Source organism: Alistipes sp. AM16-43 (assembly GCF_003435745.1).
In the GTDB taxonomy this organism is placed as follows: Bacteria; Bacteroidota; Bacteroidia; order Bacteroidales; family Rikenellaceae; genus Alistipes; species Alistipes onderdonkii.
In genome coordinates this window covers 72,311-129,723 of the sequence record NZ_QTUQ01000005.1, presented here as the reverse complement: position 1 = coordinate 129,723, position 57,413 = coordinate 72,311, and the positions used below count along the sequence as shown (strand labels likewise).

49 protein-coding genes, 7 tRNA genes and 1 pseudogene are annotated in these 57,413 nt (G+C 57.4%); 25 read left to right on the top strand and 32 right to left on the bottom strand.

All coding sequences use genetic code 11. The features are described from left to right. Position 1 precedes the first annotated feature (1 nt). The 4 genes and pseudogenes from DW189_RS10535 to DW189_RS10520 form a co-directional block, all read right to left on the bottom strand. A pseudogene (locus DW189_RS10535) lies at positions 2-570 on the bottom strand (hypothetical protein). 81 nt (positions 571-651) lie between these two features. Then, a complete protein-coding gene (locus DW189_RS10530; protein WP_018696690.1) occupies positions 652-1,257 on the bottom strand; it encodes a TetR/AcrR family transcriptional regulator in 606 nt (201 codons plus the stop codon). Between the two features lie 135 nt (positions 1,258-1,392). Beyond that, the gene (locus DW189_RS10525) at positions 1,393-2,043 is read right to left on the bottom strand and encodes an HAD family hydrolase (protein ID WP_117508209.1); all 651 of its coding nucleotides are present in this window, start codon (positions 2,041-2,043) and stop codon (positions 1,393-1,395) included. 13 nt (positions 2,044-2,056) lie between these two features. Further along, positions 2,057-3,517 (bottom strand): Na+/H+ antiporter NhaC family protein, encoded by a 1,461-nt coding sequence (locus DW189_RS10520; RefSeq protein ID WP_117508046.1) that lies wholly within the window; start codon positions 3,515-3,517, stop codon positions 2,057-2,059. Positions 3,518-3,695: 178 nt separating this feature from the next. Here DW189_RS10520 and DW189_RS10515 point away from each other — a divergent pair, with 178 nt between their 5' ends. From DW189_RS10515 to DW189_RS10500, 4 genes are read left to right on the top strand one after another with little or no spacing between them, the layout of a single operon-like run. Further along, positions 3,696-3,908, top strand: a complete 213-nt coding sequence (locus DW189_RS10515; protein ID WP_018696693.1) for a DUF4492 domain-containing protein — start codon at positions 3,696-3,698, stop codon at positions 3,906-3,908. A 9-nt stretch (positions 3,909-3,917) separates the two neighbouring features. Continuing rightward, positions 3,918-5,489 (top strand): cytochrome ubiquinol oxidase subunit I, encoded by a 1,572-nt coding sequence (locus DW189_RS10510; protein WP_117508044.1) that lies wholly within the window; start codon positions 3,918-3,920, stop codon positions 5,487-5,489. 6 nt (positions 5,490-5,495) lie between these two features. Next, a complete protein-coding gene (locus DW189_RS10505) occupies positions 5,496-6,647 on the top strand; it encodes a cytochrome d ubiquinol oxidase subunit II (protein ID WP_117508042.1) in 1,152 nt (383 codons plus the stop codon). A 20-nt stretch (positions 6,648-6,667) separates the two neighbouring features. Next, positions 6,668-7,504 (top strand): hypothetical protein, encoded by an 837-nt coding sequence (locus DW189_RS10500; RefSeq protein ID WP_117508040.1) that lies wholly within the window; start codon positions 6,668-6,670, stop codon positions 7,502-7,504. A gap of 84 nt (positions 7,505-7,588) precedes the next feature. Here the strand turns inward: DW189_RS10500 and DW189_RS10495 are convergent, their stop codons facing one another. Next, entirely contained in the window at positions 7,589-8,458 is an 870-nt protein-coding gene (locus DW189_RS10495; protein ID WP_117508038.1) for an enoyl-ACP reductase, read from the bottom strand. 185 nt (positions 8,459-8,643) lie between these two features. Between DW189_RS10495 and DW189_RS10490 the strand changes: the two genes are divergently transcribed. Then, the gene (locus tag DW189_RS10490) at positions 8,644-10,686 is read left to right on the top strand and encodes a DEAD/DEAH box helicase (protein ID WP_117508036.1); all 2,043 of its coding nucleotides are present in this window, start codon (positions 8,644-8,646) and stop codon (positions 10,684-10,686) included. Between the two features lie 308 nt (positions 10,687-10,994). Here the strand turns inward: DW189_RS10490 and DW189_RS10485 are convergent, their stop codons facing one another. Continuing rightward, a complete protein-coding gene (locus DW189_RS10485) occupies positions 10,995-12,194 on the bottom strand; it encodes an AAA family ATPase (protein WP_117508034.1) in 1,200 nt (399 codons plus the stop codon). Positions 12,195-12,785: 591 nt separating this feature from the next. Here DW189_RS10485 and DW189_RS10480 point away from each other — a divergent pair. Next, positions 12,786-13,796 (top strand): nucleotidyltransferase domain-containing protein, encoded by a 1,011-nt coding sequence (locus DW189_RS10480; RefSeq protein WP_174760534.1) that lies wholly within the window; start codon positions 12,786-12,788, stop codon positions 13,794-13,796. 73 nt (positions 13,797-13,869) lie between these two features. Here the strand turns inward: DW189_RS10480 and DW189_RS10475 are convergent. Further along, positions 13,870-13,954: transfer RNA gene (locus DW189_RS10475), tRNA-Ser, on the bottom strand. 170 nt (positions 13,955-14,124) lie between these two features. Between DW189_RS10475 and DW189_RS10470 the strand changes: the two genes are divergently transcribed. The 5 genes from DW189_RS10470 (at position 14,125) to DW189_RS10450 (ending at position 18,777) form a co-directional block, all read left to right on the top strand. Beyond that, on the top strand, positions 14,125-14,385 hold the full coding sequence (locus tag DW189_RS10470) for an HU family DNA-binding protein (protein ID WP_117508032.1): 261 nt from the start codon (positions 14,125-14,127) through the stop codon (positions 14,383-14,385). 31 nt (positions 14,386-14,416) lie between these two features. Next, a complete protein-coding gene (locus tag DW189_RS10465) occupies positions 14,417-15,613 on the top strand; it encodes a pyridoxal phosphate-dependent aminotransferase (RefSeq protein WP_022333473.1) in 1,197 nt (398 codons plus the stop codon). Positions 15,614-15,841: 228 nt separating this feature from the next. Continuing rightward, positions 15,842-17,308: an OmpP1/FadL family transporter gene (locus DW189_RS10460; RefSeq protein WP_117508030.1), complete on the top strand. Its 1,467-nt coding sequence runs from the start codon at positions 15,842-15,844 to the stop codon at positions 17,306-17,308. A 63-nt stretch (positions 17,309-17,371) separates the two neighbouring features. Further along, positions 17,372-17,443: transfer RNA gene (locus DW189_RS10455), tRNA-Arg, on the top strand. A gap of 128 nt (positions 17,444-17,571) precedes the next feature. Beyond that, complete coding sequence (locus DW189_RS10450; RefSeq protein ID WP_117508028.1) at positions 17,572-18,777, top strand: L-serine ammonia-lyase, iron-sulfur-dependent, subunit alpha; 1,206 nt, start codon at positions 17,572-17,574, stop codon at positions 18,775-18,777. A gap of 54 nt (positions 18,778-18,831) precedes the next feature. Here DW189_RS10450 and DW189_RS10445 read toward each other — a convergent pair whose 3' ends face one another. The 14 genes from DW189_RS10445 to DW189_RS10380 form a co-directional block, all read right to left on the bottom strand. Further along, complete coding sequence (locus DW189_RS10445) at positions 18,832-19,290, bottom strand: hypothetical protein (protein ID WP_117508025.1); 459 nt, start codon at positions 19,288-19,290, stop codon at positions 18,832-18,834. A 168-nt stretch (positions 19,291-19,458) separates the two neighbouring features. Further along, positions 19,459-23,718, bottom strand: a complete 4,260-nt coding sequence (rpoC, locus tag DW189_RS10440; protein WP_022331970.1) for a DNA-directed RNA polymerase subunit beta' — start codon at positions 23,716-23,718, stop codon at positions 19,459-19,461. Positions 23,719-23,752: 34 nt separating this feature from the next. Then, on the bottom strand, positions 23,753-27,613 hold the full coding sequence (gene rpoB, locus DW189_RS10435; protein ID WP_117508023.1) for a DNA-directed RNA polymerase subunit beta: 3,861 nt from the start codon (positions 27,611-27,613) through the stop codon (positions 23,753-23,755). Between the two features lie 242 nt (positions 27,614-27,855). Beyond that, on the bottom strand, positions 27,856-28,233 hold the full coding sequence (gene rplL / locus DW189_RS10430) for a 50S ribosomal protein L7/L12 (protein WP_018696707.1): 378 nt from the start codon (positions 28,231-28,233) through the stop codon (positions 27,856-27,858). Between the two features lie 43 nt (positions 28,234-28,276). Beyond that, entirely contained in the window at positions 28,277-28,801 is a 525-nt protein-coding gene (rplJ, locus tag DW189_RS10425) for a 50S ribosomal protein L10 (RefSeq protein ID WP_117508021.1), read from the bottom strand. Between the two features lie 16 nt (positions 28,802-28,817). Continuing rightward, positions 28,818-29,516, bottom strand: coding sequence for a 50S ribosomal protein L1 (gene rplA, locus DW189_RS10420; RefSeq protein WP_026318532.1), 699 nt, complete (start codon positions 29,514-29,516; stop codon positions 28,818-28,820). A gap of 6 nt (positions 29,517-29,522) precedes the next feature. After that, complete coding sequence (gene rplK, locus DW189_RS10415) at positions 29,523-29,963, bottom strand: 50S ribosomal protein L11 (RefSeq protein WP_009596474.1); 441 nt, start codon at positions 29,961-29,963, stop codon at positions 29,523-29,525. A 16-nt stretch (positions 29,964-29,979) separates the two neighbouring features. Further along, entirely contained in the window at positions 29,980-30,540 is a 561-nt protein-coding gene (gene nusG / locus DW189_RS10410; protein ID WP_018696710.1) for a transcription termination/antitermination protein NusG, read from the bottom strand. A gap of 14 nt (positions 30,541-30,554) precedes the next feature. After that, on the bottom strand, positions 30,555-30,752 hold the full coding sequence (secE, locus tag DW189_RS10405) for a preprotein translocase subunit SecE (protein WP_018696711.1): 198 nt from the start codon (positions 30,750-30,752) through the stop codon (positions 30,555-30,557). Between the two features lie 18 nt (positions 30,753-30,770). Further along, positions 30,771-30,844, bottom strand: a tRNA-Trp gene (locus DW189_RS10400). 47 nt (positions 30,845-30,891) lie between these two features. Further along, positions 30,892-32,079: an elongation factor Tu gene (gene tuf / locus DW189_RS10395; protein WP_018696712.1), complete on the bottom strand. Its 1,188-nt coding sequence runs from the start codon at positions 32,077-32,079 to the stop codon at positions 30,892-30,894. A 129-nt stretch (positions 32,080-32,208) separates the two neighbouring features. Further along, a tRNA-Gly gene (locus DW189_RS10390) sits at positions 32,209-32,284 on the bottom strand. 95 nt (positions 32,285-32,379) lie between these two features. Then, positions 32,380-32,462, bottom strand: a tRNA-Tyr gene (locus DW189_RS10385). Between the two features lie 117 nt (positions 32,463-32,579). Then, a tRNA-Thr gene (locus DW189_RS10380) sits at positions 32,580-32,653 on the bottom strand. A gap of 339 nt (positions 32,654-32,992) precedes the next feature. On the opposite strand from DW189_RS10380, the gene DW189_RS10375 reads away from it, so the two are divergent. Beyond that, entirely contained in the window at positions 32,993-33,517 is a 525-nt protein-coding gene (locus DW189_RS10375; protein WP_117508019.1) for a GNAT family N-acetyltransferase, read from the top strand. Positions 33,518-33,626: 109 nt separating this feature from the next. On the opposite strand, the gene DW189_RS10370 is transcribed toward DW189_RS10375, so the two are convergent. The 3 genes from DW189_RS10370 to DW189_RS10360 all read right to left on the bottom strand — a co-directional run bounded on the left by DW189_RS10370 (position 33,627) and on the right by DW189_RS10360 (position 36,258). Further along, positions 33,627-34,532, bottom strand: a complete 906-nt coding sequence (locus DW189_RS10370) for a helix-turn-helix domain-containing protein (protein ID WP_022333741.1) — start codon at positions 34,530-34,532, stop codon at positions 33,627-33,629. Positions 34,533-34,928: 396 nt separating this feature from the next. Beyond that, positions 34,929-35,792, bottom strand: coding sequence for a hypothetical protein (locus tag DW189_RS10365; RefSeq protein ID WP_117508018.1), 864 nt, complete (start codon positions 35,790-35,792; stop codon positions 34,929-34,931). 199 nt (positions 35,793-35,991) lie between these two features. Beyond that, positions 35,992-36,258, bottom strand: a complete 267-nt coding sequence (locus tag DW189_RS10360; RefSeq protein ID WP_117508016.1) for a type B 50S ribosomal protein L31 — start codon at positions 36,256-36,258, stop codon at positions 35,992-35,994. 234 nt (positions 36,259-36,492) lie between these two features. On the opposite strand from DW189_RS10360, the gene DW189_RS10355 reads away from it, so the two are divergent. Next, positions 36,493-36,566: transfer RNA gene (locus tag DW189_RS10355), tRNA-Ile, on the top strand. A 161-nt stretch (positions 36,567-36,727) separates the two neighbouring features. Here the strand turns inward: DW189_RS10355 and DW189_RS10350 are convergent. The 3 genes from DW189_RS10350 to DW189_RS10340 form a co-directional block, all read right to left on the bottom strand. Beyond that, complete coding sequence (locus DW189_RS10350; RefSeq protein WP_022333739.1) at positions 36,728-38,386, bottom strand: AMP-binding protein; 1,659 nt, start codon at positions 38,384-38,386, stop codon at positions 36,728-36,730. A gap of 4 nt (positions 38,387-38,390) precedes the next feature. After that, a complete protein-coding gene (locus tag DW189_RS10345) occupies positions 38,391-38,945 on the bottom strand; it encodes a helix-turn-helix domain-containing protein (protein ID WP_117508203.1) in 555 nt (184 codons plus the stop codon). Positions 38,946-39,401: 456 nt separating this feature from the next. Beyond that, positions 39,402-42,176, bottom strand: coding sequence for a family 78 glycoside hydrolase catalytic domain (locus DW189_RS10340; RefSeq protein WP_232045652.1), 2,775 nt, complete (start codon positions 42,174-42,176; stop codon positions 39,402-39,404). Between the two features lie 28 nt (positions 42,177-42,204). On the opposite strand from DW189_RS10340, the gene DW189_RS14250 reads away from it, so the two are divergent. The 3 genes from DW189_RS14250 to DW189_RS10330 all read left to right on the top strand — a co-directional run bounded on the left by DW189_RS14250 (position 42,205) and on the right by DW189_RS10330 (position 43,676). Beyond that, the gene (locus DW189_RS14250) at positions 42,205-42,540 is read left to right on the top strand and encodes a hypothetical protein (RefSeq protein WP_141404893.1); all 336 of its coding nucleotides are present in this window, start codon (positions 42,205-42,207) and stop codon (positions 42,538-42,540) included. 224 nt (positions 42,541-42,764) lie between these two features. Continuing rightward, positions 42,765-43,127: a DUF3127 domain-containing protein gene (locus DW189_RS10335; RefSeq protein WP_022333736.1), complete on the top strand. Its 363-nt coding sequence runs from the start codon at positions 42,765-42,767 to the stop codon at positions 43,125-43,127. A 69-nt stretch (positions 43,128-43,196) separates the two neighbouring features. Beyond that, a complete protein-coding gene (locus DW189_RS10330) occupies positions 43,197-43,676 on the top strand; it encodes a GNAT family N-acetyltransferase (protein ID WP_055211560.1) in 480 nt (159 codons plus the stop codon). A gap of 59 nt (positions 43,677-43,735) precedes the next feature. Here the strand turns inward: DW189_RS10330 and DW189_RS10325 are convergent, their stop codons facing one another. The 4 genes from DW189_RS10325 to DW189_RS10310 form a co-directional block, all read right to left on the bottom strand. After that, on the bottom strand, positions 43,736-44,863 hold the full coding sequence (locus DW189_RS10325; RefSeq protein ID WP_117508012.1) for an FKBP-type peptidyl-prolyl cis-trans isomerase N-terminal domain-containing protein: 1,128 nt from the start codon (positions 44,861-44,863) through the stop codon (positions 43,736-43,738). Positions 44,864-44,952: 89 nt separating this feature from the next. Next, entirely contained in the window at positions 44,953-45,666 is a 714-nt protein-coding gene (locus tag DW189_RS10320; protein WP_117508011.1) for an FKBP-type peptidyl-prolyl cis-trans isomerase, read from the bottom strand. Positions 45,667-45,671: 5 nt separating this feature from the next. Continuing rightward, positions 45,672-47,051 carry a Na+/H+ antiporter NhaA gene (gene nhaA / locus DW189_RS10315; protein WP_232045654.1) on the bottom strand — a complete coding sequence of 460 codons (1,380 nt, stop codon included), beginning with the start codon at positions 47,049-47,051 and terminating at the stop codon, positions 45,672-45,674. Next, positions 47,052-48,092 carry an agmatinase family protein gene (locus DW189_RS10310; protein ID WP_117508201.1) on the bottom strand — a complete coding sequence of 347 codons (1,041 nt, stop codon included), beginning with the start codon at positions 48,090-48,092 and terminating at the stop codon, positions 47,052-47,054. A gap of 169 nt (positions 48,093-48,261) precedes the next feature. Here DW189_RS10310 and DW189_RS10305 point away from each other — a divergent pair, with 169 nt between their 5' ends. From DW189_RS10305 to DW189_RS10270, 8 genes are all read left to right on the top strand, one after another. Continuing rightward, on the top strand, positions 48,262-49,257 hold the full coding sequence (locus DW189_RS10305; RefSeq protein ID WP_117508009.1) for a 4-phosphoerythronate dehydrogenase: 996 nt from the start codon (positions 48,262-48,264) through the stop codon (positions 49,255-49,257). A 54-nt stretch (positions 49,258-49,311) separates the two neighbouring features. Next, positions 49,312-50,631, top strand: a complete 1,320-nt coding sequence (locus DW189_RS10300; protein WP_117508008.1) for a quinone-dependent dihydroorotate dehydrogenase — start codon at positions 49,312-49,314, stop codon at positions 50,629-50,631. 15 nt (positions 50,632-50,646) lie between these two features. Next, positions 50,647-51,888: a competence/damage-inducible protein A gene (locus DW189_RS10295; RefSeq protein WP_022333729.1), complete on the top strand. Its 1,242-nt coding sequence runs from the start codon at positions 50,647-50,649 to the stop codon at positions 51,886-51,888. Between the two features lie 12 nt (positions 51,889-51,900). Next, positions 51,901-52,446 (top strand): CinA family protein, encoded by a 546-nt coding sequence (locus DW189_RS10290; protein ID WP_022333728.1) that lies wholly within the window; start codon positions 51,901-51,903, stop codon positions 52,444-52,446. Between the two features lie 75 nt (positions 52,447-52,521). Further along, the gene (locus DW189_RS10285) at positions 52,522-54,441 is read left to right on the top strand and encodes an ATP-binding protein (RefSeq protein WP_022333727.1); all 1,920 of its coding nucleotides are present in this window, start codon (positions 52,522-52,524) and stop codon (positions 54,439-54,441) included. Between the two features lie 128 nt (positions 54,442-54,569). Next, positions 54,570-54,803, top strand: a complete 234-nt coding sequence (rpmB, locus tag DW189_RS10280; RefSeq protein WP_009596398.1) for a 50S ribosomal protein L28 — start codon at positions 54,570-54,572, stop codon at positions 54,801-54,803. 16 nt (positions 54,804-54,819) lie between these two features. After that, positions 54,820-55,002 (top strand): 50S ribosomal protein L33, encoded by a 183-nt coding sequence (gene rpmG / locus DW189_RS10275; RefSeq protein WP_018696729.1) that lies wholly within the window; start codon positions 54,820-54,822, stop codon positions 55,000-55,002. Between the two features lie 12 nt (positions 55,003-55,014). After that, positions 55,015-55,173 (top strand): DUF4295 domain-containing protein, encoded by a 159-nt coding sequence (locus DW189_RS10270; RefSeq protein ID WP_009596369.1) that lies wholly within the window; start codon positions 55,015-55,017, stop codon positions 55,171-55,173. Between the two features lie 79 nt (positions 55,174-55,252). Here DW189_RS10270 and DW189_RS10265 read toward each other — a convergent pair whose 3' ends face one another. Beyond that, positions 55,253-56,185 (bottom strand): hypothetical protein, encoded by a 933-nt coding sequence (locus tag DW189_RS10265; RefSeq protein ID WP_259295438.1) that lies wholly within the window; start codon positions 56,183-56,185, stop codon positions 55,253-55,255. 84 nt (positions 56,186-56,269) lie between these two features. Between DW189_RS10265 and ftsY the strand changes: the two genes are divergently transcribed. Continuing rightward, positions 56,270-57,274, top strand: a complete 1,005-nt coding sequence (gene ftsY, locus DW189_RS10260; protein ID WP_117508004.1) for a signal recognition particle-docking protein FtsY — start codon at positions 56,270-56,272, stop codon at positions 57,272-57,274. The last annotated feature ends 139 nt before the right edge of the window (positions 57,275-57,413 follow it).

Sequence of the window (57,413 nt, the reverse complement as noted above, 5' to 3'; positions counted from 1 at the left end):
GTCATCGGACACGGATCGTAATGCGTTCCACGATCCGGAGCGCTGAAGTGAGCCCCGAAATATCGGGGTCTATCCCGCCCGAACTTCCGTCGGGACTGCTGTGGCCGACCAGCACGGCTTCGAACTCCTCGCTGCCCGACGACAGGTCGACGTCGGCGGCATAGACCACGGCCGGCTGGCCGCTCCCGTGGCACCCGATATGCCGTCCGCCAGCGGTTCGCTTTTCGTCGGCAGGTAAAGCCCGTCGGCATATTGCACACCCCGGCTATGGCACCAGTGAGGCAGCGCCTCCCTGCGGCGGTTTCCGCCCGCCGCCAGCCAGGACTGGGTGGCGATTTTGGAACTCGCGTAAACCGTGGAGAGGTAGCGCCCCTGCGCATCTTCGATCCAGACCGCGATCTGGGGCGGGTTCTTCCTTTTAATCCCCAGGAACAGGGGAAAATCATGCAGCCATGCGTCGCCCCGTTCCACGACAATTTCCACGCTTCCCTTTTCGTATTCGACCAACTCCTTATCGCAGGAACCAAGCAATACGAACGGTAAAATCCATGCCATTGCCATCTTTCTCATTGTTTTTGGTTTTCATTTTGTTACCTATTGGTAACATTTGTTGTAAAAAAAATACACACTCTTTCCCGGGCCGCGGGCCGGTCATTCCTTAAAAGTCTTGTCGATCAGCAGGTCTATCCCGAGGACGATCTGCTCCCAGCCGGCAGCCTCTCCGATCGGAATCCCGTTGTAAACCGGGCAATATTCCTCCAACAGCACAAGGTAGGTCACCGAAGCCGTCAGGAAAGTAGCCAGCACGGCCACCTCCGACTCGGGCAGCCCGGTTTTCCGCGACACCCGGGCGATCAACTCCAGCCCGGCCTGCTCGCGCTGCCTGCGGAGCGCCGCCACGAGTTCGTTCTTCGAGGACAACTCCCAGCGGTACAGGCGCCTAAGCGTAGGGTCGCCGTGCAAACGCCCGATCATCGTGCGGAACGTCTTTTTCAGAAATTCGGGCAAATGCGCGCGGCCGGGAATGTCGAGCGGAAAATTGATCCAGAAATCGTGCTGCCGGATATAGGCGGCCAGCAGTCCGTCCAGCGAACCGAAATAGCGGTAGATAAGTATTTTCGAGACTCCGCAATGCGCCGCGACGGCATTGACCCCGAGTTTCTCGAAACCATCCCTGCGGATCATCTCGCCCACCGCTTTCAGCATACGCTGTTCGGTAGCATCCCGGTCACGCTCGGTATTGTTGTTCTTTGCCATATGTTACTATTCGGGAACAAATATATGTCTTTTTTCCCGGAATCATGCAACTTTCCGGGAATATTCACATATTCGGCATAAATTGAGAAGAATCCGCAAAAGGATCCGGACTGCCGGACAACCGCGGCACCCGGACTATAACAACTCCAATATCTTGGCCGGATTGTCGACGATGTACCGCGCCCCGGCCTCCTCGAGCTCGGTGCGCTCACGAAACCCCCACGTCACCCCGACCGAGCGAACACCGGCGGCCGCGGCTGTCTGCATGTCCACGCCCGAGTCGCCGACATAGAGCACCCGCTCCTTCGCCACGCCCGTAAGCACAAGTATCTCCCCCACCACCGCGGGGTCGGGCTTGAGCGGCACGCCCTCGCGCTGGCCGAAGACAGCGGCGAATTCGACACCGGGGAAAAACAACCGGATCAGTTTTTCCGTTCCGGTCTGGAACTTGTTGGATGCCACGGCGATACGGACACCTCGTCTCACGATCTCCGCAACCAGTTCCGGAATTTTTTCGTAGGGTTTCGTATAAACGTCGATATGCTCGGTATAATATTTCACGAAATCCGCGCGCACGGCCGCGACCGTATAAGGCGTGCGGAGCTCTTCGGGCAATGCCCGCTCCACGAGCCGCATGATGCCGTTGCCCACGAAATGGCAGTATTCGTCATAGGTATGCTGCGGCAGGCCGCGCATGGCCAGCACGGCATTGCATGCGACAGCCAGGTCGCCGATCGTATTGAGCAGCGTGCCGTCGAGGTCGAATATCACAAGTCCGGTATCCATCTTATATTCCATATTAATGCGGATGCGCCGCAGTACCTGCGGCTCTTTTGATCTTCCACCCGATGGCCGCCACCGCCAGCGACATCAGGGGACTGACAATATTGAAAATACAGTAAGGCATGTAGACGAATGTGGAAACACCCAGCACGGTGGCCTGCGTCATGCCGCACGAGTTCCACGGCACCAGCACGGAGCAGACCGTGGCCGAATCCTCGACCGAGCGGCTCAACAGCCGCGGTTCGAGTCCCCGCTCCGCATAAAGTTCCCGGAAAAGGCGCCCCGAAAGGATGATCGAGATATACTGGTCGGCGGTGCAGAGGTTGAAGAAGATGCCCGCGCCGACGGTCGAAGCCACGGCCGAGAAGGCACGGCGCACGAAACGCAGGAAAACCGACGTCAGCGACCCCAGCATCCCGCTGCCGGTCATCACGCCGCCAAAGCACATGGCGCAGATGATGAGCCATACGGTATTGAGCATACCCGCCATGCCGCGCGTAGCAACCAGCTCGTCCAGCTGCGGGCTTCCGGTAGGGATCGCCGTCGGGCCGAAGCAGCTCATCAGCACGCCCTTGAACCCCGACATGAAATCCAGCCCTCCGACTCCGGCCACCTTCGCCACCAGTTCGGGCTGCGCCAGCAGCATGGCTATGCAGGCGAAAACCGCGGCGCAGAAGAGCGTCACGATGGCCGGGAGTTTGCGCACGATCAGCACGCCCGTCGCCACGGGCACCGCCAGCAACCAGGGCGTGATGCGGAACGTCCCGCGCAATGACTCGGCATACATCCCGGCATGCGTGCCGCCCGTATGGTCGAGCGTCAGCCCCGCGATGACGAAAACCGCCAGCGCGATGACGAACGACGGGACGGTCGTATACAACATGTAACGGATGTGCGTGAAAATCGGCACCCCGACGGTCGACGAGGCAAGCACCGTGGTATCGGACAGGAGCGAGAGCTTGTCGCCGAAATAAGCGCCGGAGATGATCGCGCCCGCGATCCACCCTTCGGGGAAACCCATGGCCTGCCCGATGCCCATCAGCGCCACGCCGATCGTGGCGATCGTCGTCCACGAACTGCCGGTCATCAGTGAAACGCCCGCGCAGATGACGCACGAGGCAACCAGGAAGAACGAGGGGTGCAGGATCTTCAGCCCGTAATAGATCATCGTCGGCACCACGCCGCTCACCATCCACGACCCGGCTATGGCGCCGATCAGCAGCAGGATGATGATTGCCGAAGCCGAAGCCCGGATGTTGTCGATGATCGCCTCTTCCAAGACCGCCCACTTGCAGCGGTAAATGCCGATGGCCAGCATGACGCAGACCGACGTGGCCGACAACAGTGCGATCTGGCTGCCGCCGTTGATCGCGTCCCCGCCGAAACAGCGGATGACCACGTAAAGCAGCAGCGTCAGCACCGCCAGCGGCAACACCGACACCCACGGCGAAGGCTGTTTGGCCGCATATTCTTTCATTTCCGGATTCCCATTAACCATACGGACGGCAAAAATACGAAAAACTTACCACATATCCGCACGCCCGGCACCGGGGATAACCATTTCCGACCGGAAGATATGCGCGTGCAACTTTTCCGGGCGCATTGTTTTTTATTTCCGAAATTTTATCTATTTTTGGTAAAAGATAGCGACGGATATGGCGGCACAAACAATCAAAAAGATCTTCCGGTTCTACCTCGACGGGTTCCGGAGCATGACAGTAGGCAAAACCCTGTGGGCCATCATCCTGGTCAAGCTGTTCATCCTGTTCGCAATCCTCAAGGTATTCTTTTTTCCCGATTTCCTGGCCGGGCAGAGCCCCGAAGAGCGCAGCCGTTCGGTCATGAAAGAACTAACCCCCGACAAATAACCATCGCTTATGTTATCTGATTATCTACAAACAGTCGACTGGTCGCGTGCGCAATTCGCCATGACGGCCATTTACCACTGGCTTTTCGTCCCGCTCACGCTGGGGCTGGGGTTCATCATCGCCATCATGGAGACCCTTTACGTCCGCACGGGTGATGAGTTCTGGAAGCGCACGACCAAATTCTGGATGCGCCTGTTCGGCATCAACTTCGCCATCGGCGTGGCAACGGGCATCATCCTCGAATTCGAGTTCGGCACCAACTGGTCGAACTACTCGCATTTCGTGGGCGACATCTTCGGTGCCCCGCTGGCCGTCGAAGGCATCATGGCCTTCTTCATGGAGAGCACCTTCATCGCCATCATGTTCTTCGGCTGGAACAAGGTCTCGAAAGGCTTCCACCTCACGGCGACATGGCTCACGGCCATCGGCGCGAACCTCTCGGCACTGTGGATCCTGGTCGCCAACGCCTGGATGCAGCACCCCGTGGGATGTACGTTCAACCTCGAAACCGTACGCAACGAAATGACCTCGTTCTGGGAGGTACTCTTCTCGCCCGTGGCGATGAACAAGTTCTTCCACACCATCACCTCGTCGTTCGTGCTGGCGGCACTGTTCGTCGTGGGCGTCAGCGCCTGGTATCTGCTCCGGCACCGCGAACAGAAAATGGCCCGCAAGAGCATCGCCATTGCCTCGGCCTTCGGCTTCGTATTCGCGCTCGTCACGGCGATGACGGGCGACAAGTCGGGCGCCGTCATCGCCCGCGTGCAGCCGATGAAACTCGCAGCCATGGAGGCGCTCTACGACGGGCAGCAGGGTGCGCCCCTGACGGCCATCGGCATCGTGAGGCCCGAGGCGGAACGCACTTCGAACGAGGACGCATTCTATTTCAAGATCGACATCCCGAAACTGCTCTCGATCATGAGCTTCCGCGACGCAGACGCCTATGTGGCGGGCATCAACGACCTGGTGAACGGCAACGAGAAATACGGCGTGATGTCGGCCGCGGAGAAGATGGAGCGGGGCCGCGTCGCCGTGGGTGAACTGGCCCGTTACCGGGCGGCGCTCGAGGCCGGCGACCAGGCGGCGATCGACCAAATCACCGCCAAGTTCGACCCCTCGAAGCCCGAAGGCGAGGAGTTCCTGCGCGAATATTTCGCCTATTTCGGGTACGGCTACCTCGACACTCCGCAGCAGGTAGTCCCCAACGTACCGCTGCTCTTCTACTCGTTCCGCGTGATGGTCGGTGCCGGGTGCTTCTTCATCCTGCTGCTGGGCGTCATCTGGTGGCTCAACCGCAAGGACAAACTGGCGGACAAGCGATGGTTGCTGCGGGTCGCCGTATGGTCGATCCCGCTGGCCTACCTCGCTTCGCAGGCCGGCTGGGTGCTGGCCGAGGTCGGACGCCAGCCGTGGGCCATCCAGGATCTGATGCCCGTGGGCATCGCGGCCTCGAAGATCGGCCCCGGGTCGGTATCGGCCACCTTCTTCATCTTCCTCGCGCTCTTCACGGCGCTGCTGATCGCCGAGCTGAGCATCATGTTCCGCCAGATCAAAATCGGGCCCGAAAACGAAAAACAGTAAACGACTATGGATACCCTGGTACTTTTGCAACACTATTGGTGGCTGATTATCTCCCTGCTGGGGGCACTGCTTGTATTCCTGCTCTTCGTACAGGGCGGGCAGGGGCTGCTCTACGACATCGGCAAGACCGAAGAGGAACGTAACATGCTGGTCAACTCGCTGGGCCGCAAATGGGAATTCACCTTCACGACGCTCGTAACCTTCGGCGGCGCATTCTTCGCCTCGTTCCCGTTGTTCTACTCCACGTCGTTCGGCGGCGCGTTCTATGTATGGATGGCGATCCTGCTGGTCTTCGTCATCCAGGCCGTGGCCTACGAATACCGCCGCAAACCGGGCAACGTCTTCGGCGAAAAGACATTCAACGTATTTCTGATGATCAACGGCATCGCCGGCCCGCTGCTGCTGGGCACGGCCGTCGGAACACTTTTCACGGGCGCGAACTTTACGGTCGACCGCCTCAACCTGGCCAACGGCGCCGGAAGCGGCAGCGCAACGGTGATCTCGCAGTGGACAACCCCGTGGCACGGACTGGAAGCGCTTACGGATGTCTCGAACGTCTTTCTGGGCATTGCCGTGACATTCCTCGCCGCAACGCTGGCCTGCCAGTATTTCATGAATAACATCGACGACAAGACCATCCTCGAACGTGCCCGCCAGCGGATGATCCCCGCAGCAGTCTGTTTCGTGCTCTTCTTCGTAGCGTGGCTCGGCATGCTGCTCTTCGCCGACGGCCGGGCGGTCGATGCCGCAGGCCGGATCTCCATCGAGCCGTACAAGTACCTGCATAACTTCATCGAGATGCCTTACCTCGCCGTGGTGCTGCTCCTCGGCGTGGTGGCGGTACTATGGAGCATCGGACTGGGCTGGCGCGGCCGGCGCAACGCCATCTGGTTCGGCGGTGCGGGTACGGTACTGACGGTACTGGCGCTGCTGCTCTGCGCCGGATGGAACGACACGGCCTATTACCCGTCGCTGGCCGACATGCAGTCGTCGCTGACGATTTACAACTCCTCGTCGAGCCTCTTCACGCTCAAGGTGATGTCGATCGTCTCGCTGCTGATCCCCTTCGTCGCAGCCTACATCTGGTACGCATGGCGGGCGATGAACCGCAAGCCGATCACCCGCGAAGAGATCCGCGGGGACGACCACCAATACTAATACCGACTGCCTCCGACCGTATGAAATATAGTATAATATTACTCCCGCTTGTATTCTGCAGTTGCGGTTCCCGTCCGGGAAAAGCAACTGCAGAACTGCAGGCCACGCCCCCGGCAGCCCAAAGTCCGCAACCGACAGACCGCCCCGCCACGGCAAAAGACGCAGGCCGGCAGACCTGCCCCGTCTCGGTAGAAGATACGGTTCGCCGCCAGCTCGGCGGCAAACTGTTCTTCTCCGAATTTTCCAACTTCAACCCGGCCGACTCGATAACCGTTATCGAAACTCATTACCGCAAGGCGGAAGGAAAGGAACTCTACCGCGAATACCGGTTTATCACCCACAACCGGAACAGTCCCGCCCACAGGTTCTTCGAGAGCCGTTACCTCGATTCGGTCTACATGTCTTATTTAAACGACCCAAGCTATCGCGATTTTTATGACCAGATGCTGCCCGACTCTGTAAAATCTGAATACATCGCCCCGGAAATCCGGAATTTCAACGGCTATTGGGTCAATCTGAAGGAATACAAGGGTGATTATTACCTCGATGACGACTGGTCATGGCACATTTCGTTCCACATTGCTGACAGCGTCAAAACAGATCTCTATATGGACGGGCCCTATCCCCGGAAAATCAGGACGGCAACAATGCTTCCCCAGGGCGGCATATTGCTCCACTACCACAGGGCCGATTCGCTGCACTCCTACAAGTACGACTCGCTGCATATCGAGGCCGTCGACATCCAAAGGGGCGTCTACCGGCTTTCGGGCGAAAGCGACTATTTCGCGGCTCCGGCGCAAGCCGTACACAATTTCGAGATCATCCAGTACGCCAACAGCACGGGAGATATATTTTAAACCGGCACGAACAATGATTTCCCACATATTGATAAAAGGGAAAGCCTGAAAAGGCTTTCCCTTTTATTCAAGCATCTCCGCCAGCTATTCCGCGTTCTCGCCGAACGGGTACTGGTTCTGGTGCACGTCCTCGAAACGCATCCCCTTTTCGTAGGTCTTCATGGCGCGGCGGCTCATACCCATCGACGCGAAACCGCCGTCATGGTAGAGGTTCTGCATCGTCACTTTGCGCGTAAGATCCGAGAAAAGCGTCAACACATAGTCCGCGCAGTCGGTAGCCGAGGCATTGCCCAGCGGCGACATGTTCTCGGCGAAATTCATCAGGTCGCCCATCCCCAGCACGCCGCTTCCGGCCGTGGTCGGCGTCGGCGACTGCGACACGGTGTTGATGCGCACGTGCTTCTCACGGCCGTAGATATACCCGAAACTGCGGGCGATCGACTCCAGCAACGCCTTGGCATCGGCCATGTCGTTATAACCGTAGAGCGTACGCTGTGCCGCGATATACGAGAGCGCCACGATCGACCCCCAGTCGTTGATGGCGTCCTTCTTGCGGGCCACCTGGATCGCCTTGTGGAACGAGATCGCCGAAATGTCGAGCGTCTTGGAGAGGTAATCGTAATCCAGGTCGTCGTATGTGCGCCCCTTGCGGACGTTGGGCGACATGCCGATCGAGTGGAGCATGAAGTCGAACTTGCCCCCGAAATGTTCCATCGTCTTGTCGATTAGGTTTTCCAGGTCTTCGACGCTCGTAGCGTCGGCCGGGACGACGATCGTATTGCATTTTTCAGCCAGCCGGCCGATTGTACCCATGCGAATAGATACGGCAGTATTCGTAAGGACGATTTCGGCCCCTTCTTCAACGGCGCGTTCCGCCACTTTCCATGCGATCGACTGCTCGTTGAGTGCTCCGAAAATAAGGCCCTTCTTGCCTTTCAATAAATTGTATGCCATCCTATTTAGATTAAAAATTCGGGCAAATATAACAAAAATATTTGAAACGGGCGAACCGCTGTCCCTGCAAACCGCGGCAAACGGCATGTCCCCGAACCAAAACGCGGGTTGTAAATCACGGTTTTTTCACGTTTTACACATTTTTCGGCTTTTTATCGTACCTTTGTGCCGAATAAAACATGCACATGACCATTACAGACGATTTCAGCGCCCTGGGGCTTTCCGAGCAAATGCTCGCCGCAGTCCGCGCCAAGGGATTCGAGACGCCCACCGCAATCCAGAAGCTCACCATCCCCCACCTGCTCACAAAACCCAACGACATCATCGCGCAATCGCAGACCGGCACGGGCAAAACCGCAGCCTACGGACTGCCGATACTCCAGACCCTCGAACCCGCCCGCGGGCCGATACAGGCCATCATCCTCGTACCGACACGCGAACTCGCACTCCAGGCGGCCGAAGAACTGCTCTCCTACAACCGCGAAAAGCGGCTCTCGATCACGGCCATTTACGGCGGTGCGGCGATGAGCGAACAGCTGCGGCGCCTTGCCAAAGGCATCGACATCGTCGTCGGGACACCGGGGCGCGTGCTCGACCACATCCGCCGCGGCACGATGAAACTGGAAAACGTCCGTTACCTCGTGCTCGACGAAGCCGACGAGATGCTCAACATGGGCTTCGTGGAGGACGTCGAAGAGATCATGAGCCACACCAGCGACGAGCGGCGCGTGCTGCTCTTCTCGGCGACGATGCCCGAGCGCATCATCCGGCTTTCGAAAACCTACATGCGCGACACGGAGATCGTGCGCGTGGAACACAAGCAAATCACGGCCGACCTCACGGAACAAATCTATTTCGAGGTACGCGAGGCCGACAAGTTCGACGCCCTGACCCGCATCATCGACGTCGAACCCGAATTCTACGGCATCATCTTCGCCCGCACCAAGATCGGCGCCGACGAAACCGCCTCGCGCCTGACGGCGCGCGGCTACGCAGCCGAGGTGCTGCACGGCGACGTGTCGCAGGCACAGCGCGAGAAGATACTCCGCAAATTCCGCGACCGCACGATCAATATCCTGGTGGCTACCGACGTGGCCGCCCGGGGCATCGACGTGGGCAACCTGACCCACGTTATCAACTACTCGCTGCCGCAGGACTCGGAGAGCTACGTGCACCGCATCGGCCGCACGGGCCGCGCCGGCAAGCAGGGAACGGCCATCACGTTCGTCTCGCCCTCGGAGTTCCGCGGCCTGAATAACCTGATGCGCGACATCAAGGTCGAGATCAAACGCGAAACCCTCCCTTCGCCGCAGGACATCGTAGAGATGAAACGGCTGAAGATCAAGGAGGAGATGCAGGAGATCGTCGAAAACGAAAGCTACGACGGTTACAAGGAATTCGCCGAAGAGCTGCTCGCCGAACATACCCCCGACATAGCCCTGGGTGCGCTGCTGCGCCTGGCGTTCCGCAGCGAGCTCGACCAGAACAACTACCCCGAAATACGCTCCTTCTCGGTCGACCGCAAGGGGACGGCACGGCTGTTCCTGGCCGTGGGCAAACGCGACGGCTACACGGCACGGAAGCTGGTCGACATGCTCAAATTCAAATGCGGCCTGCGCGACAAATATATCAACGACGTCCAGATTTCGGACAACTTCTCGTTCGTGAGCGTCCCGTTCCGCGATGCCGAGGAGGTCGTCCGCAAACTCAACCGGCTGAACCGCGGCCGCCGGCCGATGGCCGAGATCGCCCGCGACGGGGAAAACGGGGCGCAGGAAGCCCCGGTTCGCAGGCCCCGCCGCACAAAAACCGAGGATTACCAGGCCGCCGGGCAGACATACGCCCCGGCACCGAAAAAGCCGGCGCGGAACGTGAAGCCGGCAACGCCCGTCCCGGCAACCCCGACGGCGTACGCCCCGGCGCCCGCCCACGACGAAACGGTACACGCAGAACCCTCACACGACGAAACGGCATATGACCCAACGTCATCGCCGCGCCGGAAGCTGAAAACCAAGACCCAGCCCCACCCGGACATCCCCGATTTCAGCAAGATGCCGAACGAAGGTTTCGACTGGTCGGCATTTATGAAATTCGACGAAGGCACGGCATGGGGACGCGACGAGAATGGCAAAGGCAAGGGCAAAGCGACCAAAAGCGTCCGCAAGACCCCGAAAAAGACGGTCACAGCCGCCCAGCGGGTCGCCGCCAAAGGCAAGAAACGGAAATAACGGTTCCGGAAAGGACACCGGGCGGTATCTTTTCTTCCGTCCGCCCATATACCACGAAACGCGGTTGCAGAATATCTGCAACCGCGTTTCGTTTGGCGGAAAGAGAGGGAACAGAACCTTTCCCGGAATCCACCGTATGTCAGTCTTTTATACTTTGAACTCAATTTAAGTACACCGAATAAGCCACAGACGATTTGCATCGTTTTATCCTGTGCTGCACTTGGTTAGGACAAAGAAAGTGATTTACCCTCAATGTGGCAAATTATTTATTACAATCTTTTTTATAGATTTCACAATCACTATGGTGATTACTCAACATAGTTATTTATCAACTTTATTAGACTAGGCATTCTCGGATCATTGAAAATATAGATACCTTTACCCACTCTTCTTAATATTGTAGAATAACCGTCAGATATAATCGTATTAGACAAAAAATTATTCAATTCTTGTTGAGAGATAGTTTCGCCAGTAACTTTACTATAATTATTTTTCAACTGTGCGGCTTCAAAAATATCTTCACCGCATATAGCAGCCGCAAGTAGTATATTTTTATTTCTTTCTGTCTTTTGGCCATAAACCGCCAATTGATACTTTTCTCTTAATTCACCCTCAATATCGTCAACAGCTCTTTTTACGGCAATCTTAAATTCTGACATTGTAACTTCTGATGAATCTTTTGCAATAGCTTCCTCTGCTGATTTTAGGGCAAGTAGCTGCGTGAAATAGGGAAATCCGGCACTTGATTTAATAATAACTCTTTTTACTTCATTTGAGAATTTAATATTGAGACGTTCCTCTCCTTTTATTAGAATATCTCGTAGTTCATTATCTGACATTCTATCTAATCGGACTTCTTTGAGGCAACGTTGAATAGATGGGTGTCCTCCTGTTAGTTCAGATGCAGTTTTAGATATACCAACAATGAAAATAGTGAACTTTGAATTATTGTCACTTAGTTGCTTAATCAATTCAGCTATCTTTTTTTTATCATTTGGATTTAGTAGGACATCTATTTCATCTATTAAGAAAACACTTTTTTCATGAGCAACTTTTTTTGCAACCCAACTGGGCGAATTTATATTGTCGTATGTAACAACTTCTATATTATGTCCTTTACTGAAACTAAGTAGGTTCCATAAAATGGATAATCCCCACGATTTATTCTTCTTAAGAATACATTCGATATTTAATTCTTCGAATAGATGCATAATTATAGAAGAGAACGTATCCCCACTATCACAACGCTTGATATAAAAATTTGGAATAATACGTTCCATTGTTAAGATACTACAAGTAATACTTGATAGCGATGTTTTGCCAACACCTCTATCTCCATATAGTAGAACATGTAATCCACTTGTCCCTAAACACTCGATAATCTTATTGACTTCTTCCTGTCTGCCGCTAAACAATTCAATCGAATCAATAGGTTTATTGGGGATAAAAACGTTTCTTACTCCTGATCTACGAATTAGATCTTCCCTGTCAAGCATTATAGTGTCCATGGTCTTTATTGGAAGTATTAGTACCCTATGTATTAGGGGTTAGTATGTTGTAAATATAGTCAAATAATTTGTATTTAGGATTTCCTTTGTTTAGATATTGTCAGAATAATTTCTTATCTTTGCCTTTGACAAACACTATAATATTTTCATTCCCGCGTACAAGCCACTAAATATTAGAGCTTGATAGTGCAGCGCCGTTGGAGTTTAGCGACCCGCGAACGGTAAATAGTATGCGGGAAACTGTGTAGTGTTTGTCACCTGCACTATCATTTTTTGTTTTATGACAAACACTACACAAGTCACTCGCTCCGGCAGTGCAGGCCAACAGGCCCAGTCCCGCAGGCGGTTTCCGCCGTGCAACCTCCCGATCCGTCTCCATTTCCACCCGCCCGATTAGCAAACGACTGCTAACCAAACCTTTATTCTCTTTGTTGTGCCCCGTTGCACGATAAGGACAGCCCTTTTTATGCCCATCGTATCCGCTGCCACAGGCAGCGGCAGGCCGAAGCCTCCCCCGGCGGAGGTCTGCAAACACGCTGCGCATGTTTTCAAACCCCGCAGGCTTCGTCTGCAATCTTAAAATCAAACAAAATGGAAACGAATCAAAACCCCGCGCAGGAACAGCCTGTGCAACCCATAGTCCCCCAAACCACGCGGGCCGCGCAACAGCCGGACATCGAACAGATCGTCGCTCCCGCCATGGAACCGGCACAGCCCGCCGCGCAATCTGCCGCGCAACCCGCACCGCAACCGCAACCGCAACCCGGGCGCCCCGACGAACTGCTCTACGACCCCAACGAAGCGGCGCAGATGATCCGCCACCTGACGGACGGCTATTTCGACCCGGAATACGTCCTGCTTTTCGGAAAGCTGGCCGGCGGCACGCCCCACAGCGATGCCGTGGCCTACGACCTGCTGATGGTCGTGCGCGAAACGCCGGAATACGACTGGATTCGGGCAAAACGCATCCTGCGGTACAGGATGCCGTACCGCTACCGGAAGGTCTCCTACATCAATCCCTATATCCTGCCGTTGAACTATGTCGAATCGCATCGGACGCCGTTCCTCTACTTTGCCCATGCCGAGGGTGAACTATTGCATTGCAGCGACCACTATCGGTTTCGCCGCCCGAAGCACCCGATCGATTTTGCCAAAGCCCATGCCGACGCCAAATTCCATTTCGACACGTTCCGCACGCTCGGCAACGACCTGCTCGAACAGGCGCAGGATGCGTTTGCCGGGGGCCGCAACGTGCGGCTGGCGGCACAGTTCTCGGCGCAGGCGATCGTCTATTTCTACCACACGCTCTACTATGTCTATCACGGTATGGAATTCGACATCCATGATCCGGTCGTGATGCACGACCGGATGCGGACGCTTTCGACAAAGCTGATGCTGGTATTCGACGACAACCATATCGAAAACATTTTCACGCTGCCATGGCTGAAACAAATTTTGATGAAAACGCCGTATAGCGCCGAATTCTACATGGCTCCGCAGGAATTGGAAATGCACATGGGGCGTGTTCAAAAGGCTGCCGAAATAATCGAAAACTACTGCGGACTGCGGCTGGAACTCTATAAAGAACTGGGCACGCAATAGGCCACCCCGACACCTGAATAAGACAAGAGGGGCTGTGATAGCCCCTCTTGCTGTCGATTCTTCATACATTCGGCGGAAAGAGAGGGATTCGAACCCCCGGAGCCTTGCAGCTCAACGGTTTTCAAGACCGCCGCAATCGACCACTCTGCCATCTTTCCGGGGACAAAAGTAGCACGGTTTTTCCATTCTGCCAAATCTTTACCCCGATTATTTCCGGGGCGGCCGGAGCGGGACTTCAAATCAAGGACATTATTTTTGACTTTTAGGAAAATTCCATATCTTTGTCAACAAGTTAGGTAAGGTCGCAACTTTTCACACATTATAGAACATGAACAAAGCGCAGCTGGTCGAGGCGGTAGCCCTCGACGCTAACATCTCGAAAGTCGACGCGCGCAAAGCGGTCGATGCCATCATCCGCGTGACCGTACACAGTCTCCGGCAGGGTGAGCGCCTTACCCTCACCGGGCTCGGGACATTCAGCGTGCAGCAGAAATCCGCACGTATGGGCCGCAATCCGCGCACGGGCGCCCCGGTGAAGATCCCGCCGCGCAAGGCCATCAAGTTCCGCCCCACGGCCGAGATCGAGTAATTTCCACTGCGTTTTTTAACTTTTTTCACACATGCCAGAAATCTCACAACGCGCCGAGCTGATGCCGGCTTCACCCATACGCAAACTCGTCCCGCTGGCCGAAGCCGCCCGGGCACGCGGCACCAAGATCTACCACCTGAACATCGGCCAGCCCGACCTGCCGTCGCCGCAGACCGGGCTCGACGCCCTGAAAAAGATCGACCGTACGGTGCTCGAATACAGCCCCAGCGACGGGTACCGCTCGCTGCGCGAGAAACTGGTAGGTTACTACGAACAGTTCCAGATCAAGCTCTCGCCCGACGACATCATCGTCACGACGGGCGGTTCCGAGGCCGTGTTGTTCGCCTTCATGTCGTGCCTTAACCCCGGCGACGAGATCATCGTCCCCGAGCCGGCCTACGCCAATTACATGGCCTTCGCCATCTCCGCGGGGGCCGTGATACGCCCCGTGGTATCGTCGATCGAGCAGGGATTCGCACTGCCCGACGTCGCGGAATTCGAAAAGCTCATCAACGACCGCACGCGCGGCATCCTGATCTGCAATCCCAACAACCCCACGGGGTACCTGTACACACGCAAGGAGATGAACCGCATCCGCGACCTGGTCAAAAAATACGACCTGTTCCTCTTCTCCGACGAGGTCTACCGCGAATTCATCTACACCGGGTCGCCCTACATATCGGCCTGCCATCTCGAAGGCATCGAGCAAAACGTGGTGCTGATCGACTCGGTGTCGAAACGCTACTCGGAATGCGGAATCCGTATCGGGGCGCTCATCACCAAGAACCGGACGCTGCGTAACGCCGTAATGAAATTCTGCCAGGCGCGCCTCTCGCCCCCGCTGATCGGACAGATCGTCGCCGAGGCTTCGATCGACGCGCCGCGATCTTACAGCACCGAAGTCTATGAGGAGTATATCGAACGACGCAAATGCCTGATCGACGGGCTGAACCGCCTACCAGGCGTATACTCGCCGATCCCGATGGGCGCCTTCTATACCGTGGCGCGGCTGCCGGTAGAGGACAGCGACGATTTCTGCGCATGGTGTCTCTCCGACTTCGACTACGAAGGCGAAACCGTAATGCTCGCCCCCGCATCGGGCTTCTACTCCGATCCGGCGTGCGGCCGCAACGAAGTCCGCATCGCCTACGTACTCAAGAAGGAAGACCTCGAACGGGCGTTGGTCGTACTGGGCAAGGCGCTCGAAGCATATAACAACCGGAAATAGCCCGACCGGCAATCTCGGACACGCAGTGCGGCACTATCTGTGCCGCACTTTTTCTTGGAAGCCGGTGTGTCCGGCCCCACCCGGCGTTTCGGCCAATCCTATACCATATAGGTCAATTTTCAGGAATTTTAGGCCAAAAAGTTTGGGCGGCAGAGATAGTTTTCATACTTTTGCCCTCGATTTTTACACGCCGCAACGGGCGTATAGTATAAACCAAACCAATACGTTATGAAAAAACTTTTCCTTCTTCTGGCCACCGCTGCCGTCACCTCGGGAGCATACGCCGAAGGATATCAAGTGAACAACCTCTCTTCGAAGCAAAACGGTATGGGACACGTGGGTACGGCCATGAAGCTCAACTCCGAGTCGATCTGGTTCAACCCCGCCGCCGCCTCGTTTCAGAACTCCCGGTTCGACATCTCGGTCGGCATCACCGGCATCGCTTCGAAAGCCACCTATACGTCGCTCCCCGACTATACGGGCAAAGCCAAACCGCTGCACTACACCTCGGACAACAGCATAGCGACCCCGCTCTACGCCTATTTCAACTACAAACCCCTCGACTGGATGTCGGTCGGCCTGGCTTTCAATACGCCGTTCGGCTCCTCGATGGACTGGGGCGACAACTGGCCGGGGGCGCAACTCGTCCAGTCGATCAACCTCCAGGCCTACAATCTCCAGCCGACCGTCTCGTTCAAACTCTGCGAGCACCTCTCCATCGGCGGCGGTCTGATGATGACCTGGGGCAAGTTCGACCTTTCGCGCTCGCTGCTGCCTATCGGCGCCGACAATCCGCAGAACAAAGCGCTCATGGGCGCATTGCAAATGCTCAACCCGCAAATGCCCGACCTCTTCGAAATGGCCGGGGACAAAAACCTGATATCGCTGGGGCTCGAAGGCAAAGCCAAAATGGCCGTCGGAGTAAACCTCGGTGTGATGTGGGACATCAACGAACAGTGGTCACTGGGCTTTACCTACCGTTCGAAACTCAAAATGAAGGTGGATTCGGGTTCGATCGACCTGCGTATGATCGACAACACGCAAATCGCCCAGGTCATCGGACAACTCCTGCCCCAGCTGGGTCTCGACCCCGCCAAGCTCACATCGGCCGTCGTGAAGACCGAACTGCCCCTGCCGGCATCGCTGACGTGGGGTGTCAGCTTCCGTCCCGTCCCGAAGTGGGAGTTCGCCGTCGACCTGCAATATGTGCTCTGGAGTGCCTACGACAAGCTCGACGTCAAGATTCTCGAACCCGGCAGCAACACCCCCGTACTGAACATCCCGGTCAGCGATAAAAAATACTCCAACACGCTGGCGTTCCGTTTCGGCGGCCAGTACCACGCACTCGACTGGCTGACCGCCCGTATGGGTATGTACGTGGATGAAAGCCCTGTGCGCAGCGATTACCTCAATCCCGAGACCCCGTCGATGACCAAGCTCGCCTATACGGCCGGCGTTACCTTCCGCCCGATCAAGTGGATGAATATCGACATCGCATACGGCTACGTCAATTCGGCCGATCCCGAACGTACGGGCTCCTATCCCTACACCAATTCGGTGCTGGGCATCGTGAACGAAAAACTGGCGGCAGCAGGCGTTCCCGAAAGCCAGCTCACCAATCCGGTCACCGATTTTTCGGGTAATTACACCGCCCGTGCCCACACATTCTCGATCGGTGTAGGGTTCAGTTTCTAAAACCGGGAAAAATTACTATATTTGCGGTGCGCTTTGCAAAAAGGTGCACCGCAATTTTTATCCGGCCTCATAGTTCAAGGGATAGAACGAGGGTTTCCTAAACCCTAAATTCGCGTTCGAGTCGCGGTGAGGCTACGAAAAGGGAAAGGTTCCGGCCTTTTCCTTTTTTCGTTCCGCCCGGGCGGGAGCGGTTTAAATCTCCTGCCGGAAAAGGGAACATCCGACAATTTACATTATCTTTGCCGCACATATAAAGCCAGTTTATGGAGTCACTCAAAGAATTATATAAGATCGGCAACGGCCCGTCGAGCAGCCACACGATGGGGCCAAAAAAGGCTGCCGAACGTTTTGCCGAACGTAGTCGCGACGTCGATTCATACCGTGTGACACTCTACGGATCGCTTGCCGCCACGGGCAAGGGACACCTCACCGACGTGGCGATCCTTTCGGTGCTGGAGCCCATCGCCCCGACCCAGATCGTCTGGGAGCCGAAGGTCGTGCTGCCCTTCCATCCCAACGGCATGTTGTTCGAGGGGCTGAAAGCCGGCAAGGTCGTCGACAGTTGGACGATATACAGCATCGGCGGGGGTGCCCTGGCGAACGAGAGTTCGCGCCTGGAAATACCCGCCAGCATCTATCCGCTGACGACGATCTCGGAGATCAAGGACTGGTGCTACCGCGAAGGAAAAACCTATTGGGAATATGTCAACGACTGCGAAGGCCCCGAAATATGGGATTACCTCGACCGGATATGGACGGTGATGTGCGAAACGATCCAGCGCGGCCTGAACAACGACGGCGTACTGCCGGGAGGGCTCAAGGTCGCCCGCAAGGCGAGCACCTACTGGGTCAAGTCGAAGAGCTACACCGACTCGCTGAAATCCCGCGCCCAGATCTACGCCTACGCCCTGGCGACCTCCGAAGAGAATGCCTCCGGCGGCATCGTCGTAACCGCCCCGACATGCGGGTCTTGCGGCGTGGTTCCGGCAGTGCTCTACCACCTGGCCAATTCGCGCAACTTCCTGCGCATCCGCATCCTGCGCGCCCTGGCTACGGCGGGACTGTTCGGCAACGTGGCCAAAACCAACGCTTCGATCTCCGGCGCCGAGGTCGGCTGCCAGGGCGAGGTCGGCGTGGCATGTGCCATGGCCGCCGCCGCGGCATGCCAGCTTTTCGGCGGCACCCCTTCGCAGATCGAATACGCCGCGGAGATGGGGCTCGAACACCACCTGGGACTCACCTGCGACCCCGTATGCGGATTGGTGCAGGTGCCCTGCATCGAACGCAATGCGATCGCGGCAGCCCGGGCTTTCGATGCCAACGCCTACGCCACGCTCTCCGACGGCTCGCACATGGTGAGCTTCGACCGGGTCGTGGAGGTGATGAACGAAACCGGGCATAACCTCCCGAGCCTCTACCGGGAAACCTCCGAAGGAGGCCTCGCCAAGCGCTATAACGGCAAGAAATAATACGGACTGGCCCTCCACGGCAGGAAAATGCCTTTTTGCGATCCGGTTTTTTCGCTACCCGTAATAGGTAATCTTCCGACGCTCCAACTGATAAGCATCCGGATAGCGAATGATCTCCGACTGTTCGTGTTCGGCCCCCTTGACCGGCCGCACGGCAGTCTTTTGCACAGTCACCCTGCGTTCCGCCCAGTTGCCGCGTGCGTCGAACTTCACGCATTCATAGGTATAGATCCGCTCCGTCTCTCCATCGTAATTATGAACTGTCTCGCGGCGGGTCTCAAGTTGTCCCGCGGCATTATAAGTATAGACGGTCTCCACACCAGTTTCCCATAAAACCGTATAGGATCGCGTCAGCCGCTCGGCGCCATCGTATGAAAATTCGGCAGACCGCTCCCCGTCGCCCACTGCATCACCCTTATATTCGAGTTTCTGCACAATGATCCGGCCTGCGGCACCATAAGTCAGCGATGCCGGCCTCCCTGCCTGCGCACCCCCTCCATACAGAAACACCATATCCGCCCGATAAAAGTACGGCCGGCAATGCCGCGGGAGTGCGAAATATTTCGACTCCGGCTAACCATCGGGACAGTGCAGGTCGAAGATAATCAGGAATCCGGATAAAATAAAAAGAAGCCGTTCCCAGGGAACGGCTTCTTTCGAATCGTATATGCAGCCTCGGATTTACTGCGCCTGCTGGAGCGATTCCAGTTCGGCCTTCGATCCGACCACAAGGTTGTCGTAATCGCGCAGGCCCGTACCGCCGGGAATCAGGTGACCGCAGATAACATTTTCCTTGAGGTTTTCCAGCGGATCGACCTTGGCCTGGATCGCAGCCTCGTTGAGCACCTTGGTGGTCTCCTGGAACGAAGCCGCCGAAATGAAGCTTGAGGTCTGCAACGCGGCGCGGGTAATACCCTGCAACACCTGCGTCGAAGTAGCGGGCACAATGTCGCGCACCTGCACGGGTTTCTGGTCACGGCGCTTGAGGCTCGAATTCTCGTCGCGCAACTTACGCAGCGAAACGATCTGCCCGGGCTGGAGCGACGTCGAATCGCCCGCATCGGTGACGACCACCTTGTCGTAGAGTTCGTCGTTCACATCCATGAACTCCCACTTGTCTACGACCTGGTCTTCGAAGAACCGGGTATCGCCCGGATCCTCGATCTTCACCTTGTTCATCATCTGGCGGACGATGACCTCGAAGTGCTTGTCGTTGATCTTCACACCCTGCATGCGGTATACCTCCTGCACCTCGTTGACGATGTACTCCTGCACCTTCGTCGGGCCGAGGATATTGAGGATGTCGCTCGGGGTGATCGCACCGTCGGACAGCGGGCTGCCGGCCTTCACGTAGTCGTTCTCCTGCACGATGATCTGACGCGACAGGGGCACGAGGTAACGCTTCACGTCACCCTGCTTCGAGGTGATGATAATCTCGCGGTTACCGCGCTTGATCTTGCCGAACGATACCTCGCCGTCGATTTCCGACACGATCGCCGGGTTCGACGGATTACGGGCTTCGAACAGCTCGGTCACACGCGGCAGACCACCGGTGATGTCACCGCCCGACTTGCCGACGGCACGCGGAATCTTGATCAGGATATCGCCGGCCTTGATCTTGGCGTTGTCCTTCACGACGACGTGCGCCGAAACGGGCAGGTTGTATTGCTTGACCTCCTCGCCCTCCTTGTTTACGATCTTGATGACGGGGTTCTTGGTCTTGTCCTTCGACTCGATGACCACCTTCTCCGAAAGGCCGGTCTGTTCGTCACGCTCCTCACGGTAGGTAATACCCTCGACGACGCTGTCGTAAACGGCCTTACCTTCGTATTCGGAGATGATAACGGCATTGTACGGATCCCATTCGCAGATCAGGTCGCCCTTCTTGACCTCGGCACCGTCCGCCATGAAAAGCGTCGCGCCGTAGGGCAGGTTGTGCGTATAGAGTACGATCTCGGTCTTCGGGTCAACGATGCGGAATTCCGACTGGCGCGAAATGACGATGTTGATCGCCTCGCCGGAGGCATTCTTGCCCTTCACGGTGCGCAGCTCGTCGATCTCCAGACGGCCTTCGTATTTCGAAACGACATTGGTCTCGACCGCCGAGCCTCCGGCCACACCACCGACGTGGAACGTACGGAGGGTAAGCTGCGTACCCGGCTCGCCGATCGACTGCGCCGCGATGACACCCACGACCTCGCCCTTCTGCACCATGCGTGCGGTGGCAAGGTTGCGGCCGTAGCACTTCGCGCATACGCCCCGGCGTGCCTCGCAGGTCAGCACCGAGCGGATCTCCACCGATTCGAGCGGCGATTTCTCGATCGCCTCGGCAATCGCCTCGGTGATCTCCTCGCCCGCCTTGCAGATGACCTCGCCCGTCAGCGGATGGATTACGTCGTTCAGGGCGACACGGCCCAGAATACGGTCGTAGAGGGTCTGCACGACGTCGTCGTTGCGTTTGATGGCCGTAGCAGTCAGGCCGCGGAGCGTACCGCAGTCCTCCTCGTTGATGATCACGTCCTGTGCGACGTCAACCAGACGGCGCGTCAGATAACCGGCGTCGGCCGTCTTCAGTGCGGTATCGGCAAGACCCTTACGGGCACCGTGCGTCGAGATGAAATACTCGAGCACCGAAAGCCCCTCCTTGAAGTTCGAGAGGATCGGGTTCTCGATGACCTGCTGGCCACCCTCGACACCTGACTTCTGCGGCTTGGCCATAAGGCCACGCATACCGCTCAGCTGACGGATCTGCTCCTTCGAACCGCGGGCGCCCGAGTCAAGCATCATGTATACCGGGTTGAAACCGTCGTCGTCCTTGATCAGCGTATCGATCACGACCTTCGTCAGCTTGGTATTGATGTTCGTCCAGACGTCGATGATCTGGTTGTAACGCTCGTTGTTGGTGATAAGACCCATGTTGTAGTCCTCCATGATGGCGTCCGAACGCTCGTAACCTTCCTGTACGAGTTTCTCCTTGGCGTCGGGGATAATCACGGCGTCGAGGTTGAACGACAGGCCGCCGCGGAATGCCATGCGGTAACCCATGTCCTTGATGTCGTCGAGGAACGCGGCCACCTTGTCGGCACCGGCCTTCTTCATCACCACCGCGATGATGTCGCGCAGCGAACGCTTCGTGAGGATCTCGTTGATGTAACCCACCTCCTTGGGTACCACCTGGTTGAAGAGGATTCGGCCGATGGTCGTCTCCTTCAGCTCGCGTACCGGGTTGCCGTCCGCGTCGATGTCGTCTACCATACACTTCACAATGGCGTGCAGGTCGGCCTGGCCTTCGTTGTAGGCGATGATCGCCTCCTCGGGGCCATAGAATGCGCGGCCCTCGCCCTTGACACCCTTGCGGGGTTTGGTGATGTAGTAGAGGCCGAGTACCATGTCCTGCGACGGCACGGTGATGGGTGCGCCGTTGGCGGGGTTAAGGACGTTGTGCGAACCGAGCATCAGCAGCTGTGCCTCCAGGATGGCGGCATTGCCCAGGGGCAGGTGCACGGCCATCTGGTCGCCATCGAAGTCGGCGTTGAACGCCGTACATGCCAGCGGGTGGAGCTGCATTGCCTTGCCCTCGATCAGCTTGGGCTGGAAGGCCTGGATACCGAGGCGGTGCAGCGTCGGGGCACGGTTCATCAGCACGGGGTGTCCCTTTATGACATTCTCCAGAATGCCCCAGATCACGGGGTCTTTCCGGTCGATGATCTTCTTTGCGGATTTCACCGTCTTCACGATTCCGCGCTCGATGAGCTTGCGGATCACGAACGGCTTGTAAAGTTCGGCCGCCATGTCCTTCGGAATACCCATCTCGTGCATCTTCAACTCGGGGCCGACGACGATGACCGAACGCGCCGAGTAGTCGACACGCTTACCCAAAAGGTTCTGGCGGAAACGTCCCTGCTTGCCTTTCAGCGAGTCGGAGAGCGACTTGAGCGGACGGTTCGACTCGTTCTTCACGGCATTGCTCTTGCGCGAGTTGTCGAACAGCGAATCCACGGCTTCCTGCAACATACGCTTCTCGTTGCGCAGGATCACCTCCGGCGCCTTGATCTCGATCAGGCGCTTCAGACGGTTGTTACGGATGATGACACGACGGTAGAGGTCGTTCAGGTCGGACGTGGCGAAACGTCCGCCGTCCAGCGGCACCAGCGGGCGCAACTCGGGCGGGATCACCGGGATGACGTTCAGCACCATCCATTCGGGCTTGTTCTTGCCCTCCGACGCACGGAACGACTCGATGACGTTCAGGCACTTGAGCGCTTCGCTCTTACGCTGCTGCGACGTTTCGGTCGAAGCCTTGTGGCGCAGTGCATAGGACATCGTGTCGAGGTCGACCTGCTTCAGGAGCGTATAGACCGCCTCGGCGCCCATCTGTGCGACGAACTTGTTGGGGTCGCTGTCGTCGAGCGCCTGGTTGCCCTTCGGCAGGGCGGCCAGCACGTCGAGGTACTCCTTCTCCGAAAGCGTTGCCAGACGTTCGATGCCCTGCTCGGCAGCGGCACCGGCGTTGATCACGACGTAACGCTCGTAGTAGATGATAGCCTCCAGTTTCTTCGACGGGATACCCAGCAGGTAGCCGATCTTCGACGGCAGCGAACGGAAATACCAGATATGAACCACCGGTACGACCAGCGAAATGTGGCCCATGCGTTCGCGGCGCACCTTCTTCTCGGTCACCTCCACACCGCAGCGGTCGCAGACGATCCCCTTGTAGCGGATGCGCTTGTATTTGCCGCAATGGCATTCGTAGTCCTTGACAGGGCCGAAGATACGCTCGCAGAACAGACCGTCGCGCTCGGGCTTGTAGGTACGGTAGTTAATGGTTTCGGGCTTGAGCACCTCGCCGCTCGACTGTGCCAGGATCTCCTCGGGGGAGGCCAGGCCTATCGAAATCTGGCTGTAACCATTATTCGTCTTATTGTCTTTGGAAATTGACATATTTGTTCTTCGTTTTTCTTATCCTAAATACACCTTACTCGAGTTTGACCGACAGGGCCAGGCCGCGCAACTCGTGCAGCAGCACGTTCATGGCCTCGGGAATACCCGGTTTGGGCAGGTTCTCGCCCTTGACGATCGCCTCGTAAGCCTTGGCACGTCCCATCACGTCGTCGGACTTGATGGTCAGAATCTCCTGCAGGATATTCGCGGCGCCGAAGCCTTCGAGCGCCCAAACCTCCATCTCACCGAAACGCTGTCCACCGAACTGGGCCTTACCGCCGAGCGGCTGCTGCGTGATGAGCGAGTAGGGGCCGATCGAACGGGCGTGCATCTTGTCGTCGATCATATGGCCCAGTTTGAGCATGTAGATCACGCCCACCGTAGCCGGCTGGTCGAACTTCTCGCCGGTGCCGCCGTCGTAGAGGTACGTACGGCCGCTGTGCGGGATACTCGCCTTGGCGGTGTACTCGTTGATCTGGTCGAGCGAGGCACCGTCGAAGATCGGCGTTGCGAACTTCAGGCCCAACTCGCGGCCGGCCCATCCGAGCACGGTCTCGTAGATCTGTCCCAGGTTCATTCGCGAAGGCACACCCAGCGGGTTCAGGCAGATGTCGACGATCGTACCGTCCTCGAGGAACGGCATGTCCTCGTCGCGCACGATACGGGCGACGATACCCTTGTTACCGTGGCGGCCGGCCATCTTGTCACCCACCTTCAGCTTACGCTTCTTGGCGATGTAGACCTTGGCCATCTGGATAACGCCGGTCTGCGGGAGTTCGTCACCGTTGGTGATGTTGTACTTCTCGCGTTTGATGACGGCATCGGCCTTCTTCCACTCGATGGTATAATTATTAATGGTAGCCTCGATCAACGCATCGGTATGGGCATCGCCCGTCCACTTGCACGAACCGAGGTTCAGGTAACCCATCACCACACCCGTCTTCTCGTCGGTCGACTTGCGGGCGATCTCCTCGAGCAGTTTCTGCGAGAACTTCGTGCCTGCGGGATAGAGTTCCACGCCGAAGTAGTCGGTGATACCCGTCGTGGCCTTGCCCTGGAGCAGCGTCCACAGTTTGGCGACCAGGCGCTTCGTCAGCTCCGAAATCTCGGCTGCGAACTTCTCGTCGAGCTTCTCGAGCTGCGCCTTCTCAGCGCTCTTGCCCTTCTTACCCTCCTTGTTCGCACGGCTGTAAAGCCTCGTGTCGATGACCACGCCGTGCAGCGACGGCTGCGCCTTGAGCGAAGCGTCCTTCACGTCGCCTGCCTTGTCGCCGAAGATGGCGCGCAGCAGTTTCTCCTCGGGCGAGGGGTCGCTCTCGCCCTTGGGGGTGATTTTACCAATCAGGATGTCGCCCGGATGTACGTTGGCACCGATGCGGATGATACCGTTCGCATCGAGGTCTTTGGTGGCGTCCTCGCTTACGTTCGGAATATCCGAGGTCAGTTCCTCGACACCGCGCTTGGTGTCGCGCACCTCCATGATATACTCGTCGACGTGCACCGACGTGAAGATATCCTCACGCTGGATACGCTCCGAGATCACGATGGCATCCTCGAAGTTGTAACCCTTCCAGGGCATGAACGCCACTTTCAGGTTGCGGCCCAGGGCCAGCTCGCCGTGTTGCGTCGAGTAACCCTCGGTCAGGATCTGCCCCTTCACGACCTTGTCGCCCGTCAGTACGGCGGGCTTGAGCGTGATGGAGGTATTCTGGTTCGTACGGCGGTAACGCGGAAGTTCGTAGGTCGTGACTTCCGGTTCGAACGAGGCCAATACCTCGTCTTCCGTACGCTCGTATTTGATCTGTATCTTGGTAGCGTCGGCGAAAACGACCTCGCCGTCGCCCTCGGCCACAATCTGGATGCGGCTGTCGGAGATCATATCCTTCTCGATACCCGTGCCGACGATCGGGGCTTCCGATGTTACCAGGGGCACGGCCTGGCGCATCATGTTCGAGCCCATCAACGCACGGTTGGCGTCGTCGTGCTCGAGGAACGGGATGAGGCTGGCCGCAATCGAAGCGATCTGGTTCGGAGCCACGTCCATCAGGTTCACCTCGTCCGCCGTAACCACGGGGAAATCGGCTCCCTGACGCGCCTTGATACGCTCGGGTTGCAGGAAATTGCCCTCGTCGTCGATCGGCATGTTCGACTGCGCCACGATCTTGCCCTCTTCCTCCTCGGCCGAGTAGTAGTGGATGTGCGAGTTGTCCAGGTCGATCCGGCCGTTCTCCACCGTGCGGTAAGGCGTCTCGATGAATCCCATCGGTGAAATCTTCGCATAAACGCACAGCGACGAGATCAGACCGATGTTGGGGCCTTCCGGCGATTCGATCGGGCAGAGGCGGCCGTAGTGCGTGTAGTGTACGTCTCGCACCTCGAAACCGGCACGGTCGCGCGAAAGGCCGCCGGGGCCGAGGGCCGACAGACGGCGTTTGTGCGTAATTTCGGCCAGCGGGTTGATCTGATCCATGAACTGCGAGAGCTGCGACGTCCCGAAGAACGAGTTGATCACCGACGACAGCGTCTTGGCATTGATCAGATCGACCGGAGTGAACACCTCGTTGTCACGTACGTTCATGCGCTCGCGGATCGTACGCGCCATGCGCACGAAGCCCACCGAGAACTGGTTTGACAACTGTTCGCCCACGGTGCGGACACGGCGGTTCGACAGGTGGTCGATATCGTCGACGTCGGCCTTCGAGTTGATCAGCTGGATCAGGTATTTGATGATGGCGATGATGTCCTCTCGCGTCAGCGTGCGGATAGCGGGGTCGATATCCAGATCCAGCTTCTTGTTGATACGGTAACGGCCCACGTCGCCCAGGTCGTAACGCTTGTCCGAGAAGAACAGCTTCTCGATGACGTCGCGTGCCGTAGCCTCATCGGGCGGCTCCGAAGCGCGCAGCTGCCTGTAAATATATACGACAGCCTCCTTCTCGGAGTTGCAGGGGTCTTTCTGCAGGGTATTGTATATGATCGAAAAATCGATGCCCGAGAGGTTTTCCTTATGCAGGAGGATCGTCTTGGCACCGCTTTCGAGGATCTGCTCCACATGCTCTTCCTGGAGAACGGTCTCGCGGTCTACGATCACGTTGTTACGCTCGATGGAAACCACCTCGCCCGTATCCTCATCCACAAAGTCCTCGACCCAGGTCGAAAGGACGCGTGCGGCGAGTTTGCGGCCGACGGCCTTCTTGAGGTTGGCCTTCGTGACCTTCACTTCGTCTGCCAGGTCGAAAATCTCGAGGATCTGCTGGTCGGCCTCATAACCGATGGCACGCAGCAGCGTAGTGACGGGCAACTTCTTTTTACGGTCGATGTAGGCATACATCACGTTGTTGATGTCCGTAGCGAACTCTATCCACGACCCCTTGAAGGGGATGATACGCGCCGAATAGAGTTTCGTGCCGTTGGTGTGCATGCTCTGGCCGAAGAACACACCCGGCGAACGATGCAACTGGGATACGATGACACGCTCCGCACCATTGATGACGAACGTACCGCGTTCTGTCATATAGGGAATCGTACCGAAGTACACGTCCTGAACGACGACGCCGAAATCTTCGTGCTCGTCGTCCGTGCAGTAAAGCTTGAGCTTCGCCTTCAGAGGGACGCTGTACGTAAGGCCGCGCTCGAGGCACTCCTCGATCGAATAACGCGGCGGGTCGATATAGTAGTCGATGAACTCCAGAACGAAATTGTTCCGGGTATCCGTAATGGGGAAATTCTCCTGAAACACCTTGTACAGCCCCTCGCTCTTGCGGTTTTCGGCCGTGGTGTCCATTTGGAAAAAGTCCCGGAATGATTTAAGCTGTACCTCCAGCAGATCCGGATAGGGCACCCGGTTCTTGACTGTCGAAAAGCTAATTCTTTGTTGTGTTTTTGCTGTGGACATCGTAAAATCCAAATTATGTTGAAGTGTAATTCTGGTGGGTTACGCTCCCCGAGTTGCTGGGCATCCGATTATCCCGCCAATGCCCCCGTTTACAGGCGCAATTCGCCTCGGGAGCATCCATTTCCAAAGAGTGGACACAGCTCCTGTTCGGCACTTCCAGTCTTTAGACCAAGAAAAGGCATAGAGCTTACACGCCGGTAAGCCCTATACCTGATTCGTCTGAGCAGACTTAAGCAGCAATGCTACTTAAGCTCAACTTCAGCACCAGCCTCCTCGAGCTGAGCCTTGATCGACTCGGCCTCTTCCTTGGAGACACCCTCCTTGACGGCCTTGGGAGCACCGTCGACGAGAGCCTTCGCATCACCCAGCGACAGGCCGGCGATATCCTTAACGACCTTGATAACCTGGAGCTTGGCCTGGCCGGCGGTCTTCAGGATCACGTCGAAAGTCGACTTCTCGGCAACAGCAGCCTCGCCTGCGCCAGCAGCGGGAGCTGCAACGGCAACAGCGGCAGCAGCCGGTTCAATGCCATATTCCTCTTTGAGGATGGTAGCCAATTCGTTTACCTCGGTAACCTTGAGGTTTACCAGTTCTTCAGCAAGTTTCTTTACGTCTGCCATAGTTGTAAGCTTATTAAATTTCGTTTTTAATTCTTGATTGTGATTAGTTGTTTCTCGATTCGAGCGTCTTCACGATGCCCGCGATCTTTTGGCCTGCATTAGCCTGCAATGCAGAAATAACATTCTTCGCCGGGGACTGGAGCAGGGCAATGATATCGCCGATAAGCTCTTCCTTCGACTTGATGTTGCACAGAGCGTCCAACTGATTGTCGCCCACGTAAACGCACCCTTCGGCGAAAGCTGCCTTCAGGACGGGTTTCTCGGACTTCTTGCGGAATTCCTTGATCAGAACCGCAGGAGCCTTTGCTACGTTCGCGAACATAATCGAGGTGGGACCCTCCAATACTTTTACCAGATCAGCGTCAGCCTTCTCAACCTTCTCGAGCGCCTTGGCCAGCAGTGTGTTCTTCACTACGACCAGTTTGATGTCGCTCTCGTAGCACTTGCGGCGCAGGGCAGCGGTCTGCTCGGCGTTCAGTGCCTCGATGTCGGCGATGTAGAAGTGAGGATAAGCCTGGAGCTGCTCGGCGATGGCGTTAATAACGACCAGTTTTTCTTCCTTTGTCATCTCTTCTCTCCTCCTTCTATTTGGTTTCTACTGATTTGGAATCAATCTGCAAGCCGGGACTCATCGTGGTCGAGAGATAAATACTCTTCACATAAGAACCTTTAGCAGCAGCCGGTTTCAGTTTGAGAATCATGCCCAGCACCTCTTTCGCGTTCTCCACGATCTGGTCTTCCGAGAATGAAACCTTACCTACCGAAGTGTGGATGATACCGAATTTGTCGACCTTGAAGTCGATCTTACCCGATTTCACCTCCTGGACGGCCTTGCCGACTTCCATCGTAACCGTACCGGTCTTGGGGTTCGGCATCAGGCCGCGGGGGCCCAGGATACGACCCAGTGCACCGACCTTACCCATTACGTTCGGCGTACAGATGATGACGTCGACGTCAGTCCAGCCGGACTTGATCTTGTCGACATACTCGTCCAGGCCTACGTAATCAGCGCCGGCAGCCTGTGCTTCGGCCTCCTTTTCGGGAGTACACAGCACGAGCACACGCACCTGCTTACCCGTACCGTGGGGCAGCGTCACGACGCCACGCACCATCTGGTTGGCCTTGCGGGGGTCAACGCCCAGGCGGACGTCGATATCAACGGACGCGTCGAATTTCGTGAACGTAATTTCCTTCAGAAGAGCGGCGGCCTCCGAGAGCTTGTAAGCCTTAGCGGCTTCCACCTTAGCGTAGGCGATCTTTTGATTTTTTGTCAACTTACTCATCTTCGATTACATATTAGGAAATTCACCGACGACGTTGATACCCATGCTACGAGCGGTACCAGCAATCATACGCATAGCAGCTTCCAGGGTAAAGCAGTTCATGTCAGGCATTTTGTCCTGAGCAATCTCGCGCACCTGATCCCACGTCACCTGACCGACCTTGTCGCGGTTAGGCTGTGCGGAACCCTTCTGCACCTTGGCTGCTTCCTTGAGCTGAATAGCTACAGGCGGCTGTTTTACAACGAAATCAAACGACTTGTCGCTGTAAACCGTGATGATGACCGGAAGAACTTTTCCTGCCTTGTCCTGGGTACGCGCATTGAACTGCTTGCAGAAGTCCATGATGTTGACTCCCTTAGAACCCAATGCGGGACCAACCGGGGGCGAAGGATTGGCGGCACCACCTTTGATCTGCAATTTAATAAATGCAGCAACCTCTTTTGCCATAGTTTTCCTTGGTTAATTATTCTTTTTCTACTTGTGTGAAACCCAACTCCATAGGAGTTTTGCGCCCGAATATCTTCACCGATACCGTGAGTTTCTTGCGCTCGTTGTCGACGGCCTCGATGGTACCCTGGAAGCTTGAGAAAGGGCCATCGGTGACCTTGACGGTCTCGCCGACAAAGAATGGAACTTCGTTTTCCTCCTCCATGGCATTCATCTCGTCGACGCGGCCGAGGATTCGCGCCACCTCCTGCGGACGCAGGGGCGTGGCATTCATCTTGCGGCTGTCCTCCTTGGTATCGCCGAGGAAACCCAGCACATTGGGAGTATTACGAATTATAATCGGAATCTGACCTACGAACGCGGCTTCCACCAACACATAGCCCGGATATGAAACCTTCTCCTTGGAGACTTTCTTTCCGTTGCGGATGGTATAGACCTTTTCGGTGGGAATCAGTACCTGAGATATGTAATCCTCCAGGTGGTTGTGGCGAATCTCGGCTTCGATGTACTCTTTGACCTTGTTCTCCTTACCGCCGATGGCACGGACGACATACCACTGTTTTTTAATCTCGCTCATCGTTTCAGCAACAATTAACGGCCAAAACCACCCAGTACCTTGTAAATCACAGCCATCAGGTTCTCGAACGACAAGTCCATCGCCAATACGACGACAGCGAAGATGACCGAAGCCACCATCACGACGATCGTAGAGTTCTGGAGCTGCGGGAACGTAGGCCACGTCACCTTGTTTACAAGCTCGTTGTAGGATTCTTTAACGTAATTGAACATATCTTCTTCTTTTACTTTTGGCAGGAGCAGAGAGATTCGAACTCCCATCAACGGTTTTGGAGACCGCTATTCTACCCTTGAACTATGCTCCTAAAAGCGGGAAGCGGTGCGGAACACCGCTTCCCTATGGTTGTGAAAATTATTTCACGATCTTCAGGATCTGACCGGCACCTACCGTACGGCCACCCTCGCGGATTGCGAAACGCAGACCTTCGTTGATAGCTACGGGGTAGATCAGTTTCACGGTGATGGTTACGTGGTCACCCGGCATAACCATGTCAACGCCTGCGGGCAGATGAACCTCACCCGTTACGTCCATCGTACGCAGATAGAACTGGGGACGATAGTTGTTGTGGAACGGCGTGTGGCGGCCACCTTCCTCTTTCTTCAGGATGTAGACCTCAGCCTCAAACTCGGTGTGCGGAGTGATCGAACCCGGTTTGGCAACGACCATACCGCGCTTAACCTCCTTCTTGTCGATACCGCGGAGCAGCAGACCTACGTTGTCGCCGGCCTCACCCTCGTCGAGCAGCTTGCGGAACATCTCGACACCGGTGCAGGTCGAAGTCAGGGTCTTCTCCTCGAGACCTACGATCTCAACGGGATCACCTACGTGGATGATACCGGTCTCGATACGGCCCGTTACGACGGTACCACGGCCGGTGATCGAGAATACGTCCTCGACAGGCATCAGGAACGGCTTCTCGTTCTCACGCTGCGGGATCGGAATATAGGTGTCGACAGCATCCATGAGCTCCATGATCTTGTCCTCCCACTGCGGCTCGCCGTTCAGGCCGCCGAGTGCGGAACCACGGATAACGGGCGCGTTGTCACCGTCGTACTCGTATTTCGAAAGCAGGTCGCGAACCTCCATCTCGACCAGGTCGAGCATTTCGGGATCGTCGACCATGTCGCACTTGTTCAGGAAAACTACAATACGCGGCACGTTCACCTGACGGGCGAGCAGCACGTGCTCGTTGGTCTGGGGCATCGGGCCGTCCGTTGCAGCGACTACCAGGATGGCACCGTCCATCTGGGCGGCACCCGTAACCATGTTCTTCACATAGTCGGCGTGACCCGGGCAGTCCACGTGCGCATAGTGACGGTTAGCCGTCTGGTACTCGACGTGCGAGGTGTTGATCGTGATACCACGCTCTTTCTCCTCGGGAGCGTTGTCGATGGAGTCGAACGAGCGGAGCTCCGACAGACCTTTCTTTGCCAGAACGGTCGTGATTGCGGCGGTAAGGGTGGTCTTACCGTGGTCAACGTGTCCGATGGTACCGATGTTCACATGCGGTTTCGAACGGTCGAATTTTTCTTTTGCCATAGTATTAAGTATTTAAAGTATTGTTAAAAATTGCTTTAAAGTTTTAAAATTCATTTCGCAGAACAAGCGGGCGACACAAACGCCCCCGCCACGCCGGCTGGGGTCATCCGTATCACACGCGTCTGCGTCTGGAGCGGAAGACGAGGCTCAAACTCGCGACCCTCAGCTTGGAAGGCTGATGCTCTATCAACTGAGCTACTTCCGCAAAAATATACCGTATCAGAGTCAGCCCTCTCCATCCGCGATGCCCGCAGGCGGGCACCACTGGAAATCTTGCAACTCCAACCGGCACTTTTTTAGTGGGAAGTGATGGATTCGAACCACCGAAGGCGTACGCCAGCAGATTTACAGTCTGCCCCATTTGGCCACTCTGGTAACTTCCCAAATTGTCTGCCCCGAACGGACGGATTCCGCATTGCACCGAATCCCCTCTGAGGCTTTCGTCCTGCCGCTGCCCGGGCTGTGCGGAGATCTCTCCCCTTCCTCGCGTCGGCTTTCCGAGCCGATGGAGGGATTCGAACCCCCGACCAGCTGATTACAAATCAGCTGCTCTGGCCAACTGAGCTACATCGGCAAAATCAACCGTTTTGGATTGCAAAAGTAGGCATAAAAAATTTACCAGCCAAATAAATCCCGATAAATTTTCTACTTTTTTACTCTTCTCAAAGAACGTCATTCAGCCGCCGTTATTTCAGGGATGAAATCGGGTGCAAAGATAGGAAAAGTTTTATATTTTACAACAGCTTATCCGAAAAATATCACCCCGGCGGCCGAAGGTTACCACCTTCCCGCCCGGAACGGCTCCGCACCGCACCGCAAGCCCGGGCAAAAAGCCGCCGCACCTATTTATATATTAACAATAATATAAATCACGGGAAATTCGTTATCTTTGGCCGGACAAACACAATACGCCATGAACGCGATCCCCCTGCCCGAGGACTTCGGGTTACGCCCGCTCCGTGCGGACGACGCCCCGGACATCTTTACGGCCATAGACACGCAGCGCGAACACCTCGGGCGCTGGCTCCCGTTCGTGGCCGCGACGCACCGCGTGGAACAGACCCGCGAAGTGGTCGCCGCCATGCTGGCCGACCCGGCCAACCCGGTCTTCACGCTGCGCGTCGGGGATGCCTTCGCGGGGCTTATCGGGTTCAAATCGGCGGACAGCACCACCCGCACCATCGAGATCGGCTACTGGCTCCGCTCCGAATATCAGGGAAGGGGACTTATGACCGCAGCCGTGGAAGCGCTCTGCCGCACGGCCTTCGGGCAAATGGGCATGGAGAATGTCGAAATCAAATGCGCCGCAGGCAACCTGCGGAGCAACCGGATCCCGCTGCGCCTCGGCTTCAGGCTCGACCGCATCGAAGTACGCGGCGAGCAGCTCGCCGACGGGGAGTTCACCGACCTCAACGTATACCGGCTGCCGCGCCCCTGAAACAAAAAAAAACCGGGAAGGCGGTTCCTCCCGGTTCCAACTTCCGACAACACCCCCGCGCTGCCGGCACAGCCTCGTCCCAGTCCAGGCCGGGGGCGACATACAGGGACTACCCTTCCTTGATCGAAGCGATCAGCTGGGCAGGCGTCGCCTGCAGGTAATTCTTGCAGAAACGGCTGAACTGCGTATAGTGGCGGAACCCATACTTGTTCATCAGCGCCTTCGTGCTGTCTTCGCCGTCGCGTATGTCCGAGAAAATCTTGAGTGCCTTCTGGCGCATCATCCAATGGTAAACGCTGTCGTTGAAATGCTCGGCAAAACGACGCTTGAACACCGAAAGGCTCATGCCCGCAAGGGCAGCCAGCTCGGCTACGCCCTGTGCCTTGTCGTAGTTGTTGCACACGAAGACACGGAAATTGTCCTGCGGCTGAATCATCGACTGGAAGAAATAGGCATGCTCGGTCGGCGTATAAAGCACCTTGATCATCATGAAAAGCTCCGTAGCCTTCATCTTGTGGTAGCGGGAACAACCGCTCATCTCCGGGATCATGAATAGCCCTTCGAGCAACCGCTCGATCGACGGATGCATCGCCAGCTTGGGCACGTCCTCATTGGGAATGACCGTATCATAGGGCATCACCTTGTCGAAAATGTCCTGTTCGCAGAATTCGATCCTGTGGATCAGCGACAGCACGACAATATTGGCCTCGTCCTGGGCCGTCGCAACGAATCTTTCGCCGCGTGCCAGGCACACATACTGCCTCGAAGTCACCAGGCGCATCGTCTCGCCATGCTCTATCATAAGCGACCCCGACATGACGAAAAGGATACGCACCATACGGTCGGCAGGAAAAGTCACGCCCTCGCCGGGTGTGAGGGTCATCTGTGCAAAACGGCAATAATTCGAATCGCCGATGCGGCGGAACGGCGCAGGAAACGTAGGACAACTACTACAATCCGCAGGACAATTCTCCTTTAATGCCAGCTCCACAAACTGCGGTTTGGTCTGATCCATATATTCGATTGATTGTTTAATTGTTCAAAGTTACACAAAAAAATCATAACCGACAAAAAACAAACACTTTCGTCCACCCTTTTTGCATACAAAAGCACCTCGCTGCCGTAAATTTCCGCTTCTACACAGAAGGCCGCAAAATTTCCAACATGCAAAAAAAGTGCGTAAACCTTGCCGGCAAGGCATATCGGCCCGAAATCCCAGTCCCATGTCACAGTAGCCTCAAACGGCCAAATACTGCCTTTCCACACAAAACAGTCCATCCCACGAAAAGCACCCGCACACCCGGACGGGAAACGATCCGCAACACAGCCGGACGTATAAAAAACGGGGTGCCGCGATAATTGCGGCACCCCACAGGTACTGCACAGCAAACGAATGCCGGCAGCGATGATATTATTTATAACTGATAATCAAAATCTTCGACGACTCCCAAAAACGCACGGGATCAGTAATAAGCAATTTCGTAACTATTTTATCCTTCTCGTCCCCCGTCACCAGTTGATAGGAATCCTCGGGCTGCGCCGTGACGACGGTCACCTTTTTCCGGCCGACGGGGATCTCGGACAGCAGCCGGGAATCGGCCTTCGTAAAACTCTCCAGGTTATTGGTGTTGTTCACCGTCAGCGTACGCCCGATAAAGCCCTGCTTGTCGATGATCTGCGCGTCGCGGAGTTCTTTTTCCGCACCGACGATATAGTAGACCGTGTGGAGCTGGTTCTCCAGTTCGACCTTTTCGCTACTCAGGTTTTCCGCCCGGGCATTCTGCTCGGCGACTTGTTCTGTCAGGATCTCCACCTCGACACCCATCTTGTCCAGGCTCTCCCGCAGGCGGGCGATTTCGTCCTTCTTCCCGGCAAGCTGTTTATTCAGGTCTGCGATCATCTTCTCCAGCCCGTCGATACGCAGGTTCGCCTTGCGCAGCTGGACTGCAGCACGCTGCAACGAGGCGATCTTGTCCTTGTTCTCCTGCAACAGGCGGTCGATCGCCGCGATATCGTTGTTGATCTCCTCGACGGGACGGCGGCCGCCCTCGCTACCACCCGCCACCGAAATCAGGTTTTCACGGGTCTTTATCAGCACCAAGTTTTCGGAGATGGCGTTGATGTCCTCGAAAACGGCATTTATAAGCGAATCCTTGGCACTGACGACCGAAACGAGCGAATCCCGCTGGTCTTCCACCCTGACGACCGTCCCTTTGCTCACGCAGGATGCGAGGGCGAACGCCGCGCCCAGCGCCATGGCTGTAACGTACTTCATAACTTTCTAAGATTTAAGTTATTGTTTGCTTCTCGGGAGGCAAATATAAATATAAAAACAATACCCTGTTCAAAAATCTTCACGACACGCGGGAAATCTGCATTATCGGCAACGTGACACTCCGGCATGAAGGGCTCGAAGACGGCAAAAACAAAGGCCGCACCTTCCGGTACGGCCTTTTCATGCAGGGAGGGAAGTCTTACTTCACGCCCTTCTTATCGTAGCGTTTTGCGTAACGGCTCATAAACTTATCGACGCGACCAGCGGTGTCAACCAACTTCATCTTACCAGTGTAGAACGGGTGCGAGGTGTTGGAAATTTCCATCTTATACACGGGATAGGTTTCGCCGTTCACTTCGATGGTTTCTTTTGTCGAAACGGCGGACCGACACAAAAACACGTGGTCGTTGGACATGTCCTTGAACGCCACTAAACGATAATTCTCCGGATGAATACCCTTTTTCATTTCGCTGTTTTTGTTTTTTAATTGATGCTTAAGCGGGACAAAGGTACTAATTTATTTCCAACAAACAACATCCCGTCCATATTTTTTTACGGGGATCGACCGCCCGGACACCGCCGCCCGGCCGGAATCGGACACAGGGCACACCATTTTTTTCGCACACAGCGCCCCGAATGGTTGCGCAATCTGAATTGTTTTTTTATCTTTGCAACGCAAAAAGCGCTCATGCGCCGTGCGGGACCCATAGCTCAGTCGGTTAGAGCAGCGGACTCATAATCCGAAGGTCGTGGGATCATGCCCCTCTGGGTCCACGACGAAGGCGGGAGGTTGCGATGTTTCGCAACCTCCCGCCTTCATTTAGTCATCCGGCCGCATCGCCCTCTGCCGGCGCCGTATCGTCCCTCCCCGGCAAAAACTCCCGCACAGGGCGGTATGCGGAGCAGGGACATAGCTACCGCCCGGGCGGCGCAGGCTACCGGTTCTCGTCGTCGGCACGGATCGCCTTGCGGCGGATCTTACCGCTGATGGTCTTCGGCAGTTCGTCCACGAATTCGATGATGCGCGGATACTTGTAAGGCGCGGTGATCCGCTTCACATGATCCTGCAACTCCCGGATCAATTCCTCCCCGGCCCGCGGCCTGTATTTCTCCCCCAGAATGATCGTCGCCTTGACCACCTGCCCCCGGATCTCGTCGGGAACCCCAGTGATGGCACATTCGACGACGGCCGGATGGGTCATCAGGGCGCTCTCCACCTCGAAGGGGCCGATCCGGTAGCCCGAACTCTTGATTACGTCGTCGGCACGCCCCACAAACCAGAAATATCCGTCCTCGTCGCGCCATGCCACGTCGCCCGTATAGTACACGCCGTCGTGCCAGACCTCGTGCGTCATCCCGTCGTTCAGGTAATACTCCTTGAAAAGCCCCAGCGGCTTCCCCCGGTCGGTACGGATCACGATCTGCCCCTGTTCGCCGTCCTCGGCCGAACGGCCGTCGGGCGTCAGCAGGTCGATATCGTACTGAGGGTTGGGCACGCCCATACTGCCGGGCTTGGGCTCCATCCACGGAAAGGTGGCGAGGGTCAGCGTCGTTTCGGTCTGCCCGAAACCCTCCATCAGGCGGACGCCGGTCAGGCGCTTGAATGTGTCGTAAACGGCTCCGTTGAGCGCCTCGCCCGCGGTCGTACAATACTCGAGCGACGAAAGGTCGTATTTCGAAAGGTCTTCGCGGATCAGGAAGCGGTAGATCGTGGGCGGCGCGCACAGGGAGGTGATCCGGTACTGCCCGATCTTGTGCAGGATATCGGCAGGCGTAAATTTCTCGTGGTCGTAAACGAAAATGTTGGCCCCGGCCAGCCACTGCCCGTACAACTTGCCCCAGGCGGCCTTCGCCCACCCGGTGTCGGCAATGGTGAGGTGCAGGCTACCCTCGTGGAGGTTGTGCCAGAAGCACCCCGTGCTGATATGCCCCAGCGGATAGGTGAAATCGTGGGCGACCATCTTCGGTTCGCCCGTCGTGCCGGAGGTGAAATACATCAGCATGATGTCGTCGTTGGTGTTCACATGCTGCGGCCGCACGAAAGGCGCTGCATGGCGGATGCCCTCGTGGAAATCGAGGAACCCTTCGGGAACCTCGGGGCCGACGCTTATCAGCAGCTTCGTGGTAGGGCTTTCCGGCATGGCCGCGGCGATATGGCCGGTTATCACCGGCTCGCCCGCGGCGACGATCGCCTTGACACCCGCCATGTTGCACCTGTAAACGACATCCTTCCTGGTCAGCAGGTGGGTCGCCGGGATGGCCACGGCTCCCAGTTTGTGCAAGGCAAGGATCGAAAACCAAAATTCATAGCGGCGCTTGAGGATCAGCATCACCATGTCCCCCCGGCCGATGCCGAGGCTCTGGAAATAGGAGGCCGTGCGGTCGGTTTCACGCTTCATGTCGGCAAAGGTGAACTGGATCTCGCCGCCCCGGTCATCCGTCCACAGCAGCGCCTTCTTGTCGGGTTCCTCCGCCGCATAGGCATCCACCACGTCATAGGCAAAATTGAAATCCGCGGGGACGCGGATGCGGAAATTCCTTATGTAGTCTTCCTGGGAAGTAAATACCGTCCGGGATAAAAATTTCTCCACCATACGCCTACATTATTATCGCCAGGAAACGTACCGGCTTGCCGTCGAGCGCCTTCATGCCGTGCGGCAGGCCGGAATCGAAATAAAAGCTGTCGCCCACGCCGAGCACCAGCTCCTTGCCGCTGACCGAGATCAGCAGGCGCCCTTCCAGCACGTAGTTCATCTCCTGCCCCGTGTGGCAGTTCAGGTGCATCGGGGCATCGGCGGCCGAAGGCTCCACCGTCACGATGAAGGGGTCGGCCCTGCGGTCGCGGAAACCCGAGGCCAGCGCCTCGTACTTATAGGCCGTACGCCGTTCGACCGATACACCCGTGCCGGCACGGGTGATGAAATAGGAGTTCATCTTGGGCTCCTCGCCGAACATCAGCACATCCAGGCTGATCCCGTAGCGGCGGGCTATGGTTTGCAGCACATTGACCGAAATATCGGCATCGCCGCTCTCCATATCCCTGTACTCGTCGACCGACAGACGGCAACTGTCCGCCACTTCCTGCTCCGAAAGTTCGAGCACCTCGCGCAATCCGCGCAAACGGGTTGCGATCGATTTAATCGGATCACACATCATTCTATAATTTAAATTATCGGATAGGTTCGGCATTTGCGAAATTCCACCGCGTAAAGTTACGATCCGTAATCGAATCGCCCCACAGCCAGCTTCCCATGCCGGAAATTATCACCTAACAACCTGGGCGTAAAGATAGTAAATATTATTAAAAACTACAACCATCCCCCTTTTCTTTCATTGTCCGCCGGAAAAACGCCCCGTCCCGGCGAAATCCGCAGGCGGCGGTGATATAGCGCAGGCACGGCAGCACCAGAAGCACCAACGGCACCGGCGGCACGGGAAACACCGGCGGCACAACGGCTTACGGGGAATGCGGGCATCTTGCGGGAAGTCTGCGGGAATAATGCAGGAACCTTGCGGGGACTCTGCGGAGCGCCCTGACGGCATCGCAGCGGCAAAACAAAAGGAAGGCCGTACCTGCACAGTACGGCCCCCTTTTCCAAACCGGATCGCCTATCGCACGCTGAAGCGGTAGATACCCGACCCAACGCCGAATACGCGGTACCCGTCCTCCGTACCGAGGCTTTCGACATCCTTGCACTGCGCGACTTCGAGCCCGCTTTCGCAAACCCGGCTGCCGGCAGGGGCGGGGACGTATATCCGCGCCGTTGTGTTGGCCGGCACCTCGACCAACAGGTCGAAACCGCCCTGTTCGGTCGTCCACTCGCTGCGGATCAGTCCATAGGGCGAGCGGAACGAGGCCTCGGCGCTGCGCAGGTCTCCCACGATCTCGGGCCTGACGATGAATTTCTTATAGGCCTGCACCGAATCGTCGCGGCGGATGCCGCCCACATAGGTATAAAACCATTCGAGCAGGTGTCCCAGCATCAGATGGTTATGCGACTTGCGGGGCAGTGCCTGCCATGATTCGGGCAGCGCCGTGGCGCCTTGGGCGAGCATATAACCGTAGCCGTATACGTCGTATCGCGAGTTCATGTCGAAGATCACCTGCGAATTCCCGCTCTGCTCCAGCGCCCGCAGCACGTAGTTGTATCCCACGTCGCCCGCCGTCAGCGCATTGCCGCGGCTGCGGATGTCCTGCACCAGGTTCGCCAGCACGGCATCGCGGTTCTGCGGCTCGCAAATGCCTGAGTAGAGCGCCAGCGCATTGCCGGCCTGGCTGTTCTTGTCATAACTCCCGGTCTGGGGATGATAGTATTTTTCGTTGTAGGCCTTGCGGATATCCTGTGCCAGCTTCCCGTATTTCGCGGCATCCTCCTTGCGCCCCATCTTCTCGGCCGCCTTGCGGATCGTCTCGGCGTCCATATAATAGATCGGTGTCGCCGTTCCGGCCAGGGAGGTGAGCTGCGCTCGGCCGGGGTATTTGGGCCCCAGGTCGCACCAGTCGCCGAGCCCGTGGGAAAGGATATGCCCGTCGGCCTTCGTGCCGAGGTAATCCACATAGCGCTTCATCGCCTCGTAATGCCGTTCGACCAACCGGAAATCACCGTAGTACTCGTAGACCAGCCACGGCGCCAGCACGAACGCACTGCCCCACTCGGGCGAATCGCGGAATCCGTCGAGGAAAGTGACATATTCGGGGCAGATATCGGGAATAAGCCCCTCGGGAGTCTGCGCGAGCTCCATGTCGGTCAGCATCTTGTCGTAGAGGGTATACACGTCGAACTTCGATTGCAGCGACCCGAACATCAGGTGCAGCTGCTCGATCCACGGCAGCTTCTCGCGGTGGGGGCAGTCGGTGAAATAGCTCACCATATTGCCCTTGATACCCCACGCGATAAGCTCCTCGGTCTTGTTGAGCAGGTTGTTCGAACAGTGGAACGTCCCGGCCATCCGGGTGGCGTTGCGCGTATGCAGGCCGCGGAGGGTAACGATCTCGGGAAGCCCCTCGGGATTCTCCTCTCCGGCCGGGACGGCATTGCTCACCAACACGTAACGCTGTCCGAAATAGGTGAACTGGGGGCGCCACGTCTCCACCTCGTCGCCGCGCAGGGTGTAGGTCAACCTGTATTCACCGCGGTAGCCGCCGCATTCGGTAATCGAGTCGCACTCGAAATTGAACAGCTCGGTGGTGTTGAGCTGCACGCTCTGCCCGCGTTTGCCGCGGACTTCCAGCTGCACCGTCCCCGAGAAGTTCTGGCCCATGTCGTAGAGCCATTTGCCGTGGCGGGTCTTGCGGATCGAGACCACGGGGAACTCTTCCATCACCCGCACGGGTTCGGCGACGGGGGAAACCAACTTCCCGCGCTGGGTCGTCACCAGCGGCTCGGCCCAGGCCGAAGCGTCGTAGCCGGGCAGCATCCATCCTGTCCGCTCGCGCGTCGCATCGTAATCCTCGCCGCCGAAGATGCTGCTGTACGTCACGGGGCTTTCGGTTACACGCCAGGCGCGGTCGCTGACAATCGTTTCGTGCGTCCCGTCGGCATACTCGATCTCGGCCTTGAAGATCATCTTGGGATAACCGAAGCTGATGAGCGCCTTGAAATAGCGTTCGCGCGGCACATTGTAGAGGCCGTTGCCGAGCATCACCCCGAACACGTTGCCTCCCGGCTGCAATTCTTCGCTGATGTCGAACGTCTGGTAGCACACCTGCCTGTCGTAGTCGCTCCACGCCGGGTCGAGGAAATTGTCGCCCACCTTCGCCCCGTTCAGAAACAGCTCGAACTGTCCCAGGCCGCAGACATAGACCGTCGCCCGCTCGACGGGCTTGGTAACCTTCACTTCACGGCGGAACTGCGGCAGCCGGTTGAGCGCCGTTTTCCTGTCGCCGATCTTTATTTTGTTGAACTCCTGTCCGGGCACCACGCGCAGGCTGTCGGGCAGCTCCTCGAAGGCGATCCACCGGGCTCCGTCCCAATCGCTGCCGCCGAGCAGGCCGACCGCGAACGACCGGATTTCGCTCCACGGCGAATAATTCCCCGCAGCATCGCTCACCCGCACGCGCCAGTAATAGCGCTGCCCCGGCTTCAGCGTCCGCCCGGCATAGCGCACATGCAGTGAAACATCGGATTTGCGTTGTTCGTCCCACAACAGCTTCCGGCCCCTGGCCAGGTCGGCGGGGTCGGACGCCACCTGAATCTGATACCCGGCCTGCAGGAATCCGCGGCCGACGGAAAGCGTCTGCCAACTGAATTGCGGCGTCAGCGTATTGATCGCCAACGGGTTGTCCCGGTATTCACACCTCAGTTCCGCCACACGAAACTCATCTGCGGCAATGCCCCACAGGCAGCTTAGCAGCAATGGGAACAATAGTAATAGTTTTTTCATAATCATTAAGATTTGGTTTCGTTTCAGGTTGTTTTTAATTTCCTTTGAAGCCAAAAATAATGTTTTTATTTTACTTTTACACGCTCTTGCAAAAAATACGAATCCAAAAAGTCATTTTTCGAATATAAAAAATCATATTTCGAACTTTTCCGGCAAAGGTACTATCCCCGCACAGGCTGCCTACCTGCCGCCAAAGCCCGGCAAACAACCGAATATCAGGCAGGCAGCGCACAATACCCAAGCTACCGGACAGCCGGGCATGCAGCGTGCAAAAATGAAAAACCCGCCCTTCGGGCAGGCCGGAAATCGCACAAAATCATCTTACCCGGCTGTACTGGCCGACCGGACAGGCAACCGAACATAGGGAGTCCGGCGTTGGCCGTGCAAAAAACAATGAAAATATGCAGGATGCGGGTGTTGCGGCATCAAATTGAGGTTTTTGGACTGCGAATCGGGGGAGATTCGGCCGTTACGCCCCGCCCGGCAAAAAATTCTTACGGCTTTTTCAACCGCTCCCGCTCCGAATGTCCCGATTTTTTTCCTACCTTTGTCACAAACAAATCTATCAACACATTTTACATCGATACCATGGAATTCGAAGGAACCGTTTACAAAATAATGCCCGTGACGAAAGGCACCTCCGCACGCGGCGACTGGCAGCGCCAGGACGTAGTGTTCGAGATGAACGAAGGCTCGTTCGCACGCAAAATCTGCGTGACGTTCTTCAACAAGCCCGAAGACGTCGCCCGGCTGAAAGAGGGTGCCGCCTACACCGTCTCGGTCAACATCGAGTCGCGCGAATACAACGGCCGCTGGTACACCGACATCCGCGCATGGCGCATCCAACCCAAGCAGGCCGAATCCGCCGCCCCGATGCCCGACATGCCGCCCATTCCCGAAGAGCCCTCATACGCCTCTTCCCCGGCAGAAGTGGACGACCTGCCGTTCTAAAACGGGCAGACACCATACACAGCGGCGGCCGGAGCGATTTCCGGCCGCCGTTGCTTTATACGCATAAACATGGAAAAACCTACCGACACCGCCATACGCCCCCTGCACGAAACGGAACTGCCGGCAGCATCCGCCCTCGCTGGGCGCGTCTTCGCCGAGTTCGAAGCCCCGGAATACAGCCCCGAGGGCATCGGCGCATTCCTCCGCTTTGTCGCACCGGAAGCCCTCGCGGCACAGCACCGCAACGGGTCGATGCAATCGTGGGGCGCTTTCCGGCGGGGAAGGCTCGTCGGGATCATCGCCCTGACGCGACGCAGCCACCTGTGCCTGCTTTTCGTGGAGAAAGCCTGCCATCGGCAGGGCATCGCCCGGGCCCTGTTCTCAACACTGCGCGACCACTGCCGCACGGCACCGGACACGCCCCGGATCACGGTAAACTCCTCGCCCTATGCCGTCGGAGCCTACCGCAGGCTGGGATTCCGCGCGACCGGCGACGAACGCACCGTCGACGGCATCCGGTTCACACCGATGGAATACCTATTTATATAAAAAAGAAGCGGGCTCCGAGCGGAGCCCGCTTCCAAATATCTTCCGGAAATGCATCCCGCTTATTTTGCAGGTGCCGGTGCAGGAGCCGTCGCGGTCGAATCGGCCGGTGCGGGCTCCTCGTAAGGGATTACTTCGATCACTTCCACATCGAACTGGAGCGCCTCGTTGGGGCCGATGTCACGGCCTGCACCACGCGTACCGTAAGCCAGGTCGCTCGGAATCCAGAGCGTGATCTTACCGCCCTCGCCCACGAGCTGGAGACCTTCCGTCCAACCCTTGATGACACGGTTCAGCGGGAACTTGGCGGGTTCGTCAGCCTCCTTGGGAGCACCCTTTTCATCGAACGAATCGGGGCTCTGCTTGCGCATCATCTCCTGCTGCTCTTTCGAGCGATTCTTGAAAATCGAGGTGTCGAACACCTTGCCTTCACGCGTATATCCGGTATAGTGTACCCGAACCACATCGCGGGGATCCTTCGCCATCTTGGCAGCGTCGCCCTTCTTGGTAACCTTGTAGAGCAGGCCCGACTCGGTCTTCTTGACGCCCGACTTCTTCTCGGTCTTCTCCAGCCATGCCTTCGATGCGGCGGCATTCTCGGCAGGGCGCTTCACCATGAAATAATATTGCAGGTACTGGTTTACCTCGTCCTCGGTCATCTTGGCCTTGCCGTCACGTACGTCCTGCATGGCCTGACCGATCCAAACCAGCTGTATGGGCATACCGCTCTGGCTGATGTTGTAACCGATGTCGTTACCGAAAGCATACGAAATCTCGGCGCGCTCCTCCTCGTTCTCGAACATGGCAGGGTCGGCCGTGGGATATTCGACCTTCGTGCTGTCGCCTCCGGCCAGACGGATGCTGTCCTGCTCGGCACGTTTGGCGGCGATTGCCTGGGCGCGCTCGCCGCGCTTGGTCATGAAGTACTCGCGCAGCATTTCGAGCGATTTGTCGTGCTCCTGCGTAGCCTTACCCATCGCACTTTCCTTGATACCCTTGTCGATGGCCTTGAAATCGAAGGGGATGTCCCTCATTTCAAAATTTATACCGTTACCAATGTTCGCACCCAGCACATACGACAGCGAGTCGAATTCGGAAAGGCTGCCCATACGGACACCGCCGCCCTTGTCTCCGCAGGCGGTCAGGATTGCGGCACCCGCAAGCGCCGCGGTAAAAAGAATCTTTTTCATCGTTTTTTGAATATGTTTAGTCTAATCGTTTGAGCCTGTTCGGGGTTCACCCGCGCAAAGTTATAAAATAATTACGATATCGCCCCAAATTACCGGCGTAAATTATTGCGCCGCGACCAATTCGTATATTTGTCGAGATCGACAAGCTCGATTTCGTAATAAAGCGTGGCATTGGGCCGGATCCCGAGCTCTTTGTCCCCCGCAGAGCCATAGGCAACCGCAGAAGGCATCCATGCATTGATCTTCCCGCCCTTGCCGATCAGCTTCACGCTCTCCTTCATCCCTTTGTTCAGGCTGCCGAGCGACGTGCGCAGCGTGTCGCGGCGCTCGTAGGAGGAGTAGACGTCGGCCCCGTCGGCCGTGCGGATGATGTAGCGCAGAGCAACGCTGTCCCGGTCGGAAACCGGAATCTGCTCCTGATCGCCCAGCACCTCCACGGCGTAGGTCACGCCCGACGGCGTGCGGGCATAGCTGCGGTTCGATTTGGCGAAGTCCGCGAGGAACTGCTCCTCGTAGGCACGCGCCTTTTCGGGCAGCACATAGTTCATGTAACGCAGGTAATAGACCTCGGCATCGTCCGCCGAGAGTTTCGCCCCGGCACGGAACACGTCGCGGATACCCTCGCATACGGCATTGACGTTGAGCGTCGAATCCATTTTGAGCAGGTTCGTGCCCACGTTCATACCGATGATATAAGCTACCGAATCGGTGTCGGCCTTGAGTTTCACGCCCCCGCCCGACTTCCTGGAGCAGGCTCCGGCCAGCAACGCCATGGCTGTCAGGGCAAAAAATGTTTTACGCATATTATTTATTTCCGTTTCTTCGAAAAAACCAAAATCAGCAGACATCCCAGGACGGCCGCGGCCATCGAACCCATCAGAATCGCTATCTTGCCCCGGTCGACAAGGTCGGGTTCGGTGTAGGCCAGCGCATCGACGAACAACGACATCGTGAAACCTATGCCGCCCAGGCAGGCCACGGCCAGCAACAGGCGCCATTTAGCCCCCTCGGGCATCACGGCAAGGCCGGATTTCACGGCACCCCAGCTCGCAAGAAATATGCCCAAAGGCTTACCGACCACGAGCCCGAAGAAAATACCCATCCCGATCGACCCGATCTCGGACGAATAGTGAAAAATATTCAGGTACTCGGGCGAGGTGATCTCGACACCGGCGTTCGCCAGTGCGAAAATCGGCATCACCAGGAACGTGACATAGGGCGCCAGCGAATGCTCCAGGCGGTAGCTCATACCCACCGAGTCGGCCGCCAGCAAACGCATGCGGCGCATGTAGAACCGGTGGTGCTCGTTGGGAAAATCATCGCCCGACGTTCTCGCAGCCAACATCAACTCCTTCAGGTGGCGCATCTTATGGGCGAAATACTCCTTGCTGTAACGGGGCGTCATCGGGATCAGCATGGCCATCGCCACGCCCGAAATGGCCGAATGCACGCCCGAATAGTAGAACAACCCCCAGATCACCACGGCGGGCACGAGGTAGAAGAACATGCGTTTTTCGCCCATCTCCTTCATGAAGTAGACCGCGAGCATGATGACCAACGCCGCCAGCAGGCAGCTTATCTGCACCTGCCCCCCGTAGAAGAGCGCGATGACCAGGATGGCCCCCAGGTCGTCGGCGATGGCCAGTGCCGTGAGGAATATTTTGAGCGAAACCGGCACGCGGTCGCCCAGCATCGAAAGGATGCCGATGGCAAAGGCGATGTCGGTGGCCGTGGGTATACCCCATCCGTTGGCCGCTATGGTGCCGTGGTTGAAGAACAGGAAAATGATCGCGGGGGCGAGCATGCCGCCTGCGGCCGCCAATACAGGCAGGATGGCCTGGCGTGCCGACGAAAGCTGCCCGCAAACGATCTCCCGCTTTATTTCGAGTCCGACGGCGAAAAAGAAAATCACCATCAGGCCGTCGTTGATCAGCTTCTCGACGGTCATTCCGCGCGGGAAAACCCAGTCGATCAGCCCGTCGGGGCTGTACACCATCAGCGAAAGATCCGTTTCGAGCAGATGGCGGTAATAGAGCGAAGTCCCGGGCAGGTTGGCCAGCAGCATGGCTACGATCACACAACCGAGCAGTACGACGCCTCCCGCCCAGGGGGCTTCCAGAAAATTGCGGCCGCGTATACCGATCATATGACGCTCACGTACCCAGCGGTACATTGAAAATAGTCGCATTTACCGTCCGTTTGATTTTAATGTCAAATTACACAATTTCCAGAGCATGCGCGCCCCGGTGATGGCATCCACTTTCGCTTCGGGCGCCGGAGCGACCTCCACGACGTCGAACCCGATGATGCGGCGCCCCGAACGCACGAGCGTATCGAGCAGCCACACGGCCTGATTGAACGTAAGCCCCCCGCAGACGGGCGTACCCGTATGGGGACAGTTCTCAAAAGTGAGGCCGTCGATGTCGAAGCTCACGTAAACCTCCTGCGGCAGCGCATCCACGATTCGCCGGCACAGCGCGTCCCAGGTCTCGCCGCGGAACATCGCGGCGGCGAGCGACAGGTCGTCGAAGGTGGCAACACGGGCGGAAGAAGCGGCCAGGGCGGCTTCCGTCCCGCTGAAATCGCGCACTGCGACCTGGGCGATTTTTTTCACCGAAGGCACGTCGCGCAGGACGTTGAACATGATCGAAGCATGCGAGAACTCGAAGCCTTCGTAAGCATCGCGCAGGTCGCAGTGGGCGTCGATATGCAGGATGCCGAACTCCCCGTGGCGGTCACCCAGGGCACGGATCAGTCCGTAGGGCGTCGAATGGTCGCCCCCGACCAGTCCCACGATCTTCCCTGCGTCGAGCCACCGCGCCGCCTGCGCCCCGATGTTGGCGTTCATGGCGCGGCAGCCTTCGTTGATGCGGCGCACCTTGCGTACCGCATAGTCGTCCTCGGGACTTCCCCCGCCTTCGAGATGGGCAATCACCTTCTCCGCATCGCTGCGCAAGCGTTGCGACTCCTCCAGCAACGCATAGTCCACATCGGCCGTGGCGATACCGCGGCGCCACACGCCGGGAGCCAGCGGCTCATGGAAGTCGAGCTGCGTCGAGGCTTCTATCACGGCATCGGGCGCATTGGCCGTCCCGGCGCCGTACGACACCGTCACGTCCCACGGAGCCGAAACCAGCACCAGTTCTGCCGTTCCCGGCTCGAAAGGAAGCCCGAAATAGGTTCCGTTATCCACACCGACCCCGTCGGGATCGAAGGCGTTTAGTTCCATACGGTTGAATTTCATTCTCCATTTTCCGCGCCCGGCACAGATAGTATGCTTGCAACCTCTGCCCCCGCTTAATGAAAATGTTCATTTTAAATGACAAAGGTACAAAAATTTTAATTTTTCCCTATATTTGTTTCCGGAAAGAAAAGAAATCAGGAAAAAGCAACTATCCATGAAAATCGTCGCAGACAGTGCCATCCCCTTTTTGCAGGGAGTCCTCGAGCCGTGGGCCGAGGTACGCTACCTACCCGGCAGCCGGATCGCCGCGGAGGACGTGCGCGATGCCGACGCCCTCATCATCCGCACCCGCACCCGTTGCGACGGGCGCCTGCTCGCCGGTTCGCGCGTCCGTCTGATCGCCACGGCCACCATCGGGTTCGACCACATCGACACGGCATGGTGCGCAGCGCACGGCATACGAGTCGCCACGGCAGCAGGCTGCAACGCCCGCGGCGTACTGCAATGGGCGGGTGCCGTACTGGCCCATCTCGCCCGTACACAGGGGTGGAAGCCCGCACAACGGACGCTGGGCATCGTGGGCGTCGGGCACGTGGGATCCCTCATCCGGGAATACGCCGGCCTGTGGGGCTTCCGCGTCGTCTGCTGCGACCCGCCGCGCGAAGAGCGCGAGCATTGCGGGTTCCTGCCGCTGGAAGAGGTCGCACGCGAAGCCGACCTGCTCACCTTCCACACGCCGCTCGACACCACGACGCGGCACATGGCCGGCGAGGAACTGCTCGCCCGGCTTAAACCGGGCGCCGTGGTGATGAACTCCTCGCGCGGCGAAGTGGTCGACGGCGACGCGTTGTTGCGGAGCGGCCATCCCTGCGTGCTCGACGTCTGGGAACACGAACCGCGCCTCGACCCGCAGTTGCTCGACCGCACGCTGCTCGCCACGCCCCACGTCGCCGGCTACTCCGAGCAGGGCAAAGCCACGGCCACGGCCATGTCCGTGGCCACGCTGGCCGGCTTCTTCGGCCTCCCGCTCCGGGGCTGGTACCCCTCCGAAGCCGCCCCCTCCGTCCCGCGGCCGATCCCGTGGCAGGAGCTTTGCACGACCATCGGCGACGCCTATGACATCGAAGCCGAAAGCTGCCGCCTCAAGGCGCGGCCCGCCGATTTCGAGGCTATGCGCGACCACTACCGCTACCGCAGGGAATACTTTTAGCGAAATCAATTCTTTTTTAGTACCTTTGCGGCCACGGACAATGCCCTTAAGAAAATGTACCGGAGAATCATAAAGCCCATCCTTTTCTCGCTTACCATCGAGCGGGCACACCATGTGGCGCTTCTGTTGTTGCGCATCATCGGGCTCATACCCGGCGGGCGCTGGTTCCTGCGCAAATGTTACACCGTACGGCACCCGGCGCTCGAACGCGAGGTCTTCGGCGTAAAATTCGCCAATCCCGTCGGCCTGGCCGCAGGTTTCGACCACAACGGCGAAGCCTACCGCGAACTGGCGGCACTCGGCTTCGGGTTCATCGAAATAGGTACCGTCACCCCGCGCCCGCAGGCGGGCAACCCGCGCCCGCGCGTGTTCCGGCTGCCCAAAGACCGGGCTATCATCAACCGCATCGGGCTCTCCAACCGCGGGCTGGACAAGACGATCTGCCACCTGCGCCGCCCGCACGAAGGACTCATCGTGGGCTGCAACATCGGCAAGAACACCGTGACGCCCCCCGAAAATGCGGCGGCAGATTACCTCCGGCTCTTCCGCAACCTCTACCAGTATGCGGACTATTTCACGGTGAATATCAGTTGCGACAACTCCTGCCGCGAAGGCACCACCTACACACGCACGCACATACTCCAGATACTTGATCCGCTGTTCGACTTCCGCCGCGGGCAGAACCAGTACCGGCCGATCATGCTCAAGGTGTCGCCCGACATGTCGGACGAAGTCATCGACGAAATCAGCGACATCCTGCTCGAAACACCGCTCGACGGCATCGTGGCCACCAACGGCACCCACCGCCGCGAAGGGCTGCATACGAGCCACATGGCGCTCGACAAGATCGGCAGCGGCCGCCTGAGCGGCGCACCGCTCACCCAACGGGCCGTAGAGGTCGTGCGGCGCATCCACACCCGCTCGGGCGGCAACTTTCCGATCATCGGCGTGGGCGGCATCATGAGCCCCGCCGATGCCAAGGCGATGCTCGACGCAGGCGCAGACCTCCTGCAACTCTACACCGGTTACATCTACGAAGGGCCGGGGCTGGTCGGCGAAATCTGCCGTTCGCTGATCGCCGATGCCGAAGCGGCCGCAGCAGCCAAGGCAGCCGCGGAGGCGAAAGCCCGAGAAGAAATCCGGGCGGCCGCAGAGTCCGAAGAAGCGGCAAAAACCGCCGCTGCGACGCAAACCGGCATACAGGCACCGGAAACCGAAAAGGCCGCACCCGGAACGGAAACCGCCGCGACAGCCCAAACGCAGGCCGCCGCACCTGCAGAATCGGTGCCGAACCCGTCACCGGAAACACAGAACAGCCCGGCACGACCTGCGGATAACGAACCGGACACCCGCAAGAAACAGCCCGCATCCTGAGCCTCAAATATTGCCATGAAAGCAACGATCATCACCATCGGCGATGAAATCCTCATCGGCCAGATCGTGGATACGAACTCCGTATCCATCGCCAAGCACCTCAACGCCGCCGGCATCGTCGTACACGAAAAGGTTTCGATCGGCGACGACAGCACACAGATCGTCCGGAGCGTGGAACGCGCCCTGGGAGATTCCAACGTCGTCGTCATCACCGGGGGGCTCGGCCCCACCAAGGACGACATCACCAAAAAGACCCTGGCCGGAATGTTCGGCTGCGAACTGGTGCCCGACCAACGGGTCGCCGACCATGTGAAACGCATGCTCGAAGGGCGCGGCATCGAGTTCAACGAACTCAACCGCGGGCAGGCGATGGTTCCGGCCTGCTGCACGGTGCTGTTCAACGCCCACGGCACGGCTCCGGGCATGTGGTTCGAACGCGACGGCAAGGTGGTAGTCTCGCTGCCCGGTGTCCCCTACGAGATGGAACACCTGATGCAGGACGAAGTGATGCCGCGCCTGAAAGCGCATTTCGAACTACGCCAGATCATACACCGCACGATGATCACGGCCGGGCTGCCCGAGTCGATGCTCGCCGCAAAGATCGAAGCATGGGAAAACGCCCTGCCATCCTACCTGAAACTGGCTTACCTGCCCAATCCGGGCGCCGTACGGCTGCGCCTGTCGGCCTATGAGGTCGAGGGCGAAAGCGTCTCGAAGGAGATCGAACGGCAATTCGAGGCACTGCGGAAAATCATCCCCCACAACATCATCGGGTACGAAACGGCCACCATGCAGGAACTGGTACACAAGCTGCTCACCGAGCGCGGGCTGACCCTCGCCACGGCGGAAAGCTGCACCGGAGGCAACATCGCGGCACGTTTCACGGCCATGCCGGGTGCTTCGGCCTATTTCCTCTGCGGCGTAGTTTCGTACAGCAACGCCTCGAAACACGATATCCTGGGCGTAGACCCGGAGGTCATTGCCCGCCACGGCGCCGTCAGCGAAGAGGTCGCACGGCGAATGGCCGAAGGGGCACGACGGATCTCGGGTGCCGACTACGCCATAGCGACCACCGGTATCGCAGGCCCCGCGGGCGGCTCCGCCGAAAAGCCGGTCGGCACGGTATGGATCGCCGTGGCGACCCCACACCGGACGACCGCCATCCTCAAACAGTGCGGTTCCGACCGCGGGCAGATCATCGACCGGGCCAGCGCCTTCGCCATCAGCCTGCTGCGCGACGAACTCAACGGTAAATAATACATTCGTCCCATGCATAGAATACTTGCCTCAACCATCGGTGCACTCCTCGCCCTCACATCCTGCATGCGTCAGCAGCCCGAGGAGCGGGTGCATAAACTCCTGACCGACCGCATCCAGACCCTTGCCACGGCGGAAAGCTGCACGGGCGGTACCATCGCGGCACGCTTCACAGCCATGCCGGGTGCCTCGGCCTATTTCAAATGCGGCGTAGTGACTTACAGCCTCGATGCCAAGCAGAACTTCGTAAACATCTGCTGCGATACGATAGCCCGCTACGGCGCCGTCAGCGAACAGGTCGTACGCCAGATGGCCGAAGGCGTCCGCCATCTGGCAAATGCACACTACGCTATCGCCACGACAGGGATCGCAGGCCCCACGGGCGGCACCCCCGAATACCCGGTCGGTTCGGTATGGATCGCCGTCAGTTCGCCCCTGCGCACCACGGCCCGGCTGATCCATGCCAAAGGCGACCGCACGCAGATCATCCGCGAAGCGGGAACGGCCGCCATCGAACTGCTCGAAGAAGAGTTGCTCGCCGCCCAACCGGGCAAATAGTTTCAAATTACGGCTGATCCGTTTGTTTTTGCAAACAATTTAGCTTATTTTTGCAGCAATTCAGCCCAGCGCAAAATGAAAAGAACCTTATTCCTGTCGGTGTTGTTCGGTATGCTCCTCACCACGGCCCATGCTGAAAACGAAAGCCACCAACAAGTAGACAGTACACTTTACGCCTATTACCGCTGGTGCAACAACAACATACGCGACACGGCCGTCCTCAGCAAGGCGGACACGCTGTTCCGGCTCTCGGGCGAGAAGCACGACATCCGGATGCAGGCCGTCGCCCTGAGCTTGAAAGCCGACCATTACTATTTCAACAACAACCTCGACTCGCTCAAGGCATGGATTCCCCGCGTGCAGGATTTCGCCCGCAAGAATGACCAGATCAAGTATTACTACTTCACCTGGTCGCGGCTGATTCTCTATTATACCAAACAGGCGCAATACACGCTCGCCCAATACGAACTGGAGCAGTATATGTCGCAGGCCGAAAAGGACAATTACAAACCCGCAACCGCCGAGGCATACAAACAGCTCGGACACATCTACCGCACCCGCGGATTGAAAAAACCCGCTGTGGAATACTACCGGAAGGCAATCGATTTCATCATCCAGAACGGGCTCAACACATTCCATCTCTCGAACCTCTATTCGGAACTCGCGACCATGCTGATGGATCTGCAACGCTATCCCGAAGCCGCAGAAGCCGTCGAAAAAGGCAAGGCATGCATTCCGCTACCGGACTACATCTGGGGTCTGAAGGCCAAGGAAACGCACCTGCTCGCCCAGACAGGCCAGACCGACAAAGCCAAAGCACTTTTCAACGAGATCAAGGACGGGCAGAACGGCAACCTCTCGGAGATCAAACTCGCTGAAATCGAGGTCGCCATCTACAACCATTCGCACGAATACGGCAAGATGATCGCCGCAATCGACAAATTGATCAGGTCGTTCGAAAGAGAAGGATACAAGGAATCCTATTTCTACTACCTCTATGAAAACCGTGCAGCCGCCTACGCCGCCCTCGGCAATTTCGAAGCCGCCTACCGGGACATACAGCATTACACCGAACTCTACCACAAACAAGTCAACGACGACAACGAGAAGACACTCGGAGAATTCGCCACGCTGCTCGATGTCAACCGGTTGAACATGGAAAAAGCAGAACTGCGCCAACAGGCGCAGGAAGAGCGCCTGCACCGCACCCAACTGGGCACGATCGGCTTGGCGTGCATTCTCTTGCTGGCCGCTGTCTTCATCGCGGTAATGCTCCGCATGAACCGCCACCTCGCCCGCGCGAAGAGAGCCGCCGAAGAGAGCAACCGGATGAAAGGCATCTTCATCCGCAACATCACGCACGAGATCAATACGCCGCTCAACTCCATCGTCGGATTTGCGGAGCTGGCCGCAGCCTCGGACGATGCCGACGCCGCCGAACGACAATCCTATATAAGCATCATCCAGGAAAACAGCGGCTATCTCCAAAAACTCGTGGACGACGTGCTCTACATCGCCGGACTCGAATCGTCGGAAACCCCGCCGGCCATGAGCCCGACCGACATCAACGAATGCTGCCAGGAGTGTATTCAGAAGGTCTCACAGTCCAGTTCCCGGGCGGTGAGTATCCGTTTTGTCCCGGCACGCGAGAAATTCCACCTGCACACTTCGTGCATGCTGATATCCAAAGCCATCACCGAAATGCTGCGCAATGCCGTACATTTCGCGGCCGACGGAGAAATCACGCTCGCATATACGCTGGACGGCGGCAACCGCCGCATCACATTCACGGTAACCGACTCGGGGCCCGGCATCCCGGCTTGCGAGGCCGAGCATATTTTCGGACGCTTCGTCAAGCTCGACACCTTCTCGCAAGGGCTCGGGCTCGGGCTGACCGTGTGCCGGCTGATCGCCTCGGCCCTGGGCGGCACGATAAAACTCGACACAAATTACAGCGGAGGGGCACGTTTCGCACTTTCGATACCGTTACGTTAAACACTAAAAACCAATACAATAGACCACGCACCGGAAAATTAATGTGGATTATTAATCTTTAATTCTCATTTTTTCCTTATATTTGCACTCCCTTACGGGAATAACGAACAAATTTAGCGAAAACAACAATGAAAGTTTGCGAAATCACAGGCAAGGTAGCGATCGTGGGCAACAACGTCTCGCACTCGCACCACAAGACCAAACGCAAATTCAGCCCCAATCTGAAAACCAAGCGTTTCTGGTCCGAGCAGGAAGGCCGCTGGATCACCCTGAAGGTGTCGGCAGCCGGAATGAAAACAATCAACAAGAAGGGTCTTGCAGTAGCACTGCGCGAGGCTGCCGCACCCAAGTCCGTTTACTAAAACACCGAAGTAACAAATGGCAAAGAAAGGCAACAGGGTTCAGGTCATTCTCGAATGCACCGAACAGAAACAGAGCGGAGTTCCGGGAATGTCCCGTTACATCACGACGAAAAACAAAAAGAACACCCCCGACCGTCTGGAGCGTAAAAAGTACAATCCGTTCTTGAAGAAGGTCACCGTTCACCGTGAAATTAAATAGTTTTGAAGCTCTATGGCAAAGAAAGTAGTCGCAACACTGAAAACCGGCACGGGTAAGAACTTTACGAAGTGCATCAAGATGGTCAAGTCGGACAAGACCGGTGCTTACATGTTCAAGGAAGGCATCATTCCCAACGACCAGGTCAAGGAATTCTTCGAAGAGAAGAAATAAGTATTTTAAGAGCTAATCTTAAATACAAAGGGCATCCGATCGGATGCCCTTTGTGTTTCTCCGGCTCTCTCTCAGCGAATCAGAACTTGTGTACCGCGCGCACCAGAAAATTGTTATACTTGGGAATTTCGACGACATAGGGAGGTTCGATACCCATATGCGACGTAAAGGCCGACTTCTCGTCCTTCTCGGTCGAGGAGAAATAGTAGACCAGCCGATCCATACGCTTGCCGCCGTTATTCTTGAGGGCGTTGTTGAACCGGTTACGGGCCTGGCGGCTGGACTGCACACGCGTCCCGCCGCTGTAATTATGGCCGATGTTCAGCAGTTCGTCGATCGACGGAAGGTACCAGCCCTCACCCTTCTCGCGGCACCACTTGAATGCCGGGAAATCGTCCCACGAAAGGTTGTTCTCGGCGATGTAGGCCGCAACTTTCTCCATGTTCACACTGCCGTCGGAACGGTTGTCCGTACCGATGACGCGCAGGTCGGGCTTGCGGAACTCGCTCCAGTGCAGGTAAATCTCATCGAGCGAGATTACCAGCCCGTGCTGGCGGTCGTCGGAGAGCATACACACGACGCCCTTGATCCCGTCCTGGTTATAGAATTCGCCGATCTCGTACTCCTTGACCACATACTTCACCCCATCGGCAGGGCTGGCGGCAGGCGCCTCGGCCGCAGCGGGAGCGGCGGGAGCGGCGGGAGCGGCGGAAACCTTAGCGGGCTCCTCGGCCGGGATGGCCGGAGTCAACGGTGTTGCAGGAATGCTCGCGGCAGCCTTGAAATACTCCTTCTCGCCGTTTGCATATTGGATATAGCTGATTTCCGACACGGGCAGGACGTAAGTCGGGCCGTCGGGATTGGAGAAACGCTTGTAACGAACGGACTCGGGGGTTATCTCCGTCACTTTCGCTTCGACCTTCGAGGCGTCAGCCTTGATTATCAGGTCTTGGGCTGCGACAGTCAGTACGCCGCAAAACGCTGCCAACAGCAGCAGGATCGTTTTTTTCATCATTGCAGGAAATGTATATAGCGCAAATATAACGTTTTTTTCCAAACTTTCTTATTATCTTTGTCAGGATATATAAATATAAGTATGGGATTTTTCGATATTTTCAAAAAGAAACAGGATAGCGCCGCAGCGGACATTCCGGAGAGCCGGCAACAGCAGCAGGAAGAGCTTAACGCGGGGCTCGAAAAGACCAAGACCGGAATCTTCTCGAAACTCGCCCGTGCCGTAGCAGGCCGCTCGACGGTCGATGCCGACCTTCTGGACGACGTGGAGGAGGTGCTGATTACGTCGGACGTGGGCGTGGAAACCACGGTGAAGATTATCCGGCGCATCGAAGAGCGTGTGGCGCGCGACAAATACATGAATACGTCCGAGCTCCAGTCCATCCTGCGCGAGGAGGTCATGTCGCTGATGGAGGAGTCGCACGGCTCGGAGAAGCATTTCGGGCTCGACGCCAGGCAGGGCGAACCCTACGTGGTGATGGTCGTCGGCGTCAACGGCGCGGGCAAGACCACCACCATCGGCAAGCTCGCGGCACAGCTGACCAAGGCCGGGCTGAAAGTCTGGATCGGCGCCGCCGATACGTTCCGCGCCGCCGCCATCGACCAGCTCAAGGTCTGGGCCGACCGCGCCGGGGCGACGATGATCCGCCAGGAGATGGGATCCGACCCGGCATCGGTGGCGTTCGACACGCTGACGTCGGCCAAGGCCAACGGCGCCGACGTGGTGCTGATCGACACGGCAGGCCGCCTGCACAACAAAGTCAACCTGATGAACGAACTGACCAAAATCCGCAATGTCATGGGCAAGGTCATCCCTGGAGCCCCGCACGAGGTAATGCTGGTGCTCGACGGCTCCACGGGACAAAACGCCTTCGAACAGGCACGGCAGTTCACGCAAGCGACACAGGTCACTTCGCTCACCATCACCAAGCTCGACGGCACGGCCAAAGGCGGCGTGGTGATCGGCATCAGCGACCAGTTCCACATCCCGGTGCGCTACATCGGGATCGGGGAAGGCATCGACCAGCTCCGCATCTTCGACCGCAGGGAGTTCGTGAACGCCCTGTTCGGCCACGAAACGAAATAAAGCGCCCCACGCCTGTGAAACCAATCCTCTGGGGCTTATTGCTCGCTCTGGGATGCAGCCTTCCGGGAAAAGCCCAGCAACCGGCCGCGGGTGAGTAGCCGGGACAGGGACACCAGACCGCCCCGGTTTGCGCCGGAAC

What these genes read in the sequence shown, in the direction of transcription:
- DW189_RS10480 (WP_174760534.1), top strand. Translation starts at nt 12,786, where the DNA reads ATGGAAACGAATCAAAACCCCGCGCAGGAACAGCCTGTGCAACCCATA.
- DW189_RS10370 (WP_022333741.1), bottom strand. Translation starts at nt 34,532, where the DNA reads ATGGATCAGACCAAACCGCAGTTTGTGGAGCTGGCATTAAAGGAGAAT.
- DW189_RS10470 (WP_117508032.1), top strand. Translation starts at nt 14,125, where the DNA reads ATGAACAAAGCGCAGCTGGTCGAGGCGGTAGCCCTCGACGCTAACATC.
- rplK (WP_009596474.1), bottom strand. Translation starts at nt 29,963, where the DNA reads ATGGCAAAAGAGGTTGCTGCATTTATTAAATTGCAGATCAAAGGTGGT.
- DW189_RS10530 (WP_018696690.1), bottom strand. Translation starts at nt 1,257, where the DNA reads ATGGCAAAGAACAACAATACCGAGCGTGACCGGGATGCTACCGAACAG.
- DW189_RS10510 (WP_117508044.1), top strand. Translation starts at nt 3,918, where the DNA reads ATGTTATCTGATTATCTACAAACAGTCGACTGGTCGCGTGCGCAATTC.
- secE (WP_018696711.1), bottom strand. Translation starts at nt 30,752, where the DNA reads ATGTTCAATTACGTTAAAGAATCCTACAACGAGCTTGTAAACAAGGTG.
- DW189_RS10325 (WP_117508012.1), bottom strand. Translation starts at nt 44,863, where the DNA reads ATGAAAAAGATTCTTTTTACCGCGGCGCTTGCGGGTGCCGCAATCCTG.
- rplA (WP_026318532.1), bottom strand. Translation starts at nt 29,516, where the DNA reads ATGAGTAAGTTGACAAAAAATCAAAAGATCGCCTACGCTAAGGTGGAA.
- DW189_RS10490 (WP_117508036.1), top strand. Translation starts at nt 8,644, where the DNA reads ATGACCATTACAGACGATTTCAGCGCCCTGGGGCTTTCCGAGCAAATG.
- DW189_RS10295 (WP_022333729.1), top strand. Translation starts at nt 50,647, where the DNA reads ATGAAAGCAACGATCATCACCATCGGCGATGAAATCCTCATCGGCCAG.
- DW189_RS10340 (WP_232045652.1), bottom strand. Translation starts at nt 42,176, where the DNA reads ATGAAAAAACTATTACTATTGTTCCCATTGCTGCTAAGCTGCCTGTGG.
- DW189_RS10460 (WP_117508030.1), top strand. Translation starts at nt 15,842, where the DNA reads ATGAAAAAACTTTTCCTTCTTCTGGCCACCGCTGCCGTCACCTCGGGA.
- DW189_RS10515 (WP_018696693.1), top strand. Translation starts at nt 3,696, where the DNA reads ATGGCGGCACAAACAATCAAAAAGATCTTCCGGTTCTACCTCGACGGG.
- DW189_RS10335 (WP_022333736.1), top strand. Translation starts at nt 42,765, where the DNA reads ATGGAATTCGAAGGAACCGTTTACAAAATAATGCCCGTGACGAAAGGC.
- DW189_RS10285 (WP_022333727.1), top strand. Translation starts at nt 52,522, where the DNA reads ATGAAAAGAACCTTATTCCTGTCGGTGTTGTTCGGTATGCTCCTCACC.
- rplJ (WP_117508021.1), bottom strand. Translation starts at nt 28,801, where the DNA reads ATGACAAAGGAAGAAAAACTGGTCGTTATTAACGCCATCGCCGAGCAG.
- DW189_RS10505 (WP_117508042.1), top strand. Translation starts at nt 5,496, where the DNA reads ATGGATACCCTGGTACTTTTGCAACACTATTGGTGGCTGATTATCTCC.
- tuf (WP_018696712.1), bottom strand. Translation starts at nt 32,079, where the DNA reads ATGGCAAAAGAAAAATTCGACCGTTCGAAACCGCATGTGAACATCGGT.
- DW189_RS10500 (WP_117508040.1), top strand. Translation starts at nt 6,668, where the DNA reads ATGAAATATAGTATAATATTACTCCCGCTTGTATTCTGCAGTTGCGGT.
- DW189_RS10365 (WP_117508018.1), bottom strand. Translation starts at nt 35,792, where the DNA reads ATGAAGTACGTTACAGCCATGGCGCTGGGCGCGGCGTTCGCCCTCGCA.
- DW189_RS10345 (WP_117508203.1), bottom strand. Translation starts at nt 38,945, where the DNA reads ATGTGTGATCCGATTAAATCGATCGCAACCCGTTTGCGCGGATTGCGC.
- DW189_RS10495 (WP_117508038.1), bottom strand. Translation starts at nt 8,458, where the DNA reads ATGGCATACAATTTATTGAAAGGCAAGAAGGGCCTTATTTTCGGAGCA.
- ftsY (WP_117508004.1), top strand. Translation starts at nt 56,270, where the DNA reads ATGGGATTTTTCGATATTTTCAAAAAGAAACAGGATAGCGCCGCAGCG.
- DW189_RS10310 (WP_117508201.1), bottom strand. Translation starts at nt 48,092, where the DNA reads ATGGAACTAAACGCCTTCGATCCCGACGGGGTCGGTGTGGATAACGGA.
- DW189_RS10270 (WP_009596369.1), top strand. Translation starts at nt 55,015, where the DNA reads ATGGCAAAGAAAGTAGTCGCAACACTGAAAACCGGCACGGGTAAGAAC.
- rpmB (WP_009596398.1), top strand. Translation starts at nt 54,570, where the DNA reads ATGAAAGTTTGCGAAATCACAGGCAAGGTAGCGATCGTGGGCAACAAC.
- DW189_RS10520 (WP_117508046.1), bottom strand. Translation starts at nt 3,517, where the DNA reads ATGAAAGAATATGCGGCCAAACAGCCTTCGCCGTGGGTGTCGGTGTTG.
- DW189_RS10360 (WP_117508016.1), bottom strand. Translation starts at nt 36,258, where the DNA reads ATGAAAAAGGGTATTCATCCGGAGAATTATCGTTTAGTGGCGTTCAAG.
- DW189_RS10330 (WP_055211560.1), top strand. Translation starts at nt 43,197, where the DNA reads ATGGAAAAACCTACCGACACCGCCATACGCCCCCTGCACGAAACGGAA.
- DW189_RS10465 (WP_022333473.1), top strand. Translation starts at nt 14,417, where the DNA reads ATGCCAGAAATCTCACAACGCGCCGAGCTGATGCCGGCTTCACCCATA.
- DW189_RS10525 (WP_117508209.1), bottom strand. Translation starts at nt 2,043, where the DNA reads ATGGATACCGGACTTGTGATATTCGACCTCGACGGCACGCTGCTCAAT.
- rpoC (WP_022331970.1), bottom strand. Translation starts at nt 23,718, where the DNA reads ATGTCAATTTCCAAAGACAATAAGACGAATAATGGTTACAGCCAGATT.
- nusG (WP_018696710.1), bottom strand. Translation starts at nt 30,540, where the DNA reads ATGAGCGAGATTAAAAAACAGTGGTATGTCGTCCGTGCCATCGGCGGT.
- DW189_RS10300 (WP_117508008.1), top strand. Translation starts at nt 49,312, where the DNA reads ATGTACCGGAGAATCATAAAGCCCATCCTTTTCTCGCTTACCATCGAG.
- rpoB (WP_117508023.1), bottom strand. Translation starts at nt 27,613, where the DNA reads ATGTCCACAGCAAAAACACAACAAAGAATTAGCTTTTCGACAGTCAAG.
- DW189_RS10265 (WP_259295438.1), bottom strand. Translation starts at nt 56,185, where the DNA reads ATGAAAAAAACGATCCTGCTGCTGTTGGCAGCGTTTTGCGGCGTACTG.
- DW189_RS10375 (WP_117508019.1), top strand. Translation starts at nt 32,993, where the DNA reads ATGAACGCGATCCCCCTGCCCGAGGACTTCGGGTTACGCCCGCTCCGT.
- DW189_RS10290 (WP_022333728.1), top strand. Translation starts at nt 51,901, where the DNA reads ATGCATAGAATACTTGCCTCAACCATCGGTGCACTCCTCGCCCTCACA.
- DW189_RS10350 (WP_022333739.1), bottom strand. Translation starts at nt 38,386, where the DNA reads ATGGTGGAGAAATTTTTATCCCGGACGGTATTTACTTCCCAGGAAGAC.
- rpmG (WP_018696729.1), top strand. Translation starts at nt 54,820, where the DNA reads ATGGCAAAGAAAGGCAACAGGGTTCAGGTCATTCTCGAATGCACCGAA.
- nhaA (WP_232045654.1), bottom strand. Translation starts at nt 47,051, where the DNA reads ATGCGACTATTTTCAATGTACCGCTGGGTACGTGAGCGTCATATGATC.
- DW189_RS10450 (WP_117508028.1), top strand. Translation starts at nt 17,572, where the DNA reads ATGGAGTCACTCAAAGAATTATATAAGATCGGCAACGGCCCGTCGAGC.
- DW189_RS10320 (WP_117508011.1), bottom strand. Translation starts at nt 45,666, where the DNA reads ATGCGTAAAACATTTTTTGCCCTGACAGCCATGGCGTTGCTGGCCGGA.
- DW189_RS10485 (WP_117508034.1), bottom strand. Translation starts at nt 12,194, where the DNA reads ATGGACACTATAATGCTTGACAGGGAAGATCTAATTCGTAGATCAGGA.
- DW189_RS10305 (WP_117508009.1), top strand. Translation starts at nt 48,262, where the DNA reads ATGAAAATCGTCGCAGACAGTGCCATCCCCTTTTTGCAGGGAGTCCTC.
- DW189_RS10445 (WP_117508025.1), bottom strand. Translation starts at nt 19,290, where the DNA reads ATGGTGTTTCTGTATGGAGGGGGTGCGCAGGCAGGGAGGCCGGCATCG.
- rplL (WP_018696707.1), bottom strand. Translation starts at nt 28,233, where the DNA reads ATGGCAGACGTAAAGAAACTTGCTGAAGAACTGGTAAACCTCAAGGTT.